General features: G+C 69.2%; 63 protein-coding genes and 2 pseudogenes (1 of these 65 running past the window's edge). 33 read left to right on the top strand and 32 right to left on the bottom strand.

Translation table 11 applies throughout. The features are described 5' to 3' along the window. Positions 1-498 carry the 3' portion of a TetR/AcrR family transcriptional regulator gene (locus tag G3I40_RS43010; protein ID WP_164560227.1) on the top strand. The gene continues 96 nt to the left of window position 1, outside the view, so the window shows 498 of its 594 coding nt (coding positions 97-594); its start codon lies beyond the left edge, outside the window; it ends in the stop codon at positions 496-498. Between the two features lie 775 nt (positions 499-1,273). Here the strand turns inward: G3I40_RS43010 and G3I40_RS43005 are convergent. Beyond that, positions 1,274-1,693: a TOBE domain-containing protein gene (locus G3I40_RS43005; protein ID WP_164560226.1), complete on the bottom strand. Its 420-nt coding sequence runs from the start codon at positions 1,691-1,693 to the stop codon at positions 1,274-1,276. 288 nt (positions 1,694-1,981) lie between these two features. On the opposite strand from G3I40_RS43005, the gene G3I40_RS43000 reads away from it, so the two are divergent. The 4 genes and pseudogenes from G3I40_RS43000 to G3I40_RS47785 all read left to right on the top strand — a co-directional run. After that, positions 1,982-2,377 carry a helix-turn-helix transcriptional regulator gene (locus tag G3I40_RS43000; RefSeq protein ID WP_164560225.1) on the top strand — a complete coding sequence of 132 codons (396 nt, stop codon included), beginning with the start codon at positions 1,982-1,984 and terminating at the stop codon, positions 2,375-2,377. A gap of 77 nt (positions 2,378-2,454) precedes the next feature. Next, positions 2,455-3,252 (top strand): molybdate ABC transporter substrate-binding protein, encoded by a 798-nt coding sequence (modA, locus tag G3I40_RS42995; RefSeq protein WP_164560224.1) that lies wholly within the window; start codon positions 2,455-2,457, stop codon positions 3,250-3,252. A 94-nt stretch (positions 3,253-3,346) separates the two neighbouring features. Continuing rightward, positions 3,347-5,290: an ABC transporter permease gene (locus G3I40_RS42990; protein WP_164560223.1), complete on the top strand. Its 1,944-nt coding sequence runs from the start codon at positions 3,347-3,349 to the stop codon at positions 5,288-5,290. A 262-nt stretch (positions 5,291-5,552) separates the two neighbouring features. Further along, positions 5,553-5,687 (top strand): annotated as a pseudogene (locus G3I40_RS47785) (sulfite oxidase-like oxidoreductase); the annotation flags it as partial. A gap of 86 nt (positions 5,688-5,773) precedes the next feature. On the opposite strand, the gene G3I40_RS42980 reads toward G3I40_RS47785, so the two are convergent. Continuing rightward, the gene (locus G3I40_RS42980) at positions 5,774-6,598 is read right to left on the bottom strand and encodes a tetratricopeptide repeat protein (protein WP_164560222.1); all 825 of its coding nucleotides are present in this window, start codon (positions 6,596-6,598) and stop codon (positions 5,774-5,776) included. A 178-nt stretch (positions 6,599-6,776) separates the two neighbouring features. Here G3I40_RS42980 and G3I40_RS42975 point away from each other — a divergent pair, with 178 nt between their 5' ends. Both G3I40_RS42975 and G3I40_RS42970 read left to right on the top strand, forming a co-directional pair. After that, a complete protein-coding gene (locus G3I40_RS42975; RefSeq protein ID WP_164560221.1) occupies positions 6,777-7,040 on the top strand; it encodes a GlsB/YeaQ/YmgE family stress response membrane protein in 264 nt (87 codons plus the stop codon). A gap of 52 nt (positions 7,041-7,092) precedes the next feature. Then, positions 7,093-7,404, top strand: coding sequence for a hypothetical protein (locus G3I40_RS42970; protein WP_164560220.1), 312 nt, complete (start codon positions 7,093-7,095; stop codon positions 7,402-7,404). Positions 7,405-7,640: 236 nt separating this feature from the next. Here the strand turns inward: G3I40_RS42970 and G3I40_RS42965 are convergent, their stop codons facing one another. The 3 genes from G3I40_RS42965 to G3I40_RS42955 all read right to left on the bottom strand — a co-directional run bounded on the left by G3I40_RS42965 (position 7,641) and on the right by G3I40_RS42955 (position 10,030). Then, positions 7,641-8,543: a hypothetical protein gene (locus tag G3I40_RS42965; protein WP_164560219.1), complete on the bottom strand. Its 903-nt coding sequence runs from the start codon at positions 8,541-8,543 to the stop codon at positions 7,641-7,643. A 298-nt stretch (positions 8,544-8,841) separates the two neighbouring features. Next, entirely contained in the window at positions 8,842-9,123 is a 282-nt protein-coding gene (locus tag G3I40_RS42960; protein WP_164560218.1) for an HU family DNA-binding protein, read from the bottom strand. Positions 9,124-9,466: 343 nt separating this feature from the next. Beyond that, positions 9,467-10,030, bottom strand: coding sequence for a hypothetical protein (locus G3I40_RS42955; RefSeq protein ID WP_164560217.1), 564 nt, complete (start codon positions 10,028-10,030; stop codon positions 9,467-9,469). Between the two features lie 437 nt (positions 10,031-10,467). On the opposite strand from G3I40_RS42955, the gene G3I40_RS42950 reads away from it, so the two are divergent. Further along, a complete protein-coding gene (locus G3I40_RS42950; protein WP_164560216.1) occupies positions 10,468-10,803 on the top strand; it encodes a cupin domain-containing protein in 336 nt (111 codons plus the stop codon). A gap of 856 nt (positions 10,804-11,659) precedes the next feature. On the opposite strand, the gene G3I40_RS42945 is transcribed toward G3I40_RS42950, so the two are convergent. After that, positions 11,660-12,157 (bottom strand): hypothetical protein, encoded by a 498-nt coding sequence (locus G3I40_RS42945; protein WP_164560215.1) that lies wholly within the window; start codon positions 12,155-12,157, stop codon positions 11,660-11,662. Between the two features lie 355 nt (positions 12,158-12,512). After that, positions 12,513-13,553, bottom strand: a complete 1,041-nt coding sequence (locus G3I40_RS42940) for a carboxypeptidase-like regulatory domain-containing protein (protein WP_164560214.1) — start codon at positions 13,551-13,553, stop codon at positions 12,513-12,515. Between the two features lie 460 nt (positions 13,554-14,013). On the opposite strand from G3I40_RS42940, the gene G3I40_RS42935 reads away from it, so the two are divergent. From G3I40_RS42935 to G3I40_RS42925, 3 genes are all read left to right on the top strand, one after another. Beyond that, positions 14,014-14,406 carry a hypothetical protein gene (locus G3I40_RS42935; protein ID WP_164560213.1) on the top strand — a complete coding sequence of 131 codons (393 nt, stop codon included), beginning with the start codon at positions 14,014-14,016 and terminating at the stop codon, positions 14,404-14,406. A gap of 423 nt (positions 14,407-14,829) precedes the next feature. Next, positions 14,830-15,891 carry an FAD-dependent monooxygenase gene (locus G3I40_RS42930; RefSeq protein WP_164560212.1) on the top strand — a complete coding sequence of 354 codons (1,062 nt, stop codon included), beginning with the start codon at positions 14,830-14,832 and terminating at the stop codon, positions 15,889-15,891. A gap of 182 nt (positions 15,892-16,073) precedes the next feature. After that, complete coding sequence (locus G3I40_RS42925) at positions 16,074-16,646, top strand: GNAT family protein (RefSeq protein WP_164560211.1); 573 nt, start codon at positions 16,074-16,076, stop codon at positions 16,644-16,646. A 153-nt stretch (positions 16,647-16,799) separates the two neighbouring features. Here the strand turns inward: G3I40_RS42925 and G3I40_RS42920 are convergent, their stop codons facing one another. The 5 genes from G3I40_RS42920 to G3I40_RS42900 form a co-directional block, all read right to left on the bottom strand. Then, positions 16,800-17,357: a pyridoxamine 5'-phosphate oxidase family protein gene (locus G3I40_RS42920; protein WP_164560210.1), complete on the bottom strand. Its 558-nt coding sequence runs from the start codon at positions 17,355-17,357 to the stop codon at positions 16,800-16,802. A gap of 191 nt (positions 17,358-17,548) precedes the next feature. Further along, positions 17,549-17,911, bottom strand: coding sequence for a gamma-glutamylcyclotransferase family protein (locus G3I40_RS42915; RefSeq protein WP_164560209.1), 363 nt, complete (start codon positions 17,909-17,911; stop codon positions 17,549-17,551). Positions 17,912-18,167: 256 nt separating this feature from the next. Continuing rightward, complete coding sequence (locus G3I40_RS42910; RefSeq protein ID WP_164560208.1) at positions 18,168-18,386, bottom strand: hypothetical protein; 219 nt, start codon at positions 18,384-18,386, stop codon at positions 18,168-18,170. Between the two features lie 169 nt (positions 18,387-18,555). Continuing rightward, positions 18,556-19,215 carry a class I SAM-dependent methyltransferase gene (locus G3I40_RS42905; protein WP_164560207.1) on the bottom strand — a complete coding sequence of 220 codons (660 nt, stop codon included), beginning with the start codon at positions 19,213-19,215 and terminating at the stop codon, positions 18,556-18,558. A gap of 98 nt (positions 19,216-19,313) precedes the next feature. Further along, positions 19,314-20,258: a LysR family transcriptional regulator gene (locus G3I40_RS42900; RefSeq protein ID WP_164560206.1), complete on the bottom strand. Its 945-nt coding sequence runs from the start codon at positions 20,256-20,258 to the stop codon at positions 19,314-19,316. Between the two features lie 70 nt (positions 20,259-20,328). On the opposite strand from G3I40_RS42900, the gene G3I40_RS42895 reads away from it, so the two are divergent. Together G3I40_RS42895 and G3I40_RS42890 are read left to right on the top strand one after the other, a co-directional pair. Beyond that, positions 20,329-21,216, top strand: coding sequence for an SDR family NAD(P)-dependent oxidoreductase (locus tag G3I40_RS42895; protein WP_164560205.1), 888 nt, complete (start codon positions 20,329-20,331; stop codon positions 21,214-21,216). A 53-nt stretch (positions 21,217-21,269) separates the two neighbouring features. Then, positions 21,270-22,199: an SDR family NAD(P)-dependent oxidoreductase gene (locus G3I40_RS42890; protein ID WP_164560204.1), complete on the top strand. Its 930-nt coding sequence runs from the start codon at positions 21,270-21,272 to the stop codon at positions 22,197-22,199. 96 nt (positions 22,200-22,295) lie between these two features. Here the strand turns inward: G3I40_RS42890 and G3I40_RS42885 are convergent, their stop codons facing one another. The 3 genes from G3I40_RS42885 to G3I40_RS42875 form a co-directional block, all read right to left on the bottom strand. Further along, positions 22,296-23,165 carry a SigB/SigF/SigG family RNA polymerase sigma factor gene (locus tag G3I40_RS42885; RefSeq protein WP_239092281.1) on the bottom strand — a complete coding sequence of 290 codons (870 nt, stop codon included), beginning with the start codon at positions 23,163-23,165 and terminating at the stop codon, positions 22,296-22,298. Positions 23,166-23,367: 202 nt separating this feature from the next. After that, positions 23,368-23,766 (bottom strand): ATP-binding protein, encoded by a 399-nt coding sequence (locus G3I40_RS42880; protein WP_164560203.1) that lies wholly within the window; start codon positions 23,764-23,766, stop codon positions 23,368-23,370. 156 nt (positions 23,767-23,922) lie between these two features. After that, a complete protein-coding gene (locus G3I40_RS42875; protein ID WP_164560202.1) occupies positions 23,923-24,279 on the bottom strand; it encodes an STAS domain-containing protein in 357 nt (118 codons plus the stop codon). Between the two features lie 130 nt (positions 24,280-24,409). On the opposite strand from G3I40_RS42875, the gene G3I40_RS42870 reads away from it, so the two are divergent. Continuing rightward, complete coding sequence (locus G3I40_RS42870) at positions 24,410-24,580, top strand: hypothetical protein (RefSeq protein ID WP_164560201.1); 171 nt, start codon at positions 24,410-24,412, stop codon at positions 24,578-24,580. Between the two features lie 62 nt (positions 24,581-24,642). Here G3I40_RS42870 and G3I40_RS42865 read toward each other — a convergent pair whose 3' ends face one another. The 11 genes from G3I40_RS42865 to G3I40_RS42815 form a co-directional block, all read right to left on the bottom strand. Next, positions 24,643-25,140, bottom strand: coding sequence for an NUDIX domain-containing protein (locus G3I40_RS42865; RefSeq protein WP_164560200.1), 498 nt, complete (start codon positions 25,138-25,140; stop codon positions 24,643-24,645). Between the two features lie 160 nt (positions 25,141-25,300). Next, positions 25,301-25,807, bottom strand: coding sequence for a DinB family protein (locus G3I40_RS42860; RefSeq protein WP_164560199.1), 507 nt, complete (start codon positions 25,805-25,807; stop codon positions 25,301-25,303). A gap of 92 nt (positions 25,808-25,899) precedes the next feature. Then, positions 25,900-26,637 carry a glucose 1-dehydrogenase gene (locus tag G3I40_RS42855; RefSeq protein WP_343245206.1) on the bottom strand — a complete coding sequence of 246 codons (738 nt, stop codon included), beginning with the start codon at positions 26,635-26,637 and terminating at the stop codon, positions 25,900-25,902. Positions 26,638-26,806: 169 nt separating this feature from the next. After that, positions 26,807-27,160, bottom strand: a complete 354-nt coding sequence (locus G3I40_RS48220) for an STAS domain-containing protein (protein ID WP_343245205.1) — start codon at positions 27,158-27,160, stop codon at positions 26,807-26,809. 312 nt (positions 27,161-27,472) lie between these two features. Beyond that, positions 27,473-27,907: an ATP-binding protein gene (locus tag G3I40_RS42845; protein ID WP_164560196.1), complete on the bottom strand. Its 435-nt coding sequence runs from the start codon at positions 27,905-27,907 to the stop codon at positions 27,473-27,475. 15 nt (positions 27,908-27,922) lie between these two features. Continuing rightward, positions 27,923-28,327: an STAS domain-containing protein gene (locus G3I40_RS42840; protein ID WP_164560195.1), complete on the bottom strand. Its 405-nt coding sequence runs from the start codon at positions 28,325-28,327 to the stop codon at positions 27,923-27,925. A 65-nt stretch (positions 28,328-28,392) separates the two neighbouring features. Next, entirely contained in the window at positions 28,393-28,716 is a 324-nt protein-coding gene (locus G3I40_RS42835; protein ID WP_164560194.1) for a hypothetical protein, read from the bottom strand. Positions 28,717-28,893: 177 nt separating this feature from the next. Beyond that, positions 28,894-29,289 carry an STAS domain-containing protein gene (locus tag G3I40_RS42830; RefSeq protein ID WP_164560193.1) on the bottom strand — a complete coding sequence of 132 codons (396 nt, stop codon included), beginning with the start codon at positions 29,287-29,289 and terminating at the stop codon, positions 28,894-28,896. Then, positions 29,286-30,395: a cobalamin B12-binding domain-containing protein gene (locus tag G3I40_RS42825; protein WP_164560192.1), complete on the bottom strand. Its 1,110-nt coding sequence runs from the start codon at positions 30,393-30,395 to the stop codon at positions 29,286-29,288. Before G3I40_RS42825 ends, G3I40_RS42830 begins: the two co-directional genes overlap by 4 nt. After that, complete coding sequence (locus G3I40_RS42820) at positions 30,392-32,062, bottom strand: PP2C family protein-serine/threonine phosphatase (RefSeq protein ID WP_239092280.1); 1,671 nt, start codon at positions 32,060-32,062, stop codon at positions 30,392-30,394. The genes G3I40_RS42825 and G3I40_RS42820 overlap by 4 nt, the downstream gene beginning before the upstream one ends. A 219-nt stretch (positions 32,063-32,281) precedes the next feature. Next, entirely contained in the window at positions 32,282-32,713 is a 432-nt protein-coding gene (locus tag G3I40_RS42815) for a response regulator (protein ID WP_164560191.1), read from the bottom strand. A 185-nt stretch (positions 32,714-32,898) separates the two neighbouring features. Here G3I40_RS42815 and G3I40_RS42810 point away from each other — a divergent pair, with 185 nt between their 5' ends. The 5 genes from G3I40_RS42810 (at position 32,899) to G3I40_RS42790 (ending at position 38,362) form a co-directional block, all read left to right on the top strand. Continuing rightward, complete coding sequence (locus tag G3I40_RS42810) at positions 32,899-33,093, top strand: hypothetical protein (protein ID WP_164560190.1); 195 nt, start codon at positions 32,899-32,901, stop codon at positions 33,091-33,093. Between the two features lie 102 nt (positions 33,094-33,195). Beyond that, positions 33,196-34,779: a sensor histidine kinase gene (locus G3I40_RS42805; RefSeq protein ID WP_164560189.1), complete on the top strand. Its 1,584-nt coding sequence runs from the start codon at positions 33,196-33,198 to the stop codon at positions 34,777-34,779. Beyond that, on the top strand, positions 34,776-36,014 hold the full coding sequence (locus G3I40_RS42800; protein WP_164560188.1) for a response regulator: 1,239 nt from the start codon (positions 34,776-34,778) through the stop codon (positions 36,012-36,014). Before G3I40_RS42805 ends, G3I40_RS42800 begins: the two co-directional genes overlap by 4 nt. A 205-nt stretch (positions 36,015-36,219) precedes the next feature. Then, complete coding sequence (locus G3I40_RS42795; protein ID WP_164560187.1) at positions 36,220-36,555, top strand: STAS domain-containing protein; 336 nt, start codon at positions 36,220-36,222, stop codon at positions 36,553-36,555. A 127-nt stretch (positions 36,556-36,682) separates the two neighbouring features. After that, on the top strand, positions 36,683-38,362 hold the full coding sequence (locus G3I40_RS42790; RefSeq protein WP_164560186.1) for a SpoIIE family protein phosphatase: 1,680 nt from the start codon (positions 36,683-36,685) through the stop codon (positions 38,360-38,362). Between the two features lie 167 nt (positions 38,363-38,529). On the opposite strand, the gene G3I40_RS42785 is transcribed toward G3I40_RS42790, so the two are convergent. Both G3I40_RS42785 and G3I40_RS42780 read right to left on the bottom strand, forming a co-directional pair. Beyond that, entirely contained in the window at positions 38,530-39,204 is a 675-nt protein-coding gene (locus G3I40_RS42785) for an adenylate kinase (protein WP_164560185.1), read from the bottom strand. A 69-nt stretch (positions 39,205-39,273) separates the two neighbouring features. Beyond that, the gene (locus G3I40_RS42780) at positions 39,274-40,239 is read right to left on the bottom strand and encodes a YihY/virulence factor BrkB family protein (protein ID WP_164560184.1); all 966 of its coding nucleotides are present in this window, start codon (positions 40,237-40,239) and stop codon (positions 39,274-39,276) included. Between the two features lie 220 nt (positions 40,240-40,459). Between G3I40_RS42780 and G3I40_RS42775 the strand changes: the two genes are divergently transcribed. The 5 genes from G3I40_RS42775 to G3I40_RS48045 all read left to right on the top strand — a co-directional run bounded on the left by G3I40_RS42775 (position 40,460) and on the right by G3I40_RS48045 (position 43,302). Next, a complete protein-coding gene (locus G3I40_RS42775; protein WP_164560183.1) occupies positions 40,460-40,834 on the top strand; it encodes a hypothetical protein in 375 nt (124 codons plus the stop codon). Between the two features lie 172 nt (positions 40,835-41,006). Further along, positions 41,007-41,144 (top strand): hypothetical protein, encoded by a 138-nt coding sequence (locus G3I40_RS46715; RefSeq protein ID WP_203645828.1) that lies wholly within the window; start codon positions 41,007-41,009, stop codon positions 41,142-41,144. A 170-nt stretch (positions 41,145-41,314) separates the two neighbouring features. Beyond that, positions 41,315-41,899 carry a dihydrofolate reductase family protein gene (locus tag G3I40_RS42770; protein ID WP_164560182.1) on the top strand — a complete coding sequence of 195 codons (585 nt, stop codon included), beginning with the start codon at positions 41,315-41,317 and terminating at the stop codon, positions 41,897-41,899. A gap of 310 nt (positions 41,900-42,209) precedes the next feature. Then, the gene (locus G3I40_RS42765; protein ID WP_164560255.1) at positions 42,210-43,031 is read left to right on the top strand and encodes a restriction endonuclease; all 822 of its coding nucleotides are present in this window, start codon (positions 42,210-42,212) and stop codon (positions 43,029-43,031) included. Positions 43,032-43,179: 148 nt separating this feature from the next. After that, the gene (locus G3I40_RS48045; RefSeq protein ID WP_275410334.1) at positions 43,180-43,302 is read left to right on the top strand and encodes a hypothetical protein; all 123 of its coding nucleotides are present in this window, start codon (positions 43,180-43,182) and stop codon (positions 43,300-43,302) included. Between the two features lie 41 nt (positions 43,303-43,343). On the opposite strand, the gene G3I40_RS42760 is transcribed toward G3I40_RS48045, so the two are convergent. Together G3I40_RS42760 and G3I40_RS42755 are read right to left on the bottom strand one after the other, a co-directional pair. Then, positions 43,344-44,372, bottom strand: coding sequence for a LacI family DNA-binding transcriptional regulator (locus tag G3I40_RS42760; RefSeq protein WP_164560181.1), 1,029 nt, complete (start codon positions 44,370-44,372; stop codon positions 43,344-43,346). A 127-nt stretch (positions 44,373-44,499) separates the two neighbouring features. Further along, on the bottom strand, positions 44,500-45,750 hold the full coding sequence (locus G3I40_RS42755; RefSeq protein ID WP_164560180.1) for a hypothetical protein: 1,251 nt from the start codon (positions 45,748-45,750) through the stop codon (positions 44,500-44,502). 405 nt (positions 45,751-46,155) lie between these two features. Here G3I40_RS42755 and G3I40_RS42750 point away from each other — a divergent pair, with 405 nt between their 5' ends. After that, positions 46,156-46,449, top strand: coding sequence for a hypothetical protein (locus G3I40_RS42750; protein ID WP_164560179.1), 294 nt, complete (start codon positions 46,156-46,158; stop codon positions 46,447-46,449). A gap of 158 nt (positions 46,450-46,607) precedes the next feature. Here the strand turns inward: G3I40_RS42750 and G3I40_RS42745 are convergent, their stop codons facing one another. After that, positions 46,608-47,501 (bottom strand): LLM class F420-dependent oxidoreductase, encoded by an 894-nt coding sequence (locus G3I40_RS42745; RefSeq protein ID WP_164560178.1) that lies wholly within the window; start codon positions 47,499-47,501, stop codon positions 46,608-46,610. Positions 47,502-47,711: 210 nt separating this feature from the next. Between G3I40_RS42745 and G3I40_RS47780 the strand changes: the two are divergent. Then, positions 47,712-48,110, top strand: a pseudogene (locus G3I40_RS47780) (VanZ family protein); the annotation flags it as partial. 799 nt (positions 48,111-48,909) lie between these two features. After that, a complete protein-coding gene (locus tag G3I40_RS42735) occupies positions 48,910-49,248 on the top strand; it encodes an alpha-amylase (protein WP_164560176.1) in 339 nt (112 codons plus the stop codon). 323 nt (positions 49,249-49,571) lie between these two features. Here the strand turns inward: G3I40_RS42735 and G3I40_RS42730 are convergent, their stop codons facing one another. Then, positions 49,572-50,123, bottom strand: a complete 552-nt coding sequence (locus G3I40_RS42730) for a TetR/AcrR family transcriptional regulator (protein ID WP_164560175.1) — start codon at positions 50,121-50,123, stop codon at positions 49,572-49,574. A 129-nt stretch (positions 50,124-50,252) separates the two neighbouring features. Here G3I40_RS42730 and G3I40_RS42725 point away from each other — a divergent pair, with 129 nt between their 5' ends. The 6 genes from G3I40_RS42725 to G3I40_RS42700 all read left to right on the top strand — a co-directional run. Further along, complete coding sequence (locus tag G3I40_RS42725; protein WP_164560174.1) at positions 50,253-51,302, top strand: aldo/keto reductase; 1,050 nt, start codon at positions 50,253-50,255, stop codon at positions 51,300-51,302. Between the two features lie 49 nt (positions 51,303-51,351). Then, the gene (locus tag G3I40_RS42720) at positions 51,352-51,723 is read left to right on the top strand and encodes a VOC family protein (protein WP_164560173.1); all 372 of its coding nucleotides are present in this window, start codon (positions 51,352-51,354) and stop codon (positions 51,721-51,723) included. 43 nt (positions 51,724-51,766) lie between these two features. Further along, complete coding sequence (locus G3I40_RS42715; RefSeq protein WP_164560172.1) at positions 51,767-52,810, top strand: aldehyde reductase; 1,044 nt, start codon at positions 51,767-51,769, stop codon at positions 52,808-52,810. Positions 52,811-53,145: 335 nt separating this feature from the next. Then, positions 53,146-53,922, top strand: a complete 777-nt coding sequence (locus G3I40_RS42710; protein ID WP_164560171.1) for a class I SAM-dependent methyltransferase — start codon at positions 53,146-53,148, stop codon at positions 53,920-53,922. A gap of 41 nt (positions 53,923-53,963) precedes the next feature. Beyond that, the gene (locus G3I40_RS42705; RefSeq protein WP_164560170.1) at positions 53,964-54,305 is read left to right on the top strand and encodes a hypothetical protein; all 342 of its coding nucleotides are present in this window, start codon (positions 53,964-53,966) and stop codon (positions 54,303-54,305) included. Between the two features lie 79 nt (positions 54,306-54,384). After that, on the top strand, positions 54,385-54,587 hold a 203-nt coding region (locus G3I40_RS42700; RefSeq protein WP_164560169.1), incomplete at its 3' end, for a helix-turn-helix domain-containing protein.

Genomic DNA, 54,587 nt, shown 5'->3' with positions numbered 1-54,587 from the left:
GCGCTGAGCGGCTACGACGGCGCCAGCACCCGTGACATCGGCCGCGCCGCGGGCGTCGACCCCCGGCTCATCACCCGCTACTTCGGCTCGAAGGAAGCACTCTTCTCCCGGGCGGTCCAGGAGACCTACCGCCACCCGCTGATGATGGTTCCCGGGAACAACCAGGCGGTGGCCCAAGCACTGCTCAGCGACGCACCGCTGGATCAGGCCAAAGGACTACTGCTCACCATCCGCTCCGCCGGCAACGAACGGGCCGTGGACATCATGCGCGGCCACCTCGAGGCCCACTACCAAAGCGACCTCGCGGGAGCTCTTCCCGGCGGGGACGCAACCGCCCGCGCGGCGCTCCTGATCGCCGTATGCACCGGCGTGCAGATGCAGCGCAACGTACTGCGCAACGCGGCACTGCAGGACGCGAACTCCGCCGTCGTCACGCTGCTCAGCCAGGCTCTCGACATCCTCGGCGGCCCCACGGCCGCGCTCGCCGACAACGGCTGAGCGACCACGGACGCCGCTCCGAACACGCCGCGAAACAAGCCGTGTTGACGGCATCTCCGAGCTACCGCGACGGCCACGTCCAAGCCCCACAAGCAGTGCAGACCCGCCGGTCAGCCACTCCCGGTCAGCCCCCGACGCACCCGCGCTGACCGGCATGAGACGCCTCACCGACGCCGTACGACCGGTCCGTGAGTCCCCCATCGCCCCACCCGGTGACCAGGTTCCGTCAGGCACCCGATCCAGCCATGCCTCTGCCGGAGGGCCAACGGCACGCGCATCGAACCTCTACCGTGGACACACAGGGCCGTTCAGCCTCTCTCCCCCGTGGGGCTGAACGGCCCTTTCCGCTTGCACAGACCGTGTGACCACCTGAGCCCAGCGCTAGGCGCACGGATTGGTCTATGCCTACTCTGCGGCGGCGCCTGCCGCACACGGGGGTGGCGGCAGCCGCACGGTTGCGGCGCGGCCTGAGCCCCAGACCCTGCCGGCCGCGCCGCCCGCCGTTCCCTCGCGCCGACTCCGTGCCGGGCGGCGTCCCGAGCGATCACCGGCTACAGGGATCTCGTACGAGCCGAGAGCTGCAATCGCCCCCGACTCGCGCGAAGCCCCTCACATGCGCCGTCCGCAGGCCGCGACGGATGCGCTCCCCCGCCAGACCCGGACCGGAAGATCTGCCTGTGCACGGCTCGTCAGCCCGCCGCCCGGGCGGGACGGAAACGCCGTGGGGCCCGTACGCCTGTGCGTACGGGCCCCACGGCGCGAAGAGGAGGTGCGATCAGGCGACCGCGAGGGAGACCTCGGTCGACTTGATCAGCGCGACGACGGAGGCGCCGGCCGTGAGGTCCAGGTCGGCCACGGCGTCCCTGGTGATGGCGGCGGTGAGCGCGCCGCCCTCGACGTCGATCTTGACGGAGGCCATGGCGCCGCCGGCCGCGACGTCGGTGATCGTGCCCGCGATCTGGTTGCGGATGGAGACGCCCGGAACCGGACCGGTGGCGAGGGAGACCTCGGTGGACTTCACGAGGATCTTCACTTCGGAGCCCTCGGCGATGCCGAGGTCCTTGACGGACTCGGTGGTGATCGCGGCCGTCACGTCCTGGCCGCCGACCAGGCGCACCTTGACGGTCGCCATGGCCTCGCCCGTGGTGACGGAGGTGACGGTGCCGGCGATCTGGTTGCGGATGCTCAGGCTCATGGGTTACTGCCTCACAAAGTCGTTGGACGGGGCGAACCCGCAGGTGGCGGGCTGCCGACGTCCTTGAACGTACGGGGCCCGCGCTCCTTTTGCCCGGACCCCCTCTCAACCGCGAGGGCGCTGTCGCCCGGCGGCTCGCAGATCGGACGGGGTCCAATGTCCCGTCTTTCCGGGGCCCTACGAGAGGGCTCAGAAGCGTCGTTCGGGCACTCCTTGCGCATCTGCACCTGATATGTGCGCCGACATCTGCATTGCAGATGCGCGCCGCATGTCCGTAATCTCCCGCATGTGCAAGTTTATTCAATTGGTCAGGCCGCGCGCCTGCTGGGCGTCAGTCCGGACACCGCCCGCCGTTGGGCGGACGCCGGACGGATCCCCACCAAGCGCGAGGGCGGCGGCCACCGGGTCATCGACGGTCGCGATCTCGCGGCCGTCGCCGTGGAGCTGGCCCGCGGCGCTCTGGTCAGCGACGACACCACCGAGACCTCGGTGCGGAACTCCTTTCCGGGCATCGTGACCGCGATCAATCTCGGTGACGTCGCTGCCCAGGTCGAGATCCAGGCAGGACCGCACCGGCTGGTGTCACTGCTGACCCGCGAAGCCGTCGAGGAACTCGGCCTGGAGGTCGGCATGCAGGCCACCGCCCGCGTGAAGTCCACCAACGTGCACGTCGACCGCCCCTGACCGCCCTCACCTCAACCCGTCGCACCGCCTCCCACAAACGGAGACGGCTGTCGCCATGTCCCAAGGAGCCTCCCTCCATGTCGCAGATGTTCACCCGGTGCCGCGTGACCGCCGCCCTCGTCACCACGGCCGTGCTGGTCCCGCTCGCCGCCTGCGGCAGCAACGACAGCAAGAAGGACAGCGCCGCCGCCTCCCCGGCCGCCGACAAGAAGACACAGCTGACCGTCCTCGCGGCCGCCTCGCTGACCGACGTCTTCAAGACCGCGGGCGCCGCGTACGAGAAGACGCACCCGGGCACCACCGTGAAGTTCTCCTTCGCCGGCTCCCAGGAACTCGCGTCCCAGGTCAAGCAGGGCGCCCCTGCCGACGCACTGGTGACCGCCGACACCAAGACGATGGACGGCCTCAAGGCCGACACCGACGCCCCGTCGGTGATCGCGAAGAACCGTCTGGTCATCGCGGTCGGCAAGGGCAACCCGAAGGGCGTCAAGACGCTCAAGGACCTCACCAAGTCCGACCTGAAGGTCGTGCTCGCCGCCCCCGAGGTCCCGGTCGGCCGCTACAGCCAGCAGGTCCTCGACGCCCAGAAGCTCACCGTGAAACCGGTCTCGCAGGAGGCCAACGTCCGCGCCGTGCTGTCCAAGGTCGAGCTCGGCGAGGCCGACAGCGGCATCGTCTACAAGACCGACGTCACCGCTGCCCAGGGCAAGGCGCAGGCCGTCGACATCCCCGACGACCAGAACGCCATCGCCTCCTACCCGGCGGCCGCCCTCAAGGACTCCAAGAACGCCAAGGCCGCCGACACCTTCGTGAAGTGGCTGAACGGCGCCGAGGCGCAGAAGATCCTCGCAGACGCCGGCTTCCAGAAGCCGTAACACCGCCGCCGCCCGAGCCCTGCGGCACCCGCCGCCGCAGGGCCGCAATCCCCCGTCCGCCGCCGTACGTACCCCCACGACAGGATCCGTCGTCATGCGTCGCGTCAGCCACCGCCGGATCACCGGCCAGCGCCCTTCACTCGCGCTTGCGCTGCCCGCCCTGCTGGCGGTCCTGTTCCTTCTCCTGCCGCTGGCCGGCATTCTGGCCCGCACCTCGTGGGGCGAACTGGGCGACCACCTCACCTCGCCGGGGGTCGTGCAGGCACTCAGGCTCTCGCTGCTCGTCTCCTTCGCCGCGCTCGGCCTCTCCCTCCTCCTCGGCGTCCCGCTCGCCTGGCTGCTGGCCCGCGTCGAATTCCCCGGCAAGACCCTCGTACGTTCCCTGGTCCTGCTGCCGATGGTGCTGCCTCCCACGGTCGGCGGCGTCGCCCTGCTCCTCGGCTTCGGGCGACGCGGGCTGCTCGGCCCCTGGCTGGAGAACACCTTCGGCATCGTGCTGCCCTTCCACACCTCCGGCGCGGTCGTCGCCGCCACCTTCGTCGCGATGCCGTTCCTGGTCATCAGCCTCGAAGGCACCCTTGCCGGACTCCGCCCCGCGTACGAGGAGACAGCCGCATCTCTCGGCGCCTCACCGCTACGCGTGTTCGCCACCGTGACCCTGCCGATGGTCGCCCCCGGCCTCGCCGCCGGTGCCGCACTCGCCTGGGCCCGGGCACTCGGTGAGTTCGGCGCGACGATCACCTTCGCGGGAAACCTCCCCGGCACCACCCAGACCCTGCCGCTGCAGGTCTACCTGCTGTTGCAGGACTCCCCGGAAGCCGCCACCTCCGTCTCCCTCCTCCTGCTCGCCATCGCCATGGCCGTCCTCGTCGGACTGCGCGGACGGTGGACCGGAAACAGCACCCGACCGCGCCGGCGGAACCGCACCGTCACCCCGGCCACCCCGGACACCGGGCCGGTAGAGGTCCCCGGCCTCGAAGCCCCCACGGCACCCGCCACGCCTCCCGCGTCTCTGCACGCCGAGGTCACCGGCTTCAACCAGCTCATGCTCACCGCCGAATCCGGCACCACGATCGCCGTCGTCGGCGAGAACGGAGCCGGCAAGACCACCTTGCTGCGCGCCCTGCTCGGCCTCACCCCCCGCGCGCACGCCGACCTCCGCCTCGCCGATGCCGACGTCACCGCCCTGCCCCCGCACAAACGCGGCGTCGCCTGGGTCCCGCAGGCAGGCGCGCTCTTCCCTCATCTGACCGCGCTCACCAACACGGCGTACGGACTGCGCGCCCAAGGAGTCCGCCGCGGCGAAGCCCGACGCGAGGCGCAGCAGTGGCTCGACCGTCTGGGCGTGGGGCACCTCGCCCAGCGCAAACCCGCCCAGCTCTCCGGCGGACAGGCCCAACGCGTCGCCCTCGCCCGCGCCCTGGCGGCCCGCCCCCGGCTCCTGCTCCTCGACGAGCCGCTCGCCGCACTCGACCAGACCACACGCGCTTACGTCCGGCACACCCTGCGCACCCACCTCGCCGGCTTCCACGGCGTCTGCCTGCTCGTCACCCACGACCCCGTCGAAGCGGTGTCCCTCGCGGACCGCGTCCTGGTGCTGGCGGACGGCCGCACCCTGCAGGACGCTCCCCCGGACGAGGTCACCCGCCACCCCCGCTCACCATGGGTCGCCCGGATGCTCGGCAACAACGCCTGGCCCGCCACCGCCACCCCCCGCGGCGCCCTGCTCACCACAGGACTGGAGCTCACCGCGGCCGAGCAACTCGACGCCGGCACCAGAACGCTCGTGGTGGCCGCACCGGAAGCCGTCTCGCTCTACCGCGAACGGCCCCACGGCAGCCCCCGCAACACCTGGCCGGGCACCATTACCGAGATCACCGCGGCGGGCAGCCGACTGCGCCTGACCATCACCTCCGACACCGCTCCCGACACCGTCGTGGAAATCACCCCGCAAGCTGCCGCGGACCTGCAACTCGCCGACGGCACCGACGTGTGGTGCAGCATCAAAGCCACCGAACTCACGCTCGTCCCCCTCTGACGGCCACCGACGTCGGCACCCACCCCGACTGGATGATCCACCAGGAAGAGCACGCCCGAGCCGGCCACGTTCTAAGGTGTGACCCAGTAGATACCGGGGCGCCACGCTGATGAAGTGGCACCAGCACACACCGGCAGGCCGCACCGGCTCTCGCGACCCCGCCGGCAACGTGGAGTAGTCGGGGCTGCGGCCCGCACACGCCTCAGATCGCAGCCCCGACACCCGTCTCCATACGACACCTGCAGCCCCGCACAGACTCACTTTCGGCTACAAGGGCCCCAAGTGGTTGCGCGGCATCGAGTACATGACGCACGACCGCCGAAGCTTCTGGGAAGAACGCGGCTACCACAACATCGCGGACCCTTGGGCAGGCCAGCGCTACTCCTACGACGAGGAAACCTGGGCCCGAACCCGTTGCCCCTGCCGGACTTGCTGCCCAAGGCGCGCCAACAGCCGGATCAGAGTGTGCCGTTGCGCTGACGGTCAACCGCCGTTGATGCGGCCGAGCAGCGCCCGGGCCTCGACGGTGCGGTGGTGGTTCGGGCCGAAGGAGGCCAGGCAGACGTCATGAGCGGCTGCTGCCTGGCCCCGGGCCTCGTCCTCGCGGCCCAGCCCCGACAGGGCGGTGGCAAGGGCGAGTTCGACGGCGCCCGCATCCGGATGGCGCTGCTCTTCGGACAGACCACGGAACAGCTCGCCGGCGCCCTGCGCCTCCACGAGGGCCTCTTCGTAGCGGGCTTGGCCATTGAGGCTGCGCACCAGCCCGAGCCGCAGCACCAGCGACATCCGGTCGGCTGCGCGATGGGCTGCCAGCGCCTCGCGGGCGAGCGCCTCCGCCTCCGCCTGGCGTCCCTGCGCATTCAGGGCGTAGACCAGTCCGTTGCGGGAGGCCGCGGTCAGCAGCGCCATCTCCGAGCCGGTACCGCCGGCCGCGGCCAGCGCGACGGCCGCACACTCCGCCTCGCACTCGGCGTAGCGACCGAGCGCGGCCAGCTGCTGGGCGCGGTCCGAGCGCACCTTCAGGGTCAACCAGTGAGCGACCCCGAATATCCTGGTGAAGGCCGCCAACGCGTCCTCGTACGTGGCGAGGGCCTCGGCGTGACGGCCCTGGGCACCCGTCGCGATCGCGGCGATGTTCAGCGCCAGCGCCGCGTACTCGTCATCGCGGGGACGCGACCGGGCCACGGCACGGGCCTCGGCCTCCGCCTCGGCGTAACGCCTGGCCTCGTAAAGCTCTTTGGCTTGATGCACCGGGGTTCTCGTCCCCTGTCCAGCTTCGCCCTGGCCGCGCGAACGGAAGAATCTCATGGCCGGGAGCATACAAACGGACCGCGATCGGCCCCTCGCGCGAACCCGTGCAGCCGCTCCGCTGCCGCCGGTTACGTCGACGCGGCAGGACGTCGGCGAGGGGAGGGCTTGCATCGGTCGTATAGGGGCATTCGGAGTCTTGGTAGTTCACCTCGACTCACTCACAGAAGGCAGGCACATGGAGATCTCGGGGATCATCACCGCCATCGTGATCGGCATCGTGATCGGCATTCTGGGCCGCCTCGTGCTCCCGGGCCGCCAGCACATCGGCATCCTGTGGACCATCGCCGTCGGCATCGTCGCCGCACTCATCGGAACCGCCATCGCGGGCGCGGCGGACGTCGCGGACACCAAGGGCATCGACTGGATAGAAATCATCATCCAGGTCGCCCTCGCCGCCGTCGGCGTCGCCGGCCTCGAACGCCTCAAAGGCCGACGCTGACACCTGACACCCCTACTCACGGCACAACCGGCTGCCCTCACCCACTCGTTGGGTGAGGGCAGCCGTCTGTCGTCGCCCGGGCCTGTACGTTTCCGCCCCCGTCGACTGCTCACTGCTGCTCACTGCCTGCCCCTTCGCCCGGGTTCCCGGACGCACTCTGTGGTGCACCACGCTGGGCGCGGGCACCCTGTACGGCTACCTGCTGCACGGTTTCGTCCTCCAGAGCTCCCGCTTCGATTACTGGTACGACCAGGCCTGGACGCACACCCCCGGCGGCGAAGGCATTCTGCCCTTCGCCGCCGGCGGCCTCATCACCCTGATGCACACCCGGATCGCCCACGTGCGGAGCCGTCCCGAGGGGTGAGCCGCTGAGCGCAATGGATGGCATGGCTTCGCGCCGTGTTCGGAGAGGGTGCCCAGCCTGTCCGCGAGGCTCAGCACCCAGGCACGCCAAAGGGGCCGAGTCGGTGCATCTCGGCCCCAGGAAACTGCCCCTCGCCCCCAACCGAAAGCGTCCGGCGCAGGCAGTCAGGCAGTCAGGCAGTCAGGCAGTCAGGCAGTCAGGCAGTCAGGCAGTCAGGCAGTCAGGCAGTCAGGCAGTCAGGCGAAGTAGTGGATGGTCCCGCGCAGCGCCGGTTCCGCGCCTTCGCAGTGCTGTTCGAAGGTGAGGGCGAGACCGGTGACCTGTCCCGCCGCGTCCGTGGCCAGCTTGTTCACCGTGAACTCGCCGTTGCTGTGGTTGCATCCCCCGCCGACGTCCAGTGTGGCCAGCCCGTCATCGCCCATCCGGTTCGCCTCATAGGTGCGGCCCGCCTCAAGCGACTGCCCCGAGGGGGCCGCGACGAGCGCGCCCCAGGTCTCACGCAGTCCGGTGACCCGGTAGTCGAGGCGCTCGTCCACGGCTCCGTCGAGGGAGAACGTGCCGGTACCGCCGGTGAAGGTGCGGCTGCGGCCTCCTCCTGCGTAGTCGCCCGGCTCGCTGACGTACGAGAACGACAGGGGCAGCGCCTTGTACTTGACCGTGCCCCGCAGCGCGGGAGCATCGGGGGCCTCGCACCGCTGGACGTACGAGGCGTCGAGCAGCGTGATGGCGCCCGTGCTGTCGGTGCTGATCTGGTTGATCGTGTACTGCCCGTACACGATGTTGCAGGCGCGGCCGTCCCCGCTCACCGCAAGGCCGGGCGCCCGGCCGGTGGGCCCGGGTGCACGCTCGGCATTGCGGAACACCCCGGGAGTCAGCTGGTCGCCCGCGGGCGCCTGCATCTCGATCGTCCACGTCACGTCATCGGACTCGACTCTCATCGTCGCGTAGGTGGCGTCGCCGTCAACCCGGATGTCCGCGGCCGGCGACCGGTACGTCGAGGTCTTGCCTGCGCCGACCCAATCCCCTGCCTCACTGCGCTGGGTGTAGGCCGTGACCGGCGTCGGCTGCCCGGCCGCGGCCTCCGCGACCGGTCCGGACCACACCACGCAGGCGGCTGCCGCCCCCGTCACCGCGGTCAATGCGGTTGCTCTGCCCAACGCACGACGCCACTTGAACCACAGGACTCTCACGTCCCCCACCCCTCATGCACACACCAATGCGAACAGACGCCCAACTACCCACATCCGCACCACCTATGCGGCTGCAATGACGCCACGACTCCCCGGCACCGCGGCCCCGTATCGGGCAGCAACCCGCCCGCGGAAGCGGGGCAACCGTGGGCCGGCGCATCACGTTCCAGGCGACCGTCGAAGATTTCACGCATGAGGGGCGGGCACCCAACCCCGGGTGCCCGCCCCTCACTTGTGCCGGTGCGGCTTACTTGCCCTTGGCGGCGTCCTTGAGCTTGGAGCCCGCGGAGACCTTCACGCTGTAACCGGCCGGAATGGTCATCGCCTCTCCCGAGGACGGGTTGCGGCCTTCCCGCGCGGCACGGTGGGTGCGCTCAAAGGACAGGAAGCCGGGGATGGTGACCTTCTCGTCCCCCTTGGCCACGACGTCGCCGACCGTCGCGGCGAACGCGGTCAGCACCGCGTCCGCGTCCTTCTGGCTCACCTCGGCGCGCTCGGCCAGGGCAGCCACCAATTCAGTGCGGGTCATGTCGGTACTCCGAATCGCAGGTGGGGCAGCCCGCTCCGTACCGGAGCGGGCGGATCAAGTTGCTCATGCTGCCACCCGCCACTGACAACACGCGGTCTCACACGAGGTCCCTGCCCCGAACGGCCCTGGCCAGGGGGAAGGGGAGGTTCACATCCGAAGCGACTATCAGGTCGTCGCCAACGGCCGGTGCCTGAAGTCGTCCAGCACAACATCACCAGTGCCTCGCGAACAGTGGCGAGCCGCTGTTCGGCGCGGGGCGCCGGCCGGACCGGGCCCCCCGATGAGCAGGCCGGTGCGACTGCGTGGTCGCACCGGCCTGCTCATCGGGGGTCTTGACGAAGGATCACTTGCGTACAGCGATGTCTCCCGTGTGGATGTTGAGCGCGTAGGTGTAGCCGTCCGCGCTGGCGGTGCGGTGGGCGTTGGTGAGTTCGGCGATCTGCTTGCCGTGCATGGTGATCTTCGCCTGCCACTGGCCGTTGCGCAGGTGGGTGATGTGCGCGATGGCGCCGTTGGACAGCGTCACCTGCCGGGTCGCGGCTCCGGCCTGCTTGGCGGAGTGCTGGGCGCCGGTGCTCTTGTGCCCTTGGCCAAGCGGACCCTGCCGGTGCTCCGGCTGCACTCCGCGCTGCTGGTCGCGGTGGACGGGCGTGCTGCGGTCGTGGTGAACGGGCGTGCCGTGGTCGTGGTGGATGGGGCTGCTGTGGTGGTGGACGTCGGGGCGGGCGACGTCGGACTCACTGTGCCAGCCGGAGGGCTCCTGGACGCCGACGAACCCGTTCGCCTGGTTGAGTGCGTAGATGGAGCCGTGGACGCGGCTGGTGGAGTGCGTGGAGTCCAGGTTTGCGATGTGGCGGCCGTTGCGGGTGACCTCGGCCTTCCACTTTCCACCGCCCAGGTCGGTCACGTGCGCAACGCTGCCGTCGCTGAGGTGGAGGTCCTGGCTGCCTCCGCCACCGTTGGACGCGTCGGCCACAACCGCACTGGCGGGCTGCGGGCTCACGCCCTGGGGGGTTGCGGCGCCGGCGGTGGAGGCCAGAGCGGTGACAGCTCCTATACCAAGAACCGCCGACACCAGAGTGGTACGGATGACTCGCGAGTTCGACATGTCATTCGACCTTTCTGCCAACTGCTTCGAGTAGGTACGTAAGAAACGTAGGCTTCGAAAACATAGGAAAAGGCAACGAAAGGTAACAACTGTCCTGCAGAAGCAAGGATGCGAGCAAAGAAACCCTCAATAAGAAAGGCGCCCTTGGTGGCGCCTAAAGAAGTTCTTGGCGAGGGAGCGGATCCTGCGGCGTCCATCAGCAGGTGCCTTACCGACCTGACCTCTAGGCTGACGGCATGGACATCGTCCCCTTGAGCCCGATGGCTGATGAACTGCTCGCCGAGGCACCTGGCACGCCTTCCGATCGCAGCGCCAAAACCGTCTACGGCGGCCACGGCATCGCGCTAGGCCAGACCATGATCGCTCTGGCGGCAGGAGCCACCCTCTCCGACCACCAGAACCCCGGCGACGCCACCGTTCTCGTCATCCGCGGCCACGTCCGGCTCACCATGGAAGGCAAGTCCCTGGACGGCGTCCCCCACGACCTCCTCCACGTCCCCAATGCCAACCACGGCCTGGAGGCAGTCGAGGACTCGGTCATCCTGCTCACCGTCGCCCGCCAACTCCGCTGAGCACGCGCCGACGCCCTTGAGCTCCACGGGCGCCGCGAGAACCACGGCCCCGGAGTCCTTCGTCGGCCGGTCAGGGGCGTCGCGCAAGCCGGACCACTGCGTAAGTGATGCCAAGAATGATGTCGACGGCAGCCCAGAGCAGGATCACCAACCCGACACCGACCGCCGTTCCAGCGTTCTCGGCGTCGTTACACGTCTGCGCATCTAACGAACCGCAGTCTGCGGGAGAGCCGGATCCCGATCGCACTCCGGCGACGATCCAGACAATGAACAACACCTGCACAGCGAGGAAGAACCAGAGGAACCACCGGGCGCGCCGCGCATGGGACGCACGGACATTCGGGAGGGCGGCACGCTGAGCGGGCTCGGCCTGCAGGGACGGAGCCTCTGATCGGTAACGGTCTTGCGGCCACTGAGGACTATTCCAACGCTGACGGGACTCCGCATGGGGTTTCATGATCGCGCCTTACCAGGCTGCTTACATCCCCCTGGAATCGTCGGCCGACCCGGCGCCACCTATGCAATCGAAGGGGACAGGCGCCGTCCGACACTCGCATTTTATGCCCCCTTTATGCGCTCTTCCACCTCACTCCGCAGAACCCTACGTTGACCGTTCATTGGAGACGCACCGCGCTCCCCCCGCACACCGCCGAGCCACCGAGACCCAGGTGCGCGAGCTTCGGAACCTGACTCACGAGCTCATCAGGCGGGTCCTCACCTGCCGAATGCGTGGCTGGGCCACGACGGGTCCAGCCACGCATGGCACTTACCTGCAAGAACAAGAAGCAGCCGCTCCGCACGGAAAGCGACTATGCGTTCCGTGCCCGTGTCCAGGGCGGCCGCATCAGGCCGAGGGTCAGGCCGGCAGGCTGTTCTGGCACGTGGCCAGTCGGGTGGTGGCTCCCTTGAGAAGGGTGTTGGCCTTCTTGCGCTGTCCGGCCAGCTCCGCGTCCGGCTTGAACGCCGACCACGCCTCGTAGGCCGCCCGCTCCTGCTTCTGAGCCTTGGTCAGGTCCTGCTTGGTCGCGTCCCGCTGCGCGGTCAGATCGCCGTACGCGGCGCTCGTGGGGTCGGCATCGTTGATCTGGTCGTTGAGGTCCCCGAGCCGGTCGGCGAGGTGATCGACCTGACCTGTAGCGTCCTGGAGGTCGTCGTACAGTTCCGCTTCCTTGGCCTGCTCCGCCTGGAACCGGGCCGTCAGGGAGTCCACGGTCGCCTGGTGGCGGTTGACCGTCTTCTGCTGGGCGTTGCAGTTCTTGGGGGCGGCGTCCGCGTACGCGGACGCCGCGGGCAGAGCCAGAGCCATCGTCGTCACGGCGATCAGGCTCGCGCGCGAGCCCAGACGAGACATCATCAACGAACTCCTCGTGTAGAGAAATCGGCCGGAGAGTTCATCGCTGAGCCGGCCGCAGGTCGACGACATCCGTGCCAGCAACCGCAGTGGCTCACACCCCGCCGAGGGCCGGGCCACACCCACGCAGGACAAGATGGAGCAACCCGCGCACCAGCAGATGCGAAGAGCCGGCCCGTGCCCCGCGAGACGGGCGCGACTCCGGCGCCCAGAGCTGATGCCTGTCGTCGAGACTTACGTCGCCGCCTCTCCGTATGACGGCCGCGGCCCGGCGCCCGCGTCGATCTGCAGGTACGCCGAGCCGGGGCTGCGTGCTCTGTTCAGGTGTTCGTCCCGGAGCAGGGCAAGCGATGGCCCGTCAGTTTCCGTAGCCAGGGGACTCGTGGTGGTCGCAGGTGCAGTCCTGCGCCGGGGCGAGGGTGAAGTCGACGCCCGTCACATCTCCCTTCTCGGCCTCTGCGTCCACCGTGCTGGGCCCTTGTGCCTCGTAGCCGTGGGGCGGAACGACGTGGACCTCGTAGTCGCCGGCGGCCACGTCAGGGAACGTGTAGTGGCCCTGTGCGTCCGGAACAGCGGTGACGGGCTCGTTGTCGTCGTCGAGTACGGGCTGGCCGTCGGGGTGCTCGAGTTCCACGACCGTGCCCTCCGGGAGCGGCGATTCGTCCTGGTCGTGGACGGTCCCGCTGATGCTGTCGGTCTGGGCCGCGAACCACACCTGGTAGGAAGGGATACCGGTGCGAACCGAGAAGGTCAGGGTGAGGGTGCGGACCTCGGCCGTCGGCCGCAGCCATGCGGACGCGCCGGAGGTGTCGCGGCCGTTGCCGTGCAGCGTGGCGGAAGCGGCGTCCCATGCGGGCTGATCGGTGAACGGTCCCCCACCCGTGCACCCCGAAGGACGAGGCGTCCCCAAGCAGTAGTTGAAGGTGTTCTGGAACCCCAGCTGCTCCGCGCTCAGGGACTGTCCGTCCGGACCGGTGGCGGAGATCTTCACGTCGTCCGCGTCGATGTCGCCGAGCGCGATGCCCCAGGCACCGGGCGTCGGCACCTGGTCGAAAGTGAAGCTCGTGGTGGACGGCGTACGGCCCGAGGCAGTCGCCAGGTTGAGGTAGGGCTTGCCCTGGGAGGAGCCGAACGCTTCCCCGAAGGGCGTGGCGGAATTGAGGAATGCCGAGCTTCCTGCGGAGATCCGCGGGCGGGTGCTGTTGGTGGTGAACGTTCCCTGCGGACCGCCCGTCGCCGAGGAAGCCACCGCGCCGGTCGATGCGGGCGGTGCCGCCTCCAGGCTGTAGGTGCTGTACTCCATTCCCTCGGCGTGCGCCGGCACGGCGCCGAACCCGACTGCGGCGACCGTCGCAGCAGCGGCAACCCAACGCGAGGACGAGGATCTGCAAAGACTCACGGGAACTCCTTCGGTCGGTGAAACACATGGTTTTGCCTCATGCTCGTCACCGCTCCAGCGACGTAGGGGGTGCCGCGCGACGGTGCGATCACATCACCACCCGGTTGACACACCGCACGCAGGCTTCGCCACCTCGCGGCCGTTCAGGTGACCACCCCACACCGCCGCGCCGGTCGACCTCACGACGAATGCGGCGCACCCCTTCGGGACAGAGCCGGAACCACCCCTCCCTGACGCTGCATCAGGCTCCGGCGGTGGTAGCCGATGTCAGCCGGGCGAAGGCCAGGTGGACGACTGCGAGCACGAGGCGACGAAATGACCGGGTGCGCCGTCGGAGTGCACTGCGCCGTGGCTGTTGGTCCGTACGGGGAGTTGAGCCGTGACGTTTCGCCTCATGCCCCGTTTCAGGTGATCAACGGGCTGCACAAAGCCGCCCGCCCCCACACCCTTGGAGCTCCAGATGATCCGTAAGGTTCTGGCCGGCGCCGCGCTCGCGACCGCCGCCACCGCCGCCACCGTTGGTGCCGCGGGTATCGCCTCCGCCCACACCGGTGGGCCGACGGCCGAGACCATGACCAACGCGCACGAGGCCAACCAGGCCGCCCGCGCGGCCGCCGGCGAGACCGCTTACGGCACCGGCGCCACGGAGTTCGCCACCGACAACGGTGACGTCGCCATCGCTGGCGACCCCGGTGGCGTCGCCAACTCCTACGGCGCTCCGTTCGCTCACGTCGACCTGCGCTGCGCCGTCCCGGCGGCCCAGGGTGTCGGCGGCAACGTGCTCGGTGGCCCCGTGGCCGCGTGCACCAACGAGCCCGTCGACCAGTTCGACGCTCCCGAGCGCATCCTCTAATACCGGCCTGGTCCGCGGCTCCTTCCCTTCGTCGCGGCCGGGTCTGTCAGGGCCCCTCCTGTTTCCCGCGTCCACTCCTTGCGCGGGCAGCAGGTGGGGCCCTTCCGTCGTTCCCTCTCAGACACCGCTGACGGATCCTTGACCAACTACGCGGTTCTGACCCCGGTGACGCCGTCCGACACTCAGATCTGGCGCCGGCGGCCCTTTGCGGAAGTGGACGTGGTCGCCAGTGGCTGCGTGATGTACACACCCCGGGAGGTCGTGGACGACAGGATGGTCCCATCCGAGCTTGTTCAGGTATCTCCCAGTGCCTGCGAGTAGGGCCTTCCCGATCTCCAACGGCTCTGATCTGAGGCTTATTTGGCTCTTGATTGATCCAAATGAGCAGACCCAGGGGCCGAACAGGGGCTACCGTCCGACCCTATGACGAACACCACGGTCCTCATCTCGGGCGCCGGTGTGGCGGGCGCCGCCCTCGGGCACTACCTGCACCGCGACGGCTACGACGTCACCGTCGTCGAACGCGCCCCCGGCTTGCGCGGCAGCGGTTACGCCGTGGATTTCCGCGGCGCCGCCTTCGACGTCCTCGACGAACTCGGCATCCTGGACGAGATCCGCGGCCACGACACCGCGATGCGCGGCACCACGGTGGTGGACGCTGACGGGGCCGAGATAGGCCAACTGCCCGCCGAGACGTTCGCCGGCGAACTGGAGGTCCCCAAACCCCAGCTGACCCAGATCCTGCACCGTCTCACCGAACCCGAACTCACCTACATCTTCGACGACTCCATCACCACGCTCACCCAGCAGGACGGCGGTGTCGCCGTCGAGTTCGAGCAAGGGACCCCTCGGACCTTCGATCTGGTGGTCGGCGCGGACGGGCTCTTCTCCAAGACCCGTCGACTGGCCTTCGGTCCCCACGAGGAAGCGCTCCGCCACCTGGGCATGTCGGGTGCGGGCTTCACCGCTGACAACGTCCTCGGTCTCGACCACAGGGGAGTACTGCAGACCGGCGACGGCACCGCCATCTACGCGTTCAGCGCCGCCGACGCCGACAAGATGTCAGTGAGTCTGTCATTCGCAACTGATGCGCCCACCCTGGACCGTCGCCCACGGGCCGAGCAGGAGCAGGCCTTGAAGGAGGCGTTCGCCGGGGCCGGCTGGATCGCTCCCGAACTGTTGAAGGCGATGTCGGCCGCCGACGACTTCTACTTCTCCTCCTCCAGCCAGGTCCACCTGGACACATGGTCGACCGGACGGGTTGTCCTCGTCGGCGACGCCGGATACTGCGCCGCACCGACCGCGGGCATGGGTACGTCACAAGCCCTGATCGGCGCCCGCACCCTGGCTCGGGCACTGTCCGCGGCCGACGGTGATCACGCCACCGCCTTCACCGCCTACGAGGCGGAACTACGCCCGTATGTGACAGAAAACCAAGTGAAGGGGCAGGAGGGCGCCGCGGCCTTCGGTAGCCGCGATCAGTGACCCCGCTCCACCGAAAGGCAAGGCCGGTGCTCATCGGTTCAGCCTCACGGGGGCCGCCCGGCAGGCGATGCAGTTGTGGGACACGGCCGCCTCCGAGCAACCGGTGAGCAAGCCGAAGCGGCGTGGACGTCGATCGGATATTCGGTGTCCTGCCCACCCCAGTAGGTCACAAGATGGTGCGCATGACGTTGGACACCCCGGTACTGCACACCCCTCGCCTGCGACTGCGCCCCTTCACCGACGCCGACGCGGATCTCCTCTTCGCGCTGCACAGCAATACGTATGTGATGCGCTATTGGGACTCCCCGCCGTGGACCGAGCGGACCCGCGCCGCACGCTTCATCGCGAGGTGCCGCGAGATGGCGGACGAGGGCTCCGGTGCCCGGGTGGTCATCGATCGTGTTTCTGACGGGGCGTTCGTCGGCTGGTGTGGTCTGACCGGCTGGAACCGGGACTACCGCAGCGCGTCACTGGGCTACGTCCTCGACGAAGCGATGTGGGGTCATGGATACGCGACGGAGGCCGCGCACGCCTTGCTGCAGTGGACATTCGACGTCCTGGACGTGAATCGCATCCAGGCCGAGACCGATACGCGCAACGTGGCATCGGCCCGAGTCCTCCAGAAGATCGGATTCGTGCGGGAAGGGACGTTGAGGGAAGACTGCATCGTGAACGGTGAGGTATCCGACTCGTGGGTGTTCGGACTGCTCAGACGGGAGTGGCAGCCGACGGCCGGAGAGATCTCCGCACCCTGAGAACGGTGTTGCCACGATTGACGCTCAGCCACAATTCGAGCCCTGGGCAAGGCTGTTGATCAGCTGTCGCGGCGGCGACACGTGGGCGTCCCCGGGGGCTCCCCGTCGCCCCCGGGAGGGGGGGCGGGGGCGCTCTGTAGGTGGATCGGCTGCTCAGAAAGCCCAACCGGTATGCGTATAGACCCCGTTGTCCCGACCGAAACCGTACGCCGTGCCCGGTGCCACTCCGAACACCGCCACATCGCCCTTGCGGAAGCCGTCCCCGATCCCGTGGAAAGTGCCTTCGGGGGACGTGATGTGCGCGCCGTACTTCGCCTCATACGCCGCAATCACCTTCTCCAGCATCGCCGGATCAGTGACCGGCCGTGCCTCTCCCTCGACCACGAGGTCGAGACCTTCAGTGAGCGAGTTCGCACCAGTGGTCAAGGCGCAGTGCCCGTCGCGGGCGAGATTTTTCGACTTCTGCTCAGACGGACCGCTGGAGAAGTAGAGCACCCCGTCGTGCCACGCGGCGATCACGGGTGTGACATGTAGTCGGCCATCGGGCCGGACAGTGGACAACCAGAAGATTTCAGCAGCATTCAATTGCCGCTCAGCCTCGTGCCACGCGGTCGGCGCCACTTCCTCCGCCTGCGGTCGGGGGTTGAGCGCCGAGCTGTAGCGGGCATCGAGTTCGGTCGTGGGCTGTCGTGCGGATTCACCGGTGGGCATGGTGCATCTCCGTCCTTTTCGTCTTCCTCATAACGACCGTCCGTACGCCGCGAAATCATCGGCCACCCTTGCGTCGCCTCAGGCACGCCGCCGCTCCGCCACCCCCCTACAAGAAGACAGCCACGCTTTTCCTCGACGGACTCCGCGCCTCGGCGCACGCTCCTGCTCGGCTGGGCCCCCGCGGAAAGTCCTCAGACGGCCTCTCGGGCGGCTTCAAGGTACGCCCACGCCTTCGTGCCCGACACGAGAGTCACCGCGACGCGCGCGTAGTCGTCGACCTCGTAGTCGTCTGCTGCGGCGAGTTCCTCGTCGGTCAACTCCAGCACTGCTCCCTCGACCGCGTCAGACGGGTCGTTCGACGGGATGACCAGCAGATGCCGGTCGGTGCCACTGACTGCGATGACATCGGGATCAGTGATGCGGAGCTCCGTGGTGCGGTATCCGGGCAGCGCGTCGCGGCGCCCCTTGAGGACCCGCCCGAAGCGCGCGAGCTGCACCTCTCGCATCTGCAGCGTCCCGTACGTGAACAGGGCGTGGGGAGCTTGGAGAGTCATACCGTTGATACCTTGCTTTGCGCCATCATGAACGCCCGCCAGGCTAACAACCCCAGGTCAGCGACTGATACTCCCCTCCTTTCCATTCCCGCCGGATGTCCGCACCAGGAGCATTCAGGTTCCTGCGCCCGTACGCAGAAGGCAGCAAGTTAGATGCGCGGCTGTGTATGAAGCCGATGCGACAGGGTTGTACCACTCGATCCGGCGCGAGGCCTCGGTGACCTCCGACGCGTCATTCCCTCGGAGGGCACTCCCCTCAGAGCCTCTTCCGGCGCCTCTGCCTCCGGGCGAAGAACTCCAGTGCAAGCAGGACCACCACCAACGTGCCGCCGAAGACGACGAAGCGGCCCACGGCATCCGGCCACAACGGATACCCGTTGAACGGCAGCCCGATCACCGCGTACACGACCGCTATGCACACTGCCCAACCAAGGCGCTGCTTCAGCGACTTGCCCGCCAGCTCTATCTGCTTCATGGATCCCCGGTACCCGCAGACAAAAGCCCGACGACACCCCACGCCGGCTCGACTCCCGCTGGGCAGGGCACACCAGTCCCGGACTGACCGCATTGCGCCGCAGCCTCTGCCTACACGCGGCTCGAAGTGAAGGCCCACCACCGACCCGGTGAACCCTCGCCCTCAGGTGCTAGCGGCGGACCAAAAGTACTCCGCCGAGTGTGCGCGCGGCCGAGGTGAGTGTGGGGTGGGTCTCGGCGGTGAAGCCGGCCTCGTCGAGCCAGGCAGCCACCTGATCCGGGCGGCGGCGACGGACGTAGGACTCCGGCCACCTGTCGCCGCTCTCCTGCGCCTCGGGCGGTGCGGCGTCGCCGACGTGGAACCCCACCAACAGCAGGCCACCGGGTCGAAGTGCCCGACGAAAGCCGGCAAGGACCGCGCCGATCGCGTCATCGGGGACGTGGATGATCGAGTACCAGGCGACCAGGCCTGCCAACCCGCCGTCCGCGAGCTGGAGTTGGGTCATCGACCCCACCTCGAAGTGCAGGCCGGGGTGCTCACGCCGTGCCACCTCGACCATGCGGGGCGACAGATCGATCCCGAAGGCGTCCACGCCGAGGCTCTTCAGGTAGGCGGTGATTCTCCCCGGCCCGCACCCCACGTCCGCGACGGGTCCTCCGCCGTGCGCACGCACCTGTTCGGCGAAGTGGTCCATGACGTCCCGCTCGGCCGGCAGCTCGGCCAGCAGGTTACGGGTCTCGTCCGCGTATTCGGCGGCGTCGGCATCGTAGGACGCCCGGGTGTCGGCCAACCACTTCTCGGCCGCTGGGCCTTCTTGTCCCGTGCTCACCCCCGCAGGCTAGCCCAGGAGCCGATCGCCGCAACCTGCGCCAGAGTTCGGGTCCCCCGAGGGCCGTGCCGGGACGTCCGTCAATCTCTTCATGCGGATCAGCCCTCTTCCCCCGACGCCGCCGACTCGGACAGCTGGCCGAGTGCATGGGCCCGCAGCACTTCCGCCACTCGGCGCACGGCCGGGTCCGGCGGGTGGGGAAGGCGGGCCAGTAGCAGGCGGCGGCGTTCCTGCGGGCCGCCGCGGACCGGCAGGATGCGTACGCCGGGCGGTGCGACGGGGGCGAGTGTGCTGGAGACCGTGGTCAGCCCGCAGCCGGCGGCGACGAGGCGGAGCTTGGCCAGCCAGTCGCGGGCCGTGAGGACGATGTCGGGGCGCTCGTCCAGGCCCGGCCACACGCCCATGAGCCGGTCGTCCTCCGAGGTGGACCCGGCGATCCAGCGCTGCCCGCGCAGGTCGGCCACGTCCACGTAGTCACCGCGGGCCAGCGGGTGGGTGGCCGGGATCGCGAGGCGCAGGGCGCGTTCGGTCAAGGTCTGCAGGACGAGCGGGGGTGACTCGGTGTCCGGGGCGCGGAACGGCGGCGCTGAGGCGATCAGGGCCATGTCGATGCTGCCGGAGCGCAGCGCGCGGGCGAGCGCGACGGTGCCGCCCTCGCGGCCGACGACTCGCAGGTCGGGGTCCGTGCGGCGCAGTTCGGCGAGGGTCCCTGGCACCAGGACGGCGCCCGCCGTGGGCACCCATCCCAGGCGCACCGTCCCACCCTGCGCCGGCAGACCCGACAGTTCACGCGCGGTGGCCTCGATCTCGTCGAGCACGGTCGCCGCGCGGCGCATGACGATGCGGCCGGCATCGGTGAGCCGTACGCCGTCGCGCCGCCGCTCGAGGAGTTCCGCGCCCGCCGCACGCTCGATGGCGGCGATCTGGCGGGACACCGCCGACTGCGTATAGCCGAGCGACGAGGCCGCGGCGGTGAAGGTCCCCTGCTCGGCCACGGCGTGCAGAACACGCAGCGCGGTCAGCGACACATCGGTGAAGTCCATGACGTTTACGCATACCACATGTGCTGAGATCTCGTTGGACTCATGGACATGTCGTTCTTAGCGTGGAGGCATGACCACTTCCCGCATCGCCCTGGTCACGGGCGCCAACCAGGGGCTCGGCCGCGCTCTCGTCGAAGGGCTCGCCGCCCGTATGGGACCTGACGACCTGGTCCTGCTCACCGGCCGCAACCGCCAACGGGTCACGGACGCGGCGCACGAAGTCGCCCATGCGCCCTCCACCCGGGCCCGCGTCGAGGCCGCGGTCCTGGACGTCACGGACACCGACGCCGTCGCCCGCCTCGCCGACGACCTGCGAGCCCGCCACGGCGGGGTCGACGTCGTCGTGTCCAACGCGGTCGCCCGTGTGCTGCCCGGTGACTCACAGTCCGCGCGTGCCGACGAGTTCATCGACGTCTCGAACAGCGCCACGCATGCGGTCCTGCGCTCCTTCGGCCCCCTCCTGCGCCCCGGCGGCCGGCTGCTCGTCGTGGCCAGCAGCCTGGGCACCCTCGGCCATCTCGACGCCCGCCTGCACGGCCTGTTCGACGAGGCGAGCCTCGACCAGGTCGAGTACGCCGTCGAGTCGTGGCGCAGCGCCATCCACCACGGGAGGGCCACGGAACAGGGATGGCCGCTGTGGCTGAACGTGCCGTCGAAGGTGGCGCAGGTCGCCGCCGTGCGCGCGGTCGCCGCAGACCGCCGCGAGCGCGATCTGGCCTCCGGCACTCTGCTGGCCGCCGTGTGCCCGGGAATGGTCGACACCGCGACCTCACGCCCGTGGTTCGAGGACTACAGCCACGCCCAGTCACCCGAGCAGGCCGCCGCAGCCGTGCTCGACCTGATTCTCGCCGAGCGCGTCGATCCCGCCCTGTACGGCGAACTGGTGCGCTTCGGCGAGGCGTTGGACTGGCACTCCGGCACGCCGCCGACGGAGCAGGACCGCCTGCTCACCCCATGACTCCCCGACCTCACCGCAGTCGCGCCCTCCAGCACAGCACAAGGAGCTTTCCCGTGAACACCCTCACCACCCCGTTCGGGTTCAGCAGCACCGCAGCCGACGTGGCCGCAGGCATCGACCTCAGCGGCCGCCGTGCCGTCGTCACCGGCGCTTCCTCCGGACTCGGCGCGGAAACGGCCCGTGCCCTCGCTTCCACCGGTGCGGAGGTCACCCTCGCCGTACGGGACATGGCAGCCGGCGAAGGCGTAGCCAAGGAGATCGCTGCCTCCACCGGGAACCACACGGTGCGCGTAGCGCCGCTCGACCTCACCGATCTCGCGTCGGTCGCCGCGTTCGCAGCGGCCTGGGAGGGACCGCTGCACGTCCTGGTGAACAACGCCGGTGTCATGGCCTGCCCCGAGCGACACACCGATCAGGGGCGGGAGTGGCAGTTCGCCACCAACCATCTGGGCCACTTCGCCCTTGCCACCGGCTTGCACCCTGCGCTCGCCGCCGACGGCAACGCACGCGTGGTGTCGGTGAGTTCGTCGGGGCACCAGCGGTCGCCGGTCGTGTGGGACGACATCGACTTCGCCTTCCGCCCATACGACCCGTGGCTCGCCTACGGCCAGTCCAAGACCGCCAACGTGCTCTTCGCCGTGGAGGCCACACGTCGCTGGGCCGACGACAACATCACCGCCAACGCGTTGATGCCCGGCGCCATCTACACGAACCTGCAACGCCACACCGAAGGCCGTGGCAGTGGCCGCGTCGCCGCTGACCTCATCAAGTCCGTCGAACAGGGCGCAGCGACCTCGGTGCTCCTCGCCGCCTCACCCCTGCTCGAAGGTGTCGGAGGCCGCTACTTCGTCGACTGCAACGAGACCGAGGTCGTCGACCACCGCACCGGCACCCTGCACGGAGTCGCCCGCTACGCCGTCGACCCTGCGGGCGCACGCCGACTCTGGTATCTCTCCCACGAGTTGATCGCCCAGGCCCGCTGAAGCTCGCAAGACTGTGGGGGTCCCCAGCACCTGGTGGTGCTGGGGACCCCCACAACGTAAGGGTGGGGACGACCTACCCGGCGACTACTCGGACGATTACTCGGTGTCCACGAGAGCAGTGCGGAGCTTCTTGAGGATGCGGGAGATCAGACGCGACACGTGCATCTGGGAGCAGTTCAGCGTGTCGGCGATCTCCTGCTGCGTGCGCTCCTCGACGAACCGCTGGTGGATGATCATGCGGTCGCGGTCGTCGAGATCGGCGATCAGCGGGGCCAACGCGTGGAAGTTCTCGACGAGTTCGAAGCGCTCCTCGTCGAAGCCGATGAAGTCGGCCAGCGCGGTGTCGGACTCGTCGTCCTTGCTCATGACGGCAGCGTCCAGGGACACGGCGTTGTAGCCGTTCACGGCCTTCTGCGCCTCGGCGACCTCGGCAGGCTGCAGCTGCATCACGTCAGCCAGTTCCTGGGTCGTGGGCGTGCGCCCCAGGCGACTGCGCAGTTCTTCGGTGGCCTTGGACAGCTCGACCCGGGCCTCCTGCAGACGGCGCGGCACGTGCACGGCCCAGGTGGTGTCACGGAAGAACCGCTTGATCTCACCGGTGATGTAGGGCACGGCGAAGGAGGTGAACTCGACCTCGCGCGTCAGCTCGAACCGGTCGATCGCCTTGATCAGCCCGATCGTGCCGACCTGGACGATGTCCTCCATCTCCTGCGGCCCGCGGTGCCTGAAGCGGGAGGCCGCGTACTGCACGAGGGAGAGGTTCATCTCGATCAAGACGTTGCGTACGTACTGGTACTCGTGCGTGCCCTCTTCGAGCTGCGTGAGCCGGTCGAAGAAGTGCCTGCCCACCTCGCGGGCGTCCTTGGGGGCGATCGATGCCGGATCGGCGTAGGCGCGCTCGATCAGGCTCTCCGCTGTCCGTGAGGCCGTCTGCTCCGTGTGCCCGGGTGCCATCACGGTAGTCATGGGAAAGTCCCCTTACTGAGTTGCTGAGTTCTCAAGGCCGTGCGTCGTGCTGAGCCGCAAGTACCCCCTGCTCGGGCGGGTATGCCACAAGATCCAATTCGGTTTTCACCGGGACCTGACCGGCCGGTTTCCCGTCCGTTTCCCGTCCGTCCAGGAGGCTACGCCGATCACCCCGGGGCCTGGCAAACCGGCGGCGGGCGTGTCAGACGGGCATCAGCTCCGGATCGAAATCAGCGGTGACGGTCTTGCCGTGCGCTTCCAGCTGGATGTCGAGGTGGGTGCTGAGTCGGCGGATGATGAGCCATCCGTACCCACCGCCGCTGCCCGGGGCCCGGGGCAGCGGCGTCGGCGGCTTGGTGCTGTGATCACGCACGCGCACGGTCAGCACCTTCCCGTCGAGGTACGCATGGAAGTCTTCGATGCCGCCCCCGTGCAGCATCGCGTTCGTGACGAGTTCACTGGTCACCAGGCAGGCGTCCTGGCGCAGCCGCTCCGCCTGCGCAGGCGGCAGCTTCGCGCACAGCGGTTCGAGCGCGGTCCTGACCCGATTCCGGGCCTCGGGACAGGTCACGCGATCCGCTTCCATCACAGGAGCGTTCATGGTGGGCCGACCTTCCCCTTGCGCACACCGTGGCTTTCACGGCGCGTTCAGTTCGCTTGCCCGACGGCACGGCCCACACACACCCGAGCGGCACGAACCTCACGATCGGAGCATCGTCGTGAGGCGCGTGCTGCCGGCGATCAAGGACGTCGTCGGTCAATGAAGCCGGCGCAGCCCTGTCTCCACGTCGTCGACCAAGGGCAGCACGGCATCCGTGCCGGTGATTTCAAAGAGGCGCCCGACAGCAGGGTTCAGGGGGCCGGCCAGGAGCACGGGTCTGCCTTTCGCCTCATGGTCGGCGTGTGCGGTCAGCAGCTGGTTGAGCAGCACGCTGTCGGCGAAGGTGAGCCCGGACAGATCGATCAGCGTCGCGTCCGTGTCCTCATCCTGCAGTGCCTCCTGCAGCGCTCCGACGACCTGCCCCGTGGCATGCAGATCGGCCTCGCCGCCCAGCACGACTATCGCTGTGCGCTCGTTCCGCTTCACGTGTGTGTCGACTCGGTGGGATGTCATGACTCCGTACCTTGGCACATCGGCGCTCGTCGCTGCTGCCGGGTGTGACAGAGCCGGATGCGAGCACTCGGTGCATATGACTCAGTGGAGGATTGCAATAGAAACGGACAACCAGGGAGGCTTGGCCAAGGTGGCCGAACCCGACGCCGTCGTCCATGCCTATGACATCGACACCCAGCGGTTTCCGCATGATGTGTCGTCCCCGTACGCGACCAAGCCCGACGTGGACTGGAACTTGCCGCTGCAACGCGGAACACGCTGCGCCCTGTGCGCAGGAACCGTGCCGCTGGTGCGCACCTGAGCCGAATGCGACGGCCGAGCCACGGCCTGCCGGCGAACTGACCCTGCAATGTCGGGCGGCCGTCACGCCTCGCGATCTTCGAGGGCCCGGGCGATGAGGTCGTGGATCAAGAACTCCCCGGGTCTGCGATTCTCTTTGAGACGCGCGAGGTTGTCAGCGTCGAACCAGTCGCACTCGGAGTGTTTGGACCATTCCAGCATGGGGTGGGACAGGTCGCCGTCGACCTCGATCAGATAGTCGGCCTCGTGCCGGAGTCCACCGCCGTCGTCGCCCGTCCAGGTCGTGGTGCCGAGGAACCGCCGCACGTGGGTCATGCGCCAGCCGGTCTCCTCCGCGACCTCGCGCCCGAGGGCCCCCAGAACCGTCTCCCCCGGCTCGACGTGGCCACCCACGACGTCCCAGGTATCGGGAAAGAGGCGACGGTCAGGGCTGCGCCTTTGGGCGAACGCCTGACCGTCCCGGTTGAGGATGACCGCGCCGACGGTCCAGATCTCGCCCGCGGCGGGATCCGGCATCTCGACGCCGTCGTCGACAGTGAACGACGGGTTCTCAGGTGACATGACCGACAGCGTAGGACGGGCGCGTACTGAGGATCGGCGCTGAGCCCCTATGGAACGACCATCGTCATGCCGTCGGCAGGATCTCCACAGGAGGATCCTGCCGGCGGCATGCGGAGAACAGATCATCCGGCGTAGCGGTCCGCGTTACGGCAACCCCATTTCAGCTGCCGGTGGTGCCGTCGAGCAGTTCGCGCAGGATGTCCAGGTGGCCGTTGTGGCGCGCCGTTTCCTCAGTGAGGTGGAGCAGGATCCAGCGCAGGTCGACGTGGATCCCACCGCGGATGGTCCCCACGGCCTTCTGGTCCAGGTCGCTCCCGGCGACCAGCTTGCGGTAGCGGGCGCTGTGTTCGGCGTACTCGTCGAGCAACTGCGTGAGCGGGAAGTCGACGGCGATCCGCATCTCCCGGTCGGGGTCCTCGTCCGTCATGGGAGCGATGTCCTCCTCACCGAGGAAGATCACCTGGAACCAGTAGTACTCGACCCAGCGCAGATGATTGATCAGTCCGCTCATCGTCATCAGCGGTGAGCCCGGCAGAAGCGCCTTGCGGGCGTTCTCCGCCGAGAGGCCCTCGCACTTGGCGAGGGCGGTGTTGCGTGCGTAGTCCAAAAACGTGGTGAGCTGCGTGCGCTCGTCCCACGCGGGCGGCGTGTCGTCGATTGTTGTCATCGCGCGCAATATCCCCGATCACCACACCTGATGTCGAGGCATTTACCCGGCGGTCCCGACCGTGCGGCCGGCACCGGGTCTGCGGGCTGGACTCAGGCGAGTCCGCCCGTCGCCCGCAGGTTCTGTCCGTTGATCCATCTGCCGTCCGGACCCGCGAGGAACGCGATGACGTCGGCCACGTCGGAGGGCTCGCCGAGGCGGCGCAGAGGCGTCATGCCGGCGACCGTCTCGAGGGCCTGTGACGGGTTGGCGCCGCGGAGCATGTCGGTGTCGGTCGCTCCGGGAGAGACGGTATTGACCGTGATGCCACGCGGTCCGAGCTCTCGGGCGACGACCGCGCTCAGCTGTTCGATCGCCCCCTTGCTGGCGGCGTACGGGCCGATGCCGGGCACCGGACGCACGGTGTTCATGGTGGAGATGTTCACGATCCGGCCGCCGTCGCGCATGTGCCTGGCGGCGTAGCGCATCGTCAAGAAGACCGACCTGGTGTTGACGGCCATCACGCTGTCGAACACGTCCGCCTCGGTCTCGGCGAGAGGGACCGGACTGTGCACCATGGCCGCGTTGTTGACCAAAATGTCCAGACCGCCGAGATGCGCATCGGCGGCCTGCATCAACTGGTCCGGTGCGTCCGGCTGCTTGAGATCGAGGCGTATCGCCCGGACCTTGCCACCCGCCGCCTCCACTCCGCGGACGACATCGACCGCGGCTTCCTCGCTGGTGGCGTAATTGAAGACCACGTCCGCCCCGTCACGGCACAGGCGTTCCACAACCGCCCGCCCGATCCCTCGGGATCCGCCGGTGACAACCGCCGTCCTGCCTTCGAGCACGGCCCCTCCCCGTGAGCGAAAAGATGATCTGAGGCCTCCGACCGTACTGGTGCCGCGACTCCCGCTCAACGGCGGGCACAGGACCTCCGTACGCAGCCCCGACCTCATTACGCGCCTCTGCGCGCGGGTTCCGTACGCGCACGAGGCCGCACCGGCGGCTCTGAGCCCGTCAGGTCCAGCCACCGTCGAAGGTGAAGTAGTCCGCGGTCCCGGTCAGTTCGAAGAGGCGCCGTGGAACGGGATGGAGGGGGCCGCGCAGGATCAGCGCCGTGTCATGGCGGCGCAGATGACGCTGCAGGTCGATGAGTGCCTGCAGCAGCGCCGAGTCCGCCCACAGTATGCCGCTCAGATCCACGATCAAGGAGTCGGCGTCCTCCGCACCTTTGAGGCGCGTGGTGAGCTCACTCGTCGTGTCCCATTCCAAGGACCCGGCAACGGTGACGACGAGAGTCGACCCGGTCCATGAATCGGTGATCGTCGCAGTCCGTGTGCCGCGCCGGTCGTCTCGCGGTGCATAGGTCACGGCTGCGGCCCCGCATCGTTGCGACGCCCCGGGCGCGGAGCGGTTCTGCGGCACGTCCGGTGCCGGACCGTCCTGTGCTGCCGCCGCTTCACGACCAACGCATCCGAATGTTGCTCCAACTCCACTGATCCTCCGCTGAATCCATGCCAGCAGACCTTGATGATAAAGGTTCTGCGGCAGCGTCCCGTGCGGAAGTACCCCTGGTTTCCGCAGGCATGGTCCCTCGTACGAAGGAATCGACGCGAAGGAATCAGGACCGGGAAGTCCGGGCGAGGGAATCAACGCAACGCAATCGTCCGGCCCTTGCCCGTGTCACTCCACGGGCAGATGAGCCGTGATGGTCTTGCCGCCGCCGTCGGGACGGACTCGTACGGACGTCTTCGCCGCCACGCGCTGCAGCAGCGCCCAGCCGAAGCCTCCTGGCGACAGGCGGTCCGGCGGTGGGGACAGCGGCACGTCACTGCTCAGGTCACCGACCTCCACCACCACATGCGCGCCCTCGCACCGGACCGCGAAGTGCGTGAGGCCGCCTCCGTGCCGACGTGCGTTGGCCAGCAGTTCCGAGCAGGCCAACTCCGCGTCCGCGACACGCTCCTCCGCGACCGTCGCATGACCGAGGCCCAGGGCGCAGCGTCGCATCACCTCGCGCACCTGCGCGCGCGCCTGCGCCGCGGACAGCAGCAACAGGCCTTCTCCCGGGCCGGAGGACGTGCGCGTAACGTCGTCGCCCTCACGCGTGTCGGTCATGACGCCCTCCCTTCCTCACGACTCGGCCACTTCGCCGACATCCGATCCACCTGCACTTCGTGTGGTCCCAGACCGTCGCGAGCCGTCGTTCCCACCCTCTTCGAGGCAGTCCTCGAACACTCCCATCGTGCCGCTCTGGCGGAACAGCTGCCGCACCCTTGAACTCAACGGGCCGCGCAGCACCAGGCGCCCTTGACGGGACTCCTGGGCGCGCAAGGCGCGCAGGAGCGCGTGCAGGAGTGAGGAGTCACCGAAGTTCAGACCCGAGAGATCGATCTCCAGGACCGGCGGTGCCTGAGCCAGCACCTTCGTCAACGACTCGCCGAGACTCTGCTCGGTGTCCTCGTCACAATCTCCGGCCAGTCTTAGCACGGCCTGTCCAGGACCGACCTGAGTGGAAACCTGCAACGACGCACGCATACCAGCAATCTCACATCCCCGGGACGACTCGACGTTCACGTACGAGGCACAGCACGCACGTGGCTCTACAGATTACGGGCATAGATCTCGGCCTCGGGCAGCGAGTCGAAGACCGAGAACGCACCCACGGTGCCGGTGATCTCGAGGCGATGGCGGGTGGTCGCGCTCAGCGGGCCGACCAGCCATGGCAGATCCCACCCTTGCCGCGCAGGTCGCAGCAGTGCGCAGAGCAGCTCCGCGGTGAAGAAGCCCACGTCGTACAGGTCGACCACGACGGGCTTGCGGGTGAAGTGGCCGAGTTCCAGTGCCAGGTCGACCAGTTCCAGTTCTTCCGCATCCTCGGGTGCGCCCTGCAGCACGACGACGAAGATTGAGGACCATTCGGTCACAAGGGCAATGGGAGACGCTCGGCCCCCCGCACGGTTCATAGGCGCATCCTCCACCCCCGCCTGCCGTGGCGTCCGGCAAACGGGCGTAGAGCGACATTTGCTCAACGCGGGGGAGGATCACGTGAGAGATCACCAAAACGGGAACATCTCTGACATTGCGGAACAAAGAGCCGACTCCTAGCCGTCGGAGGAGGCGTCGTCCGAGTACGCCGACCTGGCCCCCTCGCGCTCCGCGCGCGTGCGTACCTGGACAGCCAGCAGGTAGTCCCGGGTGCCGGTCAGGTCGAGGAGCCGGTCCAGCCTGTCGGGGCGTTGTTCCATGCGCAGTCGGGCACCCGAGGCGCTCAGACGGCGACGCAGGGACAGCAGGGCGGCCAGGCCCATGGAGTCGACGTGCGTCAGAGCGGCACAGTCCAAGGACAGGACGCGGGCGTCCGGGTGTGCGGCGAGCGCGGCCGCGGTGTGCCGCGAGAATTCTTCGCTGGTGTCGTACTCCAGGGCCCCCGCGACCATGACGGTGACGATGCCGTCCGCGTGGTGGCTGGTGAGGTGGAGAGCCTGGTGAGTGGTCATGCGGGGCGTCCTGGGCCGGGGATGGTGAGGGCGGAGCGGGCGCCGGAGAGGACGGCTGTCGCCCGGGGGAAGTCGCTGAGCTGGTTCAGCAGGGAGTCGAGCGCCGGAAAGAGACTGTGCCGGGGCACTCCGCGGGCTTCGAGGATGCCCGCGGTCCACACCATGAAGGTCGTGAACAGGGCGACATCGTTCACGTACAGCGCCGTGGCCAGGTAGGCGACGATGTGATGGATGTCCTCGACGGTGCGCTCACGCTGGTAGTCGCTGTAGTCCCGCATGGCGGGAAAGCCCTCTTCGACGTCGGCGAGCGCCTGCTTGACCAGCTGCCGCCGGGTGCGGCGCACCATCGTGTATTCCTGGTCGTTCAGGTGCGGCAGGTCCAGGTCCGGCAGCCGGGCCGCCGTGACGCTCGGGCGGCCCAGTCCTTCGTCGAGCGCCTCGGCCGCTCCCGGTGCGTCGGGGGCCCACTTCGCCTTCATCGCCCGCGCGTAGCGTCCCCCCTCACCGAAGGCCGCGCCGCCGGCCAGGACCGGCACCCCTGCGGCCTGACAGGCACTGATCGCCGCGTGCGCGATCGGCAGATGGGTGGGGATCGACGAGGACAGCAGCACCGCCTCGGCGCCGGTGTGGTGCAGGTGAGAGACCAGATGCTCGGTGGGGACCTGCGCTCCGAGGTAGTCCACGTGCCAGCCCCGCAGGCGCAGCACCTCGGCGACCAGCCTGGCGGGAAGCGCATGCCACTCGCCGTCGACACAGGCCACCAGCACCCGGCCTCGGGAAGTGGCCGGCAAGGCGTCCGCGCAGGTGTCCGCGAGCGCGGATACGCAGCGTTCGTTGACCGCGGTCGCCGCGTGCTCCTGCGCGACGGTGATGGTGTTGGCCGCCCACTCGACGCCGACGCGCTCCTGCGTGGGCGCGATGACGTCCAGCAGGACGCGCTCCGCGATGTCCCGCAACCGGCCGGGCTCCCGGGTGTCCGGGGCGCAGGCGGCGCGCACCAAGGAGAGGGCACGGACCGCGTCACCGTCGATCACGGGCTGCCAGAGTCTCTCGCGCAGCTCGTCGAGAGTCGGCTTCCCTTCGTCCACCAATGTGTTGTTGCTCATGCAGTGAACCTGCCCCGAGTATGTCCGTCCACCGCTGTGAGGTGGTTGTTGCGTGGTGCGGTAATGGCCAGCAGTGCCATGTCGTCGTGGGAACCGCCGTCGACCCATTGGGTGGCGAGCATCTGTACGCGTTCCGTCACCGCCTCGGCGGGCAGCCCCGCGCACCCGGCCAGTACGGTGCGCAGGCGCGGCTCACCGAACATGACGTCGCCGAGTGGTCCGCCGTGCGCCTCGGTGATGCCGTCGGAGTACAACAGGCACGTCTCCCCCGGCTGGAGGTCCACGTGCGCCGTGGTGACCTTGAGCGTGTCCGTCGGCAGGGCACCGATCAGCATGCCGCGCGTGTCCGCTTCCTCGACCGTGCCGTCGGCGCGCACGACGAGCGGGGTCGGGTGACCCGCGCTGGTCACCCTGAGCCGCACGCCGCCGCGGTCGCCGTCCCGCCGGACGGAGGCCAGGGCCAGCGTCGCGAATCGCGTGTGGTGCGAGGACAGCAGCGCGTTGTTGAGCAGTTGGAGCATGCGCAGGTGATCGCCTGCGAACGGCAGGAGCGCCTCGACGGTGTTGCGGATCTTGCCGGTGAGCACCGCCGCTTCCAGACCCTTGCCGCACACGTCACCGAGGACGGCGAAGGTCTCGCCGTCGTCGCGGTCGGCGGGGTAGACGTCGTAGAAGTCGCCGCCGACCCGCTCGCTGGCCGCGGAGGCCCGGTAGCGGCCGGAGAAGTCGACACCGCGCACGCTGTCCAGCGTCGGCGGGAGCAGGTCGCGCATCAGCACCTCGGTGATGTGCGCTTGTTCCGCGTATATCCGGGCGGCCGACAGCGCGGCACCCGCCCGGGCGGCGAACAGTCGCGCGAACGCCTCCTCGGCCTCGGTGAAAGCGGCCTCGCTGCTGTGCCGCATCATCACGATCGCCCCGGCCGGCAGCCCGTGTCCGGGCAGCGGCACGACCACCACCGACCCGATCTGTTCGCCCTCGGCGCGGAACCGGGCGGGTACCGCCCAGCCCGGGATCTGCGTCGGGTCGATCCAGCGGGACGGCACCGGAGGAAACCCCTGCAGTGCCTCCGCGAGGCCCGGCATCGCCTCGGGGTTCAGCGCCAGTTTCTCCTGCACCACCGGTCCACCGGTGCTGCAGCGGGTGATCGGATACATCCGGCCGGCGGGGACGCCCACGATGACCGCGGCGTCCGCGAGATGCTCTGCGGCCATGCGGGCGGTCACCTCCATGCAACGTTCCACGTTCAGTGAGGCGAGGAGCTCGCTGGAGACCTCTTGGAGGACCCGGGAGCGAGTCCGCTCGCTGTTCAACTCGGCCTGCGCGAAACGCAGATCGCTGTCGTCGACCAGCCACCACGACACCGCGCCGTCCGCGGCCCGGCCGGCGAATGCCTCCACGCTGTGTTCCCCGACGAGCCCGCCGACCGGGGCGAGTACGTCGGCGGGGCCGGCGTCGACGGCCCGCGCATGTGCCTCGGTGAGCCAGGCGGGAGCCACGTCCGCCAAAGGCACGCCGCGGTGCGCGCCCGGGAACAGGGCGCCGGCCCTGTCGTTGCAGGACAGCACTCTGCCGGCCCGGTCCACCGTCATCATCGGGTACGGATCACGGGCCAGGCCGGGTACCCGTACCCCGGCGGGGCTCTGGCGTGCCGTGGAGGAGAACATCACATGGGACCCGCAGGCGCGGACCCCCACCACCCTTCAGGAAGCGGTCAGGCAACTTCCCACGGTACCCATGTGGTCACAGGACATGCCGTCGGCACCGGACCTCGTTCACAAGCTTCATCACCTCGTCACGAAACGTAAGCACCGCGGTCCGTCTCGTACCTTTTTGGTCAAAGATGATCCACTCGCTGTGCCCGGGGCGGGACCCGATGGAGGCTCTTACTCCTTCGGCAGCTTGGCGGCCGTGTCCAGGTAGAAGGCGTCGATGCTGCGGACCGCCTCCTCGAAGTCCTCGAGGTTCACGGGCTTGGTGACATAGGCGTTCGCATGCCGGCGGTAGGCCTCGGTGACGTCGTCCGGAGCCGCCGACGTGGTCAGCACCACGACGGGGATCGCCCTGAGGTCGACGTCGTCCTTGAGGATGGCCAGCAGCTCCCGGCCGTTCATCCGCGGCATGTTCAGATCCAGGACGATGAGGTCCGGCTGCGCGTGGGTGGGGTCGCGAAGGTACTCCAGGGCCGCGAGGCCGTCCTCGACCTGGGTGAAGTTGCGGGCACCACCACGCTCGGCCAAGGCGTCCTGGATGAGCATGGCGTCCGCCAGGTCGTCCTCGACCAGGAGGACGTCGTACGGGCGAGCAGTGGTGATCATGTCTGTGTGCTCCGGGGAACGAGGGTGGCGTACGGACTGGCGCTGTCATTCATCAGGCCCGGCCAGCGGCGGCGTGCGCCCTGTCGGCTCAGCCGCGATGCGGCTCCGATCTGCGGGTAGCCCGCACCGGCTTCGGCGGCCTCCCGAGCGGCCGCGCACTCCAACTCCTTGACCGCGTTCTCGAGATGAGCCAGGACGCGCAGGCGCCGCAGCGCGGGCCGACTCTCACCGCCCTGTCGAGTGCCCGGTTCCGGTGGATATGCGAGATGCGGCTCGAGGCCGCCCACGAGTTCGTCGAGAGCGCGAACGGCGAGCACCGCGACATGATCCTCACCCCGCGGCGGGGTGACGTCGACTTCAGGCATGCTCCCACCGTATAAGGGGAGATCCATGTGGACAACAACTGTTGTCCTAGGGCGTACAGTATCGTCGCCGCGACGGCTCTTTATGCGGCCGAAGGCGCATGAAAGGGCTAGGGACGCATGAGAGAAGGCACTGCCGCGCGTGAGCGGCCGGTCATATCCCGCTGGACGACCCGGCGTTGGCTGATGAGCGGCACCGCCGTCGTGGCCGTCGTCCTCGTCACACTGGGCTCGCTGGGCGTGTGGGCCCTGGTCAGGACGTCCCAACTCACCGATCAAGTGGTGCAGAACCGCTCCCCCGCCCTGATCAGCGCGGTGCGCCTGGAGACCGCCCTGGTCAACCAGGAGACAGGCGTACGCGGATACGGCCTGTCCGGCCGTCGCGAGTTCCTCCAGCCCTACACACAAGGGCTGTCGGCGGAGAAGACCGCGACCGACTCACTGACCGGCCTGCTGCAGGGCGACAAGAGCGGCCGCGAGGACCTGCGCGACGTGCGGGCGAAGGTGGCCGCCTGGCAGAGCCGGGTGGCCCGCCCCGTGGCCGAGTCGTCCGCCAAGGACGCCATCGCGCTCGCGGCCCGGCGCACGGACGACGGCAAACAGCTCTTCGACGACGTGCGAGCGGCGCTCGCCGTGCAGCAGGACCACCTCCGTGCGGCTCGCACACAGGCCGGCGAGGACCTCGACCGGGCGCAGCGATGGCGCACGATCGTCTTCACCGCCATCGCCCTGCTCCTCGTCGTGGTGACCGTCATCATCTTCGACGCCCTGCGCAGAGGGGTGAGCGCGCCCCTGGACCGCATCGGGTCGGCCGTCCGCGAGATCGGACGCGGCCGGTTCGGCCACGCCGTACCCGCGACCGGCCCCGCCGACCTCCGCCAGCTGGCCACCGACGTCGAGGCGATGCGCCAACGGCTCGTACACGAACTGGAACAGAGCGAACAGGCGCGGGATCTCCTCGACCAGCAGACCGAAGAACTGCGCCGCTCCAACGCCGAACTGGAGCAGTTCGCCTACGTCGCGTCCCACGACCTGCAAGAGCCCCTGCGGAAGATCTCGAGCTTCACTCAGCTGCTGCAACGGCGCTACGGCGACCAGCTCGACGAGCGCGCCGACCAGTACATCGCCTTCGCGGTGGACGGCGCCAACCGCATGCAGATCCTCATCAACGACCTGCTGGCCTTCTCCCGGGTCGGCCGGATGCAGAGCGAACCGTCACAGGTGGACCTGGAACAGAGCCTTGCGCAAGCGCTCGACTCCCTGAGCGTGCTCGTCGACGAGACGGGCGCGACCGTCGAGCACGACCCCCTGCCGGTCGTCGTCGGCGAGCCGCAACAGCTCGGACTCCTGTGGCAGAACCTGCTCTCCAACGCACTCAAGTTCCGCGCTCCCGACCGCCCCGCGCACATCCGGATCAGTGTGCGCAAGCAGGAAGACCACTGGCACTTCACGGTCCGCGACAACGGCATCGGGATCGCCCCCGAATTCCGCGAGAAGGTCTTCGTCATCTTCCAGCGGCTGCACACCCGCGACGCCTATCCGGGAACAGGAATCGGATTGGCCATGTGCAAGAAGACAGTCGAGTACCACGGCGGCACGATCGACATCGAGCCCGTCGACGGCGACGGCACCGCGATCTGCTTCACCCTTCCCCTTCAGCCTCCCGCGGGAGCGGGCGACAACGGAGCATCCGAACCGAGATGACAGCGCTCACCGGGACCACGGCGCAGTACCGGATCCTTCTCGTCGAGGACGACGAAGGCGACGCCCTCCTCGTCGAGGAGCTCTTGGTCGACACCGTCCTCGACCATTCCCTGGTGCACTGCCGCACGCTGGCCGAGGCACGGCACAAGCTCGCCGAGCAGACCGCCGACTGCGTCCTGCTCGACCTGCACCTGCCTGACGCGGCCGGACTCACCGCCGTCGACGCCATCCTCCAGGCGGCGCCCGACGCGGCGGTGATCGTCCTCACCGGCCTCGCCGAGTCCCAGGCCGGCGTGGAAGCACTCACCACCGGCGCCCAGGACTACCTGGTCAAGGGCAAGGTGGACCCGGACAGGCTCCAGCGTGCCGTGCGCTACGCCGTCCACCGCAAGCAGGCCGAACTCGCCAACGCCAACCTCCGCGCCGACAGGCTGCGGGCCGAGGAGAACGCCCGCCTGGAACGCGGCCTGCTGCCGCAGCCGATGCTGGTCTCCGAGCAGATCAAGGCAACCAGCCGCTACCTGCCAGGACGGGACCAAGCCCTGCTGGGCGGCGACTTCCTCGACGTCGTCCAGACCGCGGACGGTCTCATACACGCCGTCATCGGGGACGTCAGCGGACACGGTCCCGACGCCGCCGCACTCGGCGTGTGCCTGCGCATCGCCTGGCGCTCCCTGACCCTGGGCGGGCACCGCGGCATGGACCTCCTGCGCCTCCTGGAGCACATGCACGTGGCGGAGCGCAGCTCCTCGGACCTGTTCACCACCTGCACCCTGGTCACCCTCGACCACGCGGCCGCCACGGCCACCCTGTACCTGGCCGGCCATCACGCCCCGTTACTCACCACCGGCGGACGCACCGTGGAACTCGCCGTGGGACATGGCGTGGCCCTGGGTCTCGCTCCCGGGATGTGCACCTGGTCCCCGACGCACGTTCCGCTCCCCCCGTCCGGGAGCCTCACCCTCTACACGGACGGGCTGGTGGAGGGCCACAACGAGGACGCGTCCCAACGCCTGGGCGTCGAAGGACTGTTGCCCATCGTCGACACCTGCACCGACACGGACGCCGGCGCACACCTCGACCAGGTCATCGCCGAGGTACGCCGACGCAACGCCGGGCGCCACTCCGACGACCTCGCCGTCCTGCGCCTGGACTGGGTCGACCTGCCCGCCATCCCCCACCAGCGCTCCTCCGTCGCCGAAGCCGGACACGTGCCTAGGGTCCCCGGCCGATGAGCAGGTCCTCGGGACCGCGGGGACCGCACGCGCGGGGCGCCGCCACACGGTCCTCGACCGGCATCGACGTCACCTGCTCACTCCTCCTGCGACAGGGCGCCGAGTCGACGCCGGCGCGCCCCGCTGCCTGCACCGATCATGGCGAGGTGGGATGATCGGTGTATTCCAGGCGAGGAGAGCCACTGTGCGGGTCCCGGTGTCCGGCGTGACGTGGCCCTCCGATCCCAGGGCATGGGCGGTGCTGACCCTGGCCGGGGAGATCGACCTGGCCGAGTCCCCAGCGGTGCGCGAAGCCGTGGACGAACTGATCGCCGCGGACCGCGCCCATCTGGTCTGGGATCTGCAGGCGGTGACCTTCATGGACTCCGCGGGGCTGGGGGTCCTGGTCCACGCGATGCGCGCCGCGGAAGCCCGGCACGGAGGCGTGCGCCTGGCCGGTGCGGGAGAACAGGTGCAGCGGCTCCTGGAGTTGACCGGCCTGGCCGCGGTGGTGGAAATGTTCCCGGACGTCATCTCCGCCACCGGATCGGTGGACGGGTGAAAAGCGCTGGTGAACCCGGCGTCCCCCGGCGATATTTGCCGCACGGCAATGGTTCGGCACAATGTGACGGGTGGAGAGTTCCCCTGAAACGGACGCCCCTTCCGTCCCGTTGGCCGACGGAGCACTGATGTCCGCGCTGTTCGACGCTGCCGGCGCAGGCGTCTACGCCGTCGACGCCCGGGGCGTCGTGATCGCCTGCAACCCGTGGGCCGAACGCCTCCTCGGCTACGACACCGGAGCCCTCCTGGGCATCAACGCACACGAAGCCCTCAACCCGGCGGCCGGAAACCCTGAGGGCCTGCACGAGCAGCGGCCGGTCCTCAGTGACGTGGCGCAGGGCAAGCGGATCAGCGGCGACCGGGCCGTGTTGATGCGCGCCGACGGTACTCCCCTCCCGGTGTGGTGGTCCGCCGCTCCCCTGCCGCCCTCCGCCGGGCACGGCACCGGTGCGGTCGTCGTCTTCCACGACGCCTCCGCCCAGCGCGAGCGCGCCGACCAGCGTGCCGACCGCTACACGCACAGCGAGACCATGCGGGAACAGGCCGAGTACGACCTCGCCGAGATCTCCTGGCTCAGCGAGCTGACCCTGGCCATCGTCAGCACCCTCAACGCGGAACGCGCCCTGGACCGCCTGGTACGCCAGCTCGTTCCCCGCCTCGCGGACACCGCCCTGATCCACCTTGCCGAGGGCCGCGGCATGACCCGTACGGCATGGGCGCACCACACCCCCGGGACACTGCCCGCCACCATCTCCCAGACGGACCCGCCCGAACACCCCGCACATCTGACCGCGCTGGACTGCGTGCGCCGGGGCGGTGCCGGCCAGCACCTTCCCGCGCCCGAGCCCAGCCCCGCGGCAGGACCGGACACCGACCTGATGAGTCTGGTGGAGGCACACGACGTCCTGATCGTCCCGCTGCGCCTGCGCGCCGAGACACTCGGGGCCCTGACCCTGGTACGGGCCGAGGCCAGCCCCCCGTTCAATGAGGCCGACCGCATCCTCGCCGACGAAGTCGCCCGCCGCACTGCGCTCGGGCTGGACAACACCCGCCTGCACGCCGCCCAGGCCGACATCGCCGTCACCCTCCAGCAAGCCCTCCTCACCGACCTGCCCGCCGTCTCCGGCCTCGAGCTGGCCGCCTACTACCAGCCGGCCCAGCAGGCCGCCGAAGTAGGCGGCGACTGGTACGACGCCTTCCCGCTGCCCGACGGCGACCTCGCCGTGGTGATCGGCGACGTCACGGGTCACGACATCCAGGCCGCCTCCCGCATGAGCGAACTGCGCAACATGCTCCGCGCCCTCGCCGTCGACCGCCCCGAAGAGACACCCGGCCAGATCCTCCGGCGGCTCGACACCGCACAGGCCCACCTCACCCTCGCCGACTCCGCCACCGTCGTCCTCGCCCGCCTGCACCAGGACACGGACGGAACATGGGACCTGGCGTGGTCCGTCGCGGGCCACCCCGCACCCCTGCTGCTGACCGTCGGCGAACCCAGCAGCTACCTCGCCGGGCCCCACTCCATGCTCCTGGGCCTGCGCCCCACCAAGGAACGCCCCACGGCCCGCATGACCCTGCCCCCCAACAGCACCCTGCTCCTCTACACGGACGGCCTCGTCGAGTCCCGCTCCCAGCCCATCGACACCGGCATGACCCGTCTGCGCCAACACCTCGACACCCACCAGGACCTGCCGCTGCCGCGCCTGTGCGCACAGCTCGCCACCGAACTCGGCGACACCCGCGATGACATCACCCTCATCGCCCTGCGCACCCCGGCCCGAGAGGACCGGGGCCGGCCGCAAGGCTAGGACGCTTTTGGGGAGTTGCTCGGGGGCTGGGTGGGCGGTGCGGGAAGGTCACGAGGTGAGACGCTCCCGTCCGGACGGTGTACGGGTCCGAGGCGACGGTCGGGGCGGGCGGATCTTGTAGCCCTCTGCGGCAGTTCTCAGCCCGGCACGTGCCCAGCCGCAAGGCATCACCGCGACTCGGCAGCGTCCGCCTGACCCTGGCCGATGGCGTTCAGCGCGCGGTGCAGGACTTCCTGTACGTGGCCGTGGGCCGAGATCGTGGTCACCAGGCCCTGGCCCTGGTAATGGTCGACGACCGACGCCGTCTTGGTGCGGTAGACCTCCAGGCGCTGACGAACGGTCTCCTCGCGGTCGTCCTCGCGCTGGTACAGCTCACCGCCACAGAGGTCACAGACTCCTGCCGCTGCAGGCGGGTTGTAGTCGACGTGGAAGATGTGATCGCGGTCCTGACGGCACAGACGCCGTCCAGCGATCCGTCCGACCACCTGGCCCTCGGGAATCTGCAGTTCGAGCACGGCGTCCATCCTCGACCCGGAGTCGGCCAGGATGCCGTCCAGCGCTTGGGCCTGGGCAAGACTGCGGGGGAAGCCGTCCAGCAGGAATCCGCGCGCCGTGTCCGGACGGGCGAGGCGCTCTTTGACCACCCCGATCGTGACCTCGTCCGGTACAAGGAGACCGGACTGGAGGTGCGTGTGAGCGTTCCGGCCGAGCTCGGTGCCCTGCTCGATGTGCTCACGAAACAGGTCACCGGCGGAAACGTGCGGGATCGACAGATGCGCGGCAATGCGTACTGCCTGCGTGCCCTTGCCTGCCCCGGGCGGCCCGATCAGGAGGATGCGCATCGATGAGGAATCCCTTCGTCGTGCGAGGCCCAGGGGCGCTCCCGGGAATCGCGGCCGGAGCAGATCGTCTCACCTTCCCGGTCCCGGGTCGGGGCGGACCGGCTCGCGGATCCCGGCGCGAGCGGCTTCGAGCTGGGCCGCGAAGGCGATACCGAGAAACAGTGCCACAGCGGTGAGGTTCGCCCACAGCAGCAGGGCGATGAAGGCAGTGAGCGGGCCGTAGATGGCGCCGAACGCTCCGCTCTTGCCCACATAGAGGGCCAGCATCCAGGTGGCCGCGACCCACAGCGCGAGATGCACCGCGGAACCGAAGGCGAGCCAGGTATAGCCGGGCTGCACTCGGCGCGGGGCCCGTCGAAGGATCACCGCCGACGCGATCCAGGCCAGGAGGAGTCCGGCGGGTATCTCCAGCGCGCCCCACCAGCCGATACCGCCGTGATGATCGCCCGTGGTGCGCGCGATGGCGTCGCCCACCGCCGACCCGGCCACCGTGACGATGAAACCGAGCACCATCGGCAGTCCTGCCGTGACGGCCAGGACGAGTGCCCGCAGGTACTTCGCCGGGCCGGGCCGGTCGCGCTCGATGCCGTAGATGCGGTTCGCTCCGCGCTCGACCTGCCCCATGGCCGAAGCAAGGTTCAGCACGGCGAAGGCCAGCCCGAGCCAGAGCGCCACCGCGCTCCACACATCGCTGTCGGCGGTGCGCCGCGTACCGTCGAACGCCTTCTCCACGACCTCGGTGCTGGCGCCCGGCACGATCCGGGCCAGGGTCATCTCCACCACCCGGCCCACGCTCTCGGTGTGCACGCTGGTCGCCAGGCCCACGAACACGATCGTGAGGGGCACCAGCCCGAGCACCATCTGGAAGGCGAGAGCGCGGGCATTGGTGAAACCGTCCGCGTACCGGAACCGGGTGAAGGAGTCCAGCAGCAGTCGCACACCTCCGTAGTGGCGCAGCGCGGCGAAGGCTTCGTCACCGGAGAGTTCTTCTCCGATCATGTCCCGGGTCTGCGGGACGTGGACGGCGGTTCCCACAGCGGGGCTGCTCCTCCGGTAGGCAGGGCGTGACGGTCCTTCTCCGCATGCCCGCTCGGCCGCCGGCCACGCGATCCGGCACCACGTCCGCGCATGCGGGACGAACGCGATATCAACACTCGGCCGTTTCGGGGTAGTTGAGATGAACGTTCGACGTCCTGCACCAGCAGGCGAGCGCGGGAGCAGAGGCTGGAGAGGGAGTGCCGTGATGGAGATGGTGATGTCATCCCCGGTGATGGCGCGCGGGGACGGGCTGGACAGTCCGGCTGAATGGGCGGGGTTCGTCGGGATCCTCGTGCTGTATCTGGTGATCGGCTACGGGCTGGAGTTGCGGTCGAAACGCCGCCGGGGGGCACGACAGCCGGCGAAGGCAGCTGCGAAGGGGCTGTTCGTCGAGCGGGGCAACGACCCCGGGCAGTCCTTGGCCAGCCGCATGATCATGCTGGCGGGCGGCCTGGCGGCAGGTATCACCGGCTTCCTCACCCGAGGAGCGCCGACCGCGGTCCAGGTCGTGGCGGTGGGCGTGGTCGCAGTCGTGGGGATCTTCGTGTGGGCGTACTTCGACCATCGCACGGAGCCGAGGGAGGAGGCGTGATCAGGAGACTCCGTCGGGGAGGCCGAGCCTCGACCGCTCCTTTCGCGCAGGGAGCGAATCCTGACGTCGTGACCGGTGGCCCGGTCGGCGGTTGGGTCCCCGCCAGGGCGCAGCAGGTGACGTGGACAGCGCCGCACGTAGCGGGCACCGAGAGGAATGAGGAGGTCCCCACATGGTGCTGACCGCTGACGGTCGAGGGAGGTGGATCCCCGACGGAACCGCGGGGTCCGTCGTCGCGATCCTGATCCTGGTGGGCGTCATCATCATGTTCGGCTACGGAATCTGGAACAAGAGGAGGAAGAAGGGGTGACCCCAGGGCCGTAGGCGTGATTCCCCGCGTCTGCGGCCTGGCGGGAGCAGCCCCGTCCGCAGGTGCATTGGTCCGTGCGGGGCAGCGATGATTCCCGCGGCCGGGGCTCGTCTATCTATGCGTCTGACCACACGCAGAAAGAGCGGCGCCAACGGCGAAGGGAAACGCAGATGCGCTCCATCACGGCCAGGATGTTCGTGACGTTGGACGGTGTAGTGCAGGGCCTCGGGCGTCCGGACGAGGACACCCGGGGCGGTTTCACGCACGGCGGCTGGGGCCCCCGGTACAACGACGAGGTGATGGGACGCGAGCTCGCCAAAGGGATGGCCGAGCCGGGCGACATGCTGTTCGGCCGCCGCACCTGGCAGGACTTCATCACCGCATGGGGAAATCCCACCGACGACAACCCGTTCACCAGGCACATGAACGCGGCCACCAAATACGTCGCTTCGAGAACGCTCGATGATGCCGACGCCTGGCAGAACAGCATCCTCCTGCGGGGAGACGCCGCCGCGACGGTGGCCGAGCTCAAAGCCCGGCCGGGCAGGGATCTGTCGATCAACGGAAGCGCGTCACTGGTACGCAGCCTGCACGCCGCCGGCCTCATCGACTACTACACCCTGCTCATCCATCCGCTGACCCTGGGCAGCGGCACTCGCCTGTTCGAAGGCCCTTCCCCGCTGACCGAGTTCGACCTCACGGGAAGTGTCACCACGAGCAAAGGCGTGATCATCGCGCACTACGCCCGCCGGTGAATGAGCACTGAGCCAAGGCCGCGGCCCCAAGGCCTCGCCGAAGGCCCGCCCACCGCATCACCTCGACCATTGGCGACCGGGACTGCATCAAGTAGCCCCGGCAACAACGTACTTGGTAGGCGCCCAGAGACGGACCGACTCATCCGGCGGCCACGGGTGCCCGGACAACCCCACTTTGTTGACCCCTTGTTGATCATGCTTTGTGCCGAGCGGGGCACACGTCGGTCCAAGGTTGTAACGACGAAGAGGAGACACCGTGCCCATACGGGAGACGAAGAGCCGCCCGGGCCACCCTGACGGGGCAGGTTTCCTGCGCGGGCTGCTGGTCACTTTCGCGCTGGTCGGATCCCTGATCTGCGCCTCCGCGCTGCTCTTCGTGCGCTTCGCCCACTGGGCCGGGAACCACCCACTGACAGCCGCCCTGCTCGCGATACCGGCCGTTGCGGTCCTCTACACGCTGCTGCGCGCGATGCCGCGGTTCCGTGAACTGCGCAGGGCCGCGCAGGGCGGGATGGCTCAGGCCGACCGCGAACTGGCCGCAGCACAAGAGGAGTTCGCCCGCATGCCCTGGCCCGACGACGTCCGCGAGCCGTCGCCGACGATCGGCCCCGAGGAACCCACGCTGCCCCTACCGCCCAGCGCCGCCCATGACGGCCGGACCGCCGTACTGCCCCCACTCGCCTTCGACTTCGCCGCCCTCGACCCCGACGGCTTCGAGGCGGCCATCGCCGCACTGTGCGAACGCGACGGCTGCTTCGACATCGAGGTCGTGGGAGGCGCCGGAGACCTCGGCGCCGACGTCCTGGCGACCGCACCCGACGGCCGACGCGTAGTCATCCAGTGCAAGCAGTACGGCCCAGCCCACAAGGTCGGTTCGCAGGATCTTCAGCGGTTCGGCGGCACCTGCTGGACGGTGCACGGCGCGCAACTCGCCGCCGTCGTGACGACCAGTGAATTCACGGCGCCCGCCGAAGAGTACGCGGCCGCCTGCGGTATCCGTTGCGTGGACGGGGCCTCACTCCATGCCTGGGCCGAAGGGTCGGGCCCGGCGCCGTGGGGTCCCGCGCGGGCCGACGAAGGGACCGTACCCCTCGAGGACCTTGCAGGTGTCGCGCTGGCGGAGGAGGCCTGACGGCGCAGGAGGCCGGGTCCCCTCCGTCACCGCATGAGCGGCCGCGGTCGGCAAAGACGCCGGGCGGAGCACGTCATGCAGCCGCATGGCGTAGAGGAAATGCGCGCTGGTGAAACCGATCGCGCAGCTTTTCAAGAGGACTCTGGGAGTGGGTGGTTCCGGCCGCGACGAGCTCCCCTCCACGGCCGACCACGCCCTGACCGTGGCGCCGATGCTGCGGGACTACGTCGGCGTCACGGGAGCACCCCTGGGAAGCGGTTCGCTCCGCTGACCCCACGGTTGCGGCCTGTGGTGAAGTGGCGGTCCGCGGCCCTAGGCCGATTCGCGGACGGTCAGTACCGGTTCCATCGCGGCGCGTGTCCCGCGCGGCAGGGATTTGCCCTGCAGCAGGCGGGTGAGCGCCTCGCAGACGGCTGCGCTGACCGCGGACATGTCGAAGTGCGTGGTGGTCAGCCGGGGTGTGAAGACGCCGCCCAGGGGGAAGTTCCCCGACCCGATCACGGCGATGTCCTCCGGCACGGACAGACCGCTCTCGCGCAGTACGTGGATCAGCATCAGGGCGTAGTCGTCGTCGAAAGCGTAGACAGCCGTGGGGCGTTCGCGAGAGCCGCGCCATCGGGCCGCGGCGAGGCGAAGCTCGTCCTGCCCGAACGAACACGGCACCGCCTCGACCACCGCGCCCGCCGCATCAGCCAGCTCGCGCACGCGCTCCAGACGCCGCTGCGCCAGCTGCCGCGAGGGGCCTTCGGGAACGAGGCACGCCAGACGCCTGTGCCCAGTGTCGAGCAGGTGGCGAGCCGCCGTCGCGGCGACGGCAGCATCGTGGAAGCCGAGCGCGGTGGCATCTCGACGACGAGGCGAATCGAGGAGCACGACGGTGTCGACGCCCGCGTTGCGCAGCACGCGTACGGCTTCCGGCGGGCAGGTGGCGGGGCCACCGATGACGGCGTCGGGCCGGTGCTCGGCCCAGGAGTGGGCAGCCTGTTCCGGCGCGACGGAACGGTCCGCGTCGATGAGTAGCCGCAGCCCACGCGCCGCCAGGTCGCGGGAGAGATTCTCGATGAGCTGGTCCACGGCGCGGCCGAGCGGCGCCCGTACGAGGGGCATCAGAATCAGGTGGGTGCGTCCGGCACGCAGGGCGCGGGCGGAGGCGTGCGGTGTGTAGCCCAGGCTGCGCACCGCATCGAGGACCCGGCGTCGGGTCTCCTCGGTGACGAGGCTGTTCCCGGGATCGTTCACCACCCTGGACACGGTCGCGCGCGACACACCGGCCAGGCGGGCGACGTCCGCGCTCGTCGGCTTCGCGGGCGGGGTCGAGGCGAGGGGTGTCGTTCCCTTCATCCGTACGCGTCTCCTCGGTGCGGGCCGATCCGTGGTGGCTGACCGGCCCAGGGTACGAGCAGGTGCGCGCGTGCCCTCACCCGCCTCCGGGGTTCGCGCAGGAGACGGGTGACGGGCGACGGGCGGCTCAGTGGGCCGGGGCGCAGGTCCGGCCGTGCCGCTTGTGCAGGAGACTGTCGAGGGAGCAGTAGGAGGCCTGCGGATAGTACGACCCCATCAGCCGCTGGGCGTCGGCCGGTTGGCTGTCGAGCGGCACGTTCTGGATCGCGCCGCGGAAGTGCTCGGCCGCGATGAGCTGCCGGAGCACGAGCAGGTGCGTGAGGTTCGGGTGGGCGGCGGAGACGGGCACGAAGGTGGCGCCGGGGATGCGGTCGACGGCGGCACGCTGCGCCTCGGTGCCGACGACGAAGGTGTACGTGCCGCCCTGCGCGACCTCGATCTGCTCGTCGTTGCGGCACCCCGTGTCCACGCCGCCGCCCGGGAGCGGATTGACGACGACCGGACCCGGCGGGGTGACCACGTTGTCACACAGCGACCAGAAGCGGACGTCGGCGCGGCGGGTGGGCCAGGGCTGCGGATGACCACCGCGAAGAGCGACCGGCGCCTTGCCGCGGACCACGAGCACCTGGCCCGCGGGCGGCGGGGTGAACCGCGCGGAGAGGTAGGCGGCGTCCGCGTTCGGATACTGCCCGGCTCCGGACTTGCGGCTGAACTCCACCACGGGCGCAGCGCCGCTGGTCCCCGCCGGGCGTGCGCTGCCGGTCTCCATCGCCCGCACCCGGTCGGTCGCGGGTGCCGGGCGCTCCGCCGTCTGCGGGGCCTGGGCGTCGGAGCACAGTGGCACGGCGACGTTCCGGCCGTCCTTCTCGAAGGTGACGTCCGGCAGTTGGACGGGCGCGGAGTCGAGATAGGTACGGAAGATGAGGGACCCGTCGGTCAGTTCCGCTGTGCCTGCGGGCGCCAGGGGCAGCGTGTTGCGCTTGCCGGCGGCGGAGGCGTCGATGACTCGCACGGTGAAGTGACCGCCCGGTGCGGCCTTCTGCCGCCACGGGTTGGTGCTGCCGGGGTCGGGGTCGATGCGGTGGTCCACGAGCCCGGAGCTCACGCCGTCCGTGGTGAAGCTCGACGAGGTGGAGTCATAGACGTTGAGCGAGCTGTAACGGGCCTCGGGGTATTGGCCGTTGACGCGGATGGTGAGCCCGGCCTGCTTCTTGAACCGCATGATCCAGTAACGGGCCGCGGTCTCCGGATAGGCGGAGTTGTCGTAGCGGTAACCCCGCTCGCTCCAGCTGCACGCGGGGGCGATCGGGCCACTGACGGAGACAGTAGCGGCGGCCGGTCCCGGGGCTGCGGAGAGCGTCAGGGCACAGGCGGCCACCGCGCCAACAAGGCTTGTACGTAGTCGCATTGAGTCAGTAGAGCACTCAATGTACACGTGTACAATCCTTCCCGGTCGCAGAAGTCCGACGCAGCGCACGACGCCCCCCCAAGAACCCCTCCGCTGACAGTGGCGATGTTCTGCGCGCCGAATGATGCGACAACATCCCCGGCCGCCCGCGCCTCACTCGTATTTCAGCACCGGCCGGCTGGACCTCCGTACGTACACGGCACCCGCATTCGATTTGCTCCCCGACGCCACCCACCTCACGAGTGACACGACGCGTGGCCAGGGCATGCGCGGGCATCGGAGCGGAACAGCCGGGTGCCCAGCACCCGCCGCAGCCACGAGATCCGGCTGCACCGAACGGCACTTGGTGGTCCACCAGTGAGGAGAGGAACTCGCATGCACCTTGAGAGCCAGTCCCATTCACCGGCCGCCCTGGAGGCACTGGCACTTCTGCGCGGCTCCCTTTGTGATGGATACACCCCCGCATCCGATGCCCAACTCCGCGCAGCGGTGGAACATTTGAGAAGGTCCCAGGGGGACGACGCGTCCGCCCATGGCGCGCTGCTCTGGGCCATGACACACGCTGCGGAACTGGGCGTGGGTGTGGCAGCGCAGGCTTACGACCTGTCGCCCGACGCAGTGCTGGACCAGATCACCGTCGGCCTCAAGCGTGTTGACAGCATGGAGTAGGTGGAACGGCCGCCCCAGGAACAGCGGTGGAGCAACAGCCGTCGGGGGCCCCGGACCATCAAGGCCAGGGGCCCCCACGACCGCCGCTCCGGCACTGACCGGACATCGGTGGCGCCTGAAGCCGGGAGAGCGAGAAGGACAGCTCGGTCGTTCAGGGCTCAGCTCAGGCCCAGAGCCCCGGCGAGGGCACGCAGCGTCGGCAGCGGATCCGACGCGTGGTCGTCGCCGAGGACCTGTACGAGTACGTGGTCGGCCCCTGCCTCCAGGTGACGCCGTACGTGCGCGGCGACCGCCTCCGCGTCACCGATGGCGACCATGCGCTCCGCCAGCTTGTCCGAACCCCCGACGACCAGGTCCGACTCGTCGAACCCCTGACGCAGCCAGGAATTGCGGTAGTTGGGCAACTGCGAATACATGTGCAGGTGCTGATGCGCGTACCGCAGACCGGCCTCCCGGTCAGTGGTGAGGGCCACGGCCTGCTCACTGACGATCCACTTGTCGGGCCCCAACTGCCCCCGCGTGGCGGCGGTGTGCTCCGGAGTCACCAAGTAGGGATGGGCCCCGTCGGCAGCCTGCCCGGAGAGCTCGATCATCTTCGGCCCCAGCGCGGCCAGCAGACGGGCCGGACGCTCCCCGCCCGGCTCGATCGCATCCGGAACCGCGTCCATCGTCCGCAGGTACTCCCGCATGGTGCTCAGCGGTTTCGTGTAGGAACCTGCGTAGCTGTGCTCCACCAGCGGCGCGTGACTGACACCCAGACCCAGCACGAACCGCCCCGGGTACAGCGCCCCGAGCGTACGCGCGCCCGCTTCACTGGCCGGGGCACTGCGCGCGTGGATGTTGGCGATGCCGGTGCCGACCACCAGCCGCTCGGTGCCGCCCAGCAGAGCCGCGGCCTGGGTGAGGGACTCCTTGCCTCCGGCTTCGCCGTAGAACAGCGATCCGTAACCAAGACCCTCGATCTCACGGGCCCGGGCGAGCACGTCGCGGATGGGCCACTGGTCGCTCGTCCACCAGACGCCGACTGCAGAACTGAAGTTGATGTTCGCCATGCCTGGAGGCTACCTGCGCCGACCGGGGTGACGTTGATCCCCCAACGGGCCGAGTCCCCACCCGCGCACAATCCGTGCACCGCGCATTCGGGTCACCGGCGTGTGCGGCCCCAACTCCGGGGTATCCGGCGCCGCATGGACAGTGAACCGCGCCTGCGGCGGCACTCTTGGGGTTGGCGACTGATTCGTGGATTCGTCGTGGCGATCGGCTTCGTCTGCATGGTGGCGTTCGCCGTCGCGCTGGCGAAGGTCACTCTCGTACCGTCACCCTCGTCAGTGTCGCTGACGCACACCAACTTGCATCCTGGAAGTTCGATTCGACTGTACTTCGAGCAACCCGACTGGCGGGACACGATCAAGCAGGTCGGCGGGAACGTCGTGCTCGGCGTGCCCTTCGGCATCCTGCTTCCGGTGCTCTTCCCGCGTACGCGGGGCTTCGTCCGGGTGGTACTCATGACGGCGATCGTCATGCTCACCGTCGAGGTCGCCCAGGGTCTGATGGTCGCCGGCCGTGCATTCGACATCGATGACGTGATCCTCAACGCCGCCGGCGCCTTCTTCGGATATCTCGTGCTCGGCCGCAGGCTCGGCCGGTCCTTGCATCCGCGCCGCTCCCACTGGTGGCGCCCCCGCCCCGAGGAGGCGGACGAACCGGCTCCGGTCGACACCCCCGACAGCAGCCGGGAGCCGTGGAGTTGGGCCCGTCTCACGGGCAGCGTTCGCTCCGGCTCCGAAGCCAAGAGGACTGCCCCTCCGAAGAAGAGCCCCGCACCGGTGAAGAGGACACCGGCCGAGAAGCAGTCCGCGTCGACTTCCCCACGCAAGGGACTCCCCGCGCTGCTGCGGGCCAAGCGTCCCTGATCCCTACGGCCGGTCGGTCGCCCACAAGAGACACGGGCACTGGCCGGCCGAACGTTGTTCTTGCGGGGCCCGGTGGCCACTGAAGGCCACCGGGCCCCGCGCATTCGGCGACGGCCCGCCTGGCGCACGCAGCTCGAACTCCTGCGCCCGGTCGGGGCCTTCGACTCGCCATGCGACGGCCGCCTCCGCCGCCCCTCCCCCTTCGGCGGTCCGGTGCACGCATCCGCGCCAATGCCTCTCCCTCAGGCTCCCGACGTCGGCTGACTGCCTACGCGCGCTCACCCGGCTGCCGCCACGTCGGACGGGCGGAACACTCTCTTCTCCTCGGCACCGCGGCGACCGGTGACGCACAACGGAGCAGATCGAGCGCCTCCATGGCACGGCGCCTCTTCGCCCCGATACCGGATCACACCAGTAGGAGTGGTTTCGTCCCCGAAAGGATGCACTTCAGCTGTATCGAGGGCCTTGACGCCGAAAAGATCGACAGAGTCTGCCGAGCAACCACACGCCTCTCATGGCCTTTTGGCCCAGTGAAAGGAAACGGGACATGAAGTACCGCATGCGTCTCGCCGGCGGCCTCGTCGCGGCATCGGCGCTCCTCGGCTCCGGCTTCGTGACGGCATCCGCCGCATCCGCCGCCTCCGCCGTCTCGGCCGTCTCGGCTGCCCCCGCGGCGTCCGCACAGAACACGGCCCCGGCCTGCGTCAAACGGGACGTCATCAAGCACAGGAAGTACGTGAAGGTCACCAACAACTGCAGCGAGGCGATGCACGTGAAGGTCGTCATCGACTGGGGCAACGACTCGCCATGCCTCACCTACCAGCCCGGTGAGCAGTGGGAATGGAACTGGGGCCGCGGCTCCTACGGCAAGGTCGTCACCTGCTGACCTGATCGGTTGGGCCCGATTCCCTTCGGCAGCGACGACACGCACCCGCTGTCGGACGCTGCCGAGGGATGGCTCGCATGCGGGCCGGTCCGCCGACGGGGTGCTCGGCCAGGAATGACCCGTGGCTCAGCCGAAGCGACCTCGGCCTTGATCCTCGGAAGATGGCCCCTGCGCCGTCTCCGTGAGCGGAACTGCCGAACGCGGCTCCCTCAATGGCGCCTTCCTGCACCCGTTTCGGACCGACTGACTGCCCACGGGCACGGGCGAGTGCGCTGAAGTGGTCCACGACGGAAACGAGTCGGTCGCGCCGGACCGGTCCCCGACTACGGGCGGAAGCCGTCGATCGCAAGGTCCATGAGGCGGTCGGCCTGGGCGGCACCCTCCGGGCCGTCCGGCGTACGCCACAGGCAGCTGAGCAGCATGATGACGTCGACGGGGTCGATGTCGGGGCGCACCTCGCCGGCCTCGACGCAGGCGTCGAGGAGACGCTGGACGGCAGCAGTGACGGGAGGCCAGGAGGCGCTGATGACGTCCTTGGCGGCGGCGGAGTGCAGCGCCTCACCGAGGCCGTGCTTGATGCGCACGTAGCCGGTCAGGGTGGTGAACCAGCTGCGCAGCGCGTCCAGCGGGGGGTGGGCGGCGAGAACTTCGGTGACGGTGGCGGTGAGCCGGTCGATGCCCTGCTGGTGGACCTCGAGGAGCAGTGCTTCGCGGGTGGGGAAGTGCCGGTAGAGGGTTCCCGGGCCGACGCCCGCGCGCTTGGCGATCGCGTTGAGCGAGACGTCGGGGGACTCGGCCAGCGCCTCGTGCGCGACCTGGAGGATCATCTCCCGGTTCTTCTGGGCGTCGGCACGCTGCCGCGCGAGCTCGGGCATAAGTCCTCCTGTCGGTGGCGGGCTGCGGAGATCTGGCCCCGGTTGCGATACGGAGACCTCTCCGTTACGGTCGAAGAGTCAGCCGGAGAGTTCTCCGGTTTCCGTCATCCTCATTGTAGGAGATCTTCCGTGCGTTACATCAAGCTCGGCCGCACCGGCCTCGACATCTCTCCCGTGGCCGTCGGCGCCATGACCTACGGCGAGCCCGACCGCGGCCACCCCGTCTGGTCCCTCGACGAGGAGGCCAGCCGCCCGCTGATCAAGCACGCCCTTGAGTCGGGCATCAATTTCTTCGACACCGCGAACATGTACTCCTACGGCTCGTCCGAGGAGATCCTGGGCCGCGCCCTCAAGGACTACGCGGACCGCGACGACGTCGTCATCACCACGAAGGTCCGCCACACCATGCGGCCGGGGCGTCCGAACGGCGGCGGCCTGTCCCGCAAGGCGATCATGTCCGAGATCGACGCCAGCCTGCGCCGCCTGGGCACCGACTACGTCGACGTCTACATGATCCACCGCCTCGACAACGCGACCCCGCTGGAGGAGACCCTCGAAGCACTGAACGACGTGGTGAAGGCCGGCAAGGCCCGCTACCTCGGCGCCTCCTCCATGCACGCCTGGCAGTTCGCCAAGGCCCTGCACCTCCAGGAGCGCAACGGCTGGGCCCGCTTCGCGACCATGCAGGACCACTACAACCTCCTCGCCCGCGAGGAGGAGCGCGAAATGCTGCCTCTGTGCGCCGACGAAGGCGTGGCCACCATGGTCTGGAGCCCGCTCGCCCGCGGCCGCCTCGCCCGCCCCTTCGACGAGGCGAACTCCGGCGCCCGCGCGGCCACCGACGGAGGCTTCGCCGACATGCTCTACAAGGCCAACGCCGACAGCGACCGCCTCATCATCGACGAGGTCGGCGCCGTCGCGGAGGCCCACGGCGTCTCCCGCGCCCAGGTCGCGCTCGCCTGGCTGCGCCGCAATCCCGTCGTCGCGGCTCCGCTCGTCGGCGCCCGCACCATCCAGCAGATCGACGACGCGGTGGCCTCCCTCGACCTCGACCTCACGGACGACGAGGCCCGCCGTCTGGAGGCCCCTTACACCCCCCGCCACGATTTCCAGGGCGTCTCCGACGAACGCGAACTCGAGCGCATCAAGGCCTCCATCCCCGGCTACGCCAACACCTGAGCCATCGCCCCGCGCGACGCCACGCCCCACCATCACCGGAGAAATCGACATGAACACACCCGTAGGCCGCCTGGGATCCGTCTCCCTGGACTGCGACGATCCACGGACCCTCGCGGCCTTCTGGGCGGCCACCTTGGGCGGCGAGATCACCGTCGAGTCCGACGCCGTCTGCGCGGTCGAGCTGGGCTCGCTTCTCCTGGTCACCGTCCGCGTCCCGGACCACCGACCGCCGCAGTGGCCGAACGGTCTGCCGAAGCAGTTCCACCTCGATGTGGCCGTCACCGACCTCGACGAGGCCGAACGCCGCACGCTAGCCGCCGGTGCGACCAAGGCCACCGAGCAGCCCAACCCGGACCGCTGGCGCGTACTCCTCGACCCGGCCGGCCACCCGTTCTGCCTCACCACGCTCATCCCGGCCTAGAAGCACCGGCCTTCGCTTCCGACTGTCAAGGAGGACCTGAATCATGGCCGAGGTACTGGTTACGGGCGGCACGGGGTACATCGGCAGCTGGTGCATCCTGGCCCTGCTGAACGCGGGCCACTCGGTACGCACGACGGTCCGCAGCCTGTCACGTGAGCCGGAGCTGCGTGCGATGCTGCAACACGGTGGAGCCGCACCCGACGCGCCTCTGCGCGTGGTGGCCGCGGACCTGACCCGGGACGCGGGCTGGGCCGAGGCGGTGCAGGGGTGCGACGCCGTGCTGCACGTCGCCTCACCGACCCTGACCAGCACGCCGCGATCGGACGACGAGATGGTCACGCCGGCTCGCGACGGCGTCCTGCGTGTCCTGCGGGCGTCCCAGGACGCCGGCGTCCGACGAGTGGTCCTGACCTCGGCGATCGGCGCCGTCGCCTACGGCCACCCCGACCGTGACACCCCGTTCACCGAGGACGACTGGACCGACGTCGAGGCCGGCATCGAGCCGTACCAGAAGTCCAAGACCCTCGCGGAGCGCGCCGCTTGGGACTTCATCAGCACCCAGGGCAACGGCCTGGAGCTGGCCACGGTGAACCCGACCGGTGTCCTCGGCCCGGTACTGGGACCCGACTTCTCCCCGTCCCTCGGGCTGATCCAGCACATGCTGGACGGCTCGATGCCCGTCTCCCTGAAGTTCGCCTCCGGCTACGTGGATGTGCGCGATGTTGCCGACCTGCACCTGCGTGCCATGACCGAACCGGCCGCCGCCGGGCAACGGTTCATCGCCACATCGGGGCGGAGCCTGTGGGTCCGCGAAGTCGCGCGGATCCTCCACCAACGCCTCGGGGTACGGGCGCAGCACGTCCCCACCCGGGAGATGCCGGTCTGGGCGGCCCGCGGCCTGTCGCTGATCAAGCCCGAACTGCGCCCCCTCCGCGCGCTCCTCGGCAAGAATCTCGACGCCACCTCGGAAAAGGCCCAGCGCCTCCTCGACTGGCATCCTCGCCCCATCGCGGACACCATCGCCGAGACCGCCGACAGCCTCCCGGCGCTCAACGTCACCGCCGAAGCTGAGCGTCCCAGCGTCTGAGGCGGCTCCGTGTGCGGATGCGGCGCCCTTGAGAACATCCCCATCCCCGCGCCTCCCCGGGTAGGAACGCTCTACGAGCGGACAACGTGAGCCAGAGGTTCGACACCGACGGGTGCGGGCGCCACCGCCCGCCGCGCACGCCGGCCGCAAGGCCCCACCTGCGCTGACACAACCTCCAAATGCACTATCGCAGTTGCCTCCGCCTTTGAGGGATCAGCCAATCATTCGCCAGGCATCTATGGATTTTGCCCTGGCAGATGCAAGATGAAGGGTGTTGTTCGGGGAGCGGATATCAGCGCCCCGGCCAGGTCCAGGCCCCGAGGCGAGGTCCCCCCATGGTCATGCGCACCTACGACGGCAGCGCCGGCGACGTCGACTACGCCGGCATCGGCGCCGGCTACTCCTCCTACCGCCGCCCCGACGAACGCATCGCCCGCGCCATCGCCCTGGCGCTCGGCGACGCCCGCGAGGTCCTCAACGTCGGCGCGGGCACGGGCTCCTACGAGAACCCCGGCCACACCATCACCGCGGTCGAACCGTCCCTCGCCATGCGCGCCCAGCGTCCGGCGCAGCTCGCCACCGCCATCGACGCCGTGGCCGAGGACCTCCCCTTCGCGGACGGCCAGTTCGACGCGTCCATGGCCCTCTTCAGCGTGCATCAGTGGTCCGACGCAGAGGCCGGCCTGCGTGAGATGCGTCGCGTGACCCGCGGCCCGGTCGCCGTCCTCACCTGCGACCCGACGCTGGTCCGCGACTTCTGGCTCTACGACTACGCGCCCGACGTCCTGGACACCGAGGCCCGCCGCTACCCACGCCTGAACACATTGGCCGAGGCGCTCGGCGGCACCGTCACCGTCGAGCCCGTCCCCATCCCCCTGGACTGCACCGACGGCTTCAACGAGGCGTACTACGGTCGGCCCGAGATGCTGCTCGACCCGGCTGCCCGACAAGCCTGCTCGGCCTGGAGCTTCATCGGCGATCAGGCCCGCCAGGAGTTCGACACCTCGCTGCGCCGCGCCCTCGGCTCCGGCGCCTGGGACGAGGCCTTCGGCCCCCTGCGCCACCGGCCGACCTACAACGGATCCCTCGTCCTCCTGCGCGCCACCCCCTGACCGGACGACGGCGCACGGCACCGCAGAAAGGGGCTCGCCCGGTGGACCCGCTCGCACGCCGCAAGATGATCGCGCACGTCCGACTGGAGCGGCAGCGGCTCCTGTCCGAGCACGCGGAAGCGACCCGGACCACCATCGAGATGCTGCGTGCCAGCACGGCCAACGACGATGATCCGCACGCGGTCCCGTACCTCAACCTCGCCTACCTACTGGGCACCAGGAACACCTACGGCGACGACAAGCTGATGGCCCTTGCGCTATCGGTGGCGAACTGGGCGACCACCGCCATCAACGACCTCGCGCACCACACCGGCAGGACGCCCCAGCAAGTCCTCGACCAGTACGAGACCGACGTCATCGCCGATCAAGAGGACCTCCCCTGATGCCACCGAGCCACTCCGCGAAAGCCGGCTGAACCCGCACCGGCGGGCCCCGGTCCCGTAGAAAGGAGGCAGCGCCCCCATGCCCGATACCCGGACCGCTCCCGCACAGCCGACACCCCTGCGCGGTCGGCCGAGACGCTCCGACGCCGAGGACAACCGCGCCCGCATCATCGAGGTCGCGAGTACCGCCTTCACCGACGACCCCGACACGACCCTCCAGTCGATCGCGAAAGCAGCGGGCGTAGGCCAGGGGACCAGGTACCGGCACTTCCCCAACCGCGA

Origin of the sequence: Streptomyces sp. SID14478 (assembly GCF_010548525.1) — a bacterium.
Lineage (GTDB): Bacteria > Actinomycetota > Actinomycetes > Streptomycetales > Streptomycetaceae > Streptomyces.
Note: the sequence above shows the minus strand (reverse complement) of the source record. Positions and strands in the feature narration are given on the sequence as shown.

Excerpts from the sequence above, each read along its gene's own strand:
- G3I40_RS43005 (WP_164560226.1), bottom strand. The coding sequence starts at position 1,693 with ATGAGCCTGAGCATCCGCAACCAGATCGCCGGCACCGTCACCTCCGTC.
- modA (WP_164560224.1), top strand. The coding sequence starts at position 2,455 with ATGTCGCAGATGTTCACCCGGTGCCGCGTGACCGCCGCCCTCGTCACC.
- G3I40_RS42990 (WP_164560223.1), top strand. The coding sequence starts at position 3,347 with ATGCGTCGCGTCAGCCACCGCCGGATCACCGGCCAGCGCCCTTCACTC.
- G3I40_RS42980 (WP_164560222.1), bottom strand. The coding sequence starts at position 6,598 with ATGAGATTCTTCCGTTCGCGCGGCCAGGGCGAAGCTGGACAGGGGACG.
- G3I40_RS42975 (WP_164560221.1), top strand. The coding sequence starts at position 6,777 with ATGGAGATCTCGGGGATCATCACCGCCATCGTGATCGGCATCGTGATC.
- G3I40_RS42960 (WP_164560218.1), bottom strand. The coding sequence starts at position 9,123 with ATGACCCGCACTGAATTGGTGGCTGCCCTGGCCGAGCGCGCCGAGGTG.
- G3I40_RS42950 (WP_164560216.1), top strand. The coding sequence starts at position 10,468 with ATGGACATCGTCCCCTTGAGCCCGATGGCTGATGAACTGCTCGCCGAG.
- G3I40_RS42945 (WP_164560215.1), bottom strand. The coding sequence starts at position 12,157 with ATGATGTCTCGTCTGGGCTCGCGCGCGAGCCTGATCGCCGTGACGACG.
- G3I40_RS42935 (WP_164560213.1), top strand. The coding sequence starts at position 14,014 with ATGATCCGTAAGGTTCTGGCCGGCGCCGCGCTCGCGACCGCCGCCACC.
- G3I40_RS42930 (WP_164560212.1), top strand. The coding sequence starts at position 14,830 with ATGACGAACACCACGGTCCTCATCTCGGGCGCCGGTGTGGCGGGCGCC.
- G3I40_RS42925 (WP_164560211.1), top strand. The coding sequence starts at position 16,074 with ATGACGTTGGACACCCCGGTACTGCACACCCCTCGCCTGCGACTGCGC.
- G3I40_RS42920 (WP_164560210.1), bottom strand. The coding sequence starts at position 17,357 with ATGCCCACCGGTGAATCCGCACGACAGCCCACGACCGAACTCGATGCC.
- G3I40_RS42915 (WP_164560209.1), bottom strand. The coding sequence starts at position 17,911 with ATGACTCTCCAAGCTCCCCACGCCCTGTTCACGTACGGGACGCTGCAG.
- G3I40_RS42910 (WP_164560208.1), bottom strand. The coding sequence starts at position 18,386 with ATGAAGCAGATAGAGCTGGCGGGCAAGTCGCTGAAGCAGCGCCTTGGT.
- G3I40_RS42900 (WP_164560206.1), bottom strand. The coding sequence starts at position 20,258 with ATGGACTTCACCGATGTGTCGCTGACCGCGCTGCGTGTTCTGCACGCC.
- G3I40_RS42895 (WP_164560205.1), top strand. The coding sequence starts at position 20,329 with ATGACCACTTCCCGCATCGCCCTGGTCACGGGCGCCAACCAGGGGCTC.
- G3I40_RS42885 (WP_239092281.1), bottom strand. The coding sequence starts at position 23,165 with ATGACTACCGTGATGGCACCCGGGCACACGGAGCAGACGGCCTCACGG.
- G3I40_RS42880 (WP_164560203.1), bottom strand. The coding sequence starts at position 23,766 with ATGAACGCTCCTGTGATGGAAGCGGATCGCGTGACCTGTCCCGAGGCC.
- G3I40_RS42875 (WP_164560202.1), bottom strand. The coding sequence starts at position 24,279 with ATGACATCCCACCGAGTCGACACACACGTGAAGCGGAACGAGCGCACA.
- G3I40_RS42865 (WP_164560200.1), bottom strand. The coding sequence starts at position 25,140 with ATGTCACCTGAGAACCCGTCGTTCACTGTCGACGACGGCGTCGAGATG.
- G3I40_RS42860 (WP_164560199.1), bottom strand. The coding sequence starts at position 25,807 with ATGACAACAATCGACGACACGCCGCCCGCGTGGGACGAGCGCACGCAG.
- G3I40_RS42845 (WP_164560196.1), bottom strand. The coding sequence starts at position 27,907 with ATGACCGACACGCGTGAGGGCGACGACGTTACGCGCACGTCCTCCGGC.
- G3I40_RS42840 (WP_164560195.1), bottom strand. The coding sequence starts at position 28,327 with ATGCGTGCGTCGTTGCAGGTTTCCACTCAGGTCGGTCCTGGACAGGCC.
- G3I40_RS42830 (WP_164560193.1), bottom strand. The coding sequence starts at position 29,289 with ATGACCACTCACCAGGCTCTCCACCTCACCAGCCACCACGCGGACGGC.
- G3I40_RS42825 (WP_164560192.1), bottom strand. The coding sequence starts at position 30,395 with ATGAGCAACAACACATTGGTGGACGAAGGGAAGCCGACTCTCGACGAG.
- G3I40_RS42820 (WP_239092280.1), bottom strand. The coding sequence starts at position 32,062 with ATGTTCTCCTCCACGGCACGCCAGAGCCCCGCCGGGGTACGGGTACCC.
- G3I40_RS42815 (WP_164560191.1), bottom strand. The coding sequence starts at position 32,713 with ATGATCACCACTGCTCGCCCGTACGACGTCCTCCTGGTCGAGGACGAC.
- G3I40_RS42810 (WP_164560190.1), top strand. The coding sequence starts at position 32,899 with ATGAGCCAGGACGCGCAGGCGCCGCAGCGCGGGCCGACTCTCACCGCC.
- G3I40_RS42805 (WP_164560189.1), top strand. The coding sequence starts at position 33,196 with ATGAGAGAAGGCACTGCCGCGCGTGAGCGGCCGGTCATATCCCGCTGG.
- G3I40_RS42800 (WP_164560188.1), top strand. The coding sequence starts at position 34,776 with ATGACAGCGCTCACCGGGACCACGGCGCAGTACCGGATCCTTCTCGTC.
- G3I40_RS42790 (WP_164560186.1), top strand. The coding sequence starts at position 36,683 with ATGTCCGCGCTGTTCGACGCTGCCGGCGCAGGCGTCTACGCCGTCGAC.
- G3I40_RS42785 (WP_164560185.1), bottom strand. The coding sequence starts at position 39,204 with ATGCGCATCCTCCTGATCGGGCCGCCCGGGGCAGGCAAGGGCACGCAG.
- G3I40_RS42775 (WP_164560183.1), top strand. The coding sequence starts at position 40,460 with ATGTCATCCCCGGTGATGGCGCGCGGGGACGGGCTGGACAGTCCGGCT.
- G3I40_RS46715 (WP_203645828.1), top strand. The coding sequence starts at position 41,007 with ATGGTGCTGACCGCTGACGGTCGAGGGAGGTGGATCCCCGACGGAACC.
- G3I40_RS42770 (WP_164560182.1), top strand. The coding sequence starts at position 41,315 with ATGCGCTCCATCACGGCCAGGATGTTCGTGACGTTGGACGGTGTAGTG.
- G3I40_RS42760 (WP_164560181.1), bottom strand. The coding sequence starts at position 44,372 with ATGAAGGGAACGACACCCCTCGCCTCGACCCCGCCCGCGAAGCCGACG.
- G3I40_RS42750 (WP_164560179.1), top strand. The coding sequence starts at position 46,156 with ATGCACCTTGAGAGCCAGTCCCATTCACCGGCCGCCCTGGAGGCACTG.
- G3I40_RS42745 (WP_164560178.1), bottom strand. The coding sequence starts at position 47,501 with ATGGCGAACATCAACTTCAGTTCTGCAGTCGGCGTCTGGTGGACGAGC.
- G3I40_RS42735 (WP_164560176.1), top strand. The coding sequence starts at position 48,910 with ATGAAGTACCGCATGCGTCTCGCCGGCGGCCTCGTCGCGGCATCGGCG.
- G3I40_RS42730 (WP_164560175.1), bottom strand. The coding sequence starts at position 50,123 with ATGCCCGAGCTCGCGCGGCAGCGTGCCGACGCCCAGAAGAACCGGGAG.
- G3I40_RS42720 (WP_164560173.1), top strand. The coding sequence starts at position 51,352 with ATGAACACACCCGTAGGCCGCCTGGGATCCGTCTCCCTGGACTGCGAC.
- G3I40_RS42715 (WP_164560172.1), top strand. The coding sequence starts at position 51,767 with ATGGCCGAGGTACTGGTTACGGGCGGCACGGGGTACATCGGCAGCTGG.
- G3I40_RS42710 (WP_164560171.1), top strand. The coding sequence starts at position 53,146 with ATGGTCATGCGCACCTACGACGGCAGCGCCGGCGACGTCGACTACGCC.